Here is a 56,257-nt window from a genome sequence, read left to right on the forward strand (position 1 = left end):
GCGTGGTGGCGTTCAGCGTGCGGGCGAAGTCGGCTTCGCTCTCGGCCTTGTCCACAGCGGTGTGGGCCGCAGCATTGACGATGACATCGGGGCGCAGGGCGCGCACCGTCTCGGCCACACCCGTCGGGTTCGCAAAGTCGCCGCAGTGATCCGCGCTGTCGTGGTCCAGCGCCGTGACCGTGCCCAACATGGACAAGCTACGCTGCAACTCCCAGCCAACCTGGCCGCCTTTGCCAAAGAGCAGGATGTTCATGCGCGGGCGTCTGCTGCGTGGGTTGGCTGCTGCTCGTACTGGGTCTCCACCCAATCGCGGTACGCACCAGTCTGCACACTGGCCACCCAGTCGCCATTCTCCAGGTACCACTGCACGGTCTTGCGGATGCCGGTGTCGAAGGTCTCCGCAGGCTTCCAGCCCAGCTCACGCTCGATCTTGCGCGCATCGATCGCGTAGCGGCGGTCATGACCAGGACGGTCCTTCACGTAGGTGATCTGGGTGCGGTAGCTCTGGCCGTCAGCGCGGGGGCGCAGCTCGTCGAGCAGCGCACACACCATGTTCACGATCTCGATGTTGGGCTTCTCGTTCCAGCCACCCACGTTATAGGTCTCGCCGGGCGTACCGGCTTCCAGCACGCGGCGGATAGCGCTGCAGTGGTCTTTCACATAGAGCCAGTCGCGCACCTGCATGCCGTCGCCATACACCGGCAGGTTCTTGCCGGCCAGCGCGTTGACGATCATTAGCGGGATCAGCTTCTCAGGGAAGTGGTACGGCCCGTAGTTGTTGCTGCAGTTGGTGGTGAGGACCGGCAGTCCGTAGGTGTGGTGCCATGCGCGCACCAGATGGTCGCTTGCGGCTTTGCTGGCGCTGTAGGGACTGTTGGGCTCAAAGCCATGCGTCTCGGTGAAGGCCGGGTCGGTGGGCGCGAGCGAGCCGTACACCTCGTCGGTGGATACGTGCAGTAACCTGAAGGCGGCACGTTCGCCCTCGGGCAGCACAGTCCAGTAAGCRCGCACGGCTTCGAGCAGGCGGAATGAGCCGACGATGTTGGTCTGGATGAAATCCTCGGGGCCGTGGATAGAACGGTCCACATGCGACTCGGCTGCGAAATTCACCACCGCGCGGGGCTTGTGCTCGGTCAGCAGCTGGGCTACCAACGCAGAGTCGCAAATATCCCCTTGCACAAAGATGTGCCGCGCATTTCCTTGCACACCGTCCAAGTTGTGCAGATTGCCCGCATAAGTGAGCTTGTCGAGGTTGACGACGGGCTCGCTCGACGCAGCAAGCCAGTCAAGGACAAAGTTAGCGCCAATAAAACCCGCGCCGCCAGTTACCAAAATCATAGGGAGGCTGTATGTAATGCCGACTTGGCAAAGCCCGTGATTATCCCTGTCCGCCTAGCTTCTGGGTAACAGAGTTCAACACGGGCCCATTCGAGCGAGGCGTAGCAGCTTCAGAAATGGATGCCACGCATCATTTGCTGCAGCGCTACCGCCTCGGCGGACAACTGCGGCTTGGCATCCTTGGCGCCCTTGGCGGCGGTGGAATCCGGGAACATACGGAAGCTCGTGTTCATGGTGATCTGCGCCACGCGCGGCACCAGCGCGTGCAGCAGTTGGCCGGTGATGCCCAGGCGCGTGGCGATACGCACCGGCTTGAAGATGCAGGCCTGGGCGATCATGTCCGCTGCCTCTTCAGGACTCAGCGTGGGTACGTTGTTGTAGATCTTGGTGGGCGCGATCATCGGCGTGCGCACCAGGGGCATGTTGATGGTTGTGAAGGTGATGCCCTGGTCCGCGAACTCGCTGGAGGCACAACGCGTCCAGGCATCCAATGCTGCCTTGCTGGCCACATAGGCCGAAAAGCGGGGTGCGTTGGTGAGCACGCCAATGGAGCTGATGTTGACCACATGGCCCTTGCGCTTTTCGACCATGCCAGGCAAGAAGCCCATGGTCACGCGCAGGCAGCCGAAGTAGTTCAGCTGCATGGTGCGTTCGTAATCGTGGAAGCGGTCGTAGCTCGACTCGATGGCGCGGCGGATGGAGCGGCCCGCGTTATTGATCAGGAAATCCACACCGCCATGCTTGTCGGTGAGCAGCTGCACAAAGCGATCGCAGTCGGTCATGTCGGCGATGTCGGCCGAGTACGCGATGAAGCTGTAGCCTTTCGCCTTTGCCTCGGCACAGGCCTCGTCGAGCTTGTCCTGGTCACGCCCGCAGATGATGGTGGTGGCGCCTGCCTCGGCAAACTTGTGCGCTGCCGCCAGCCCAATGCCAGAAGATCCACCGGTGATCAGCACCACCTTGCCCGCCACCGTGCCCTTGAGCGTGCGGTCGATGAACAGCTCGGGGTCCAGATTGCGCTCCCAGTAGTCCCACAGCCGCCAGGCGTAGTCCTTGAGATTGGGGCAGGTGACGCCGGAGCCCTTGAGCGCGGCCAACGTTTCGCGGCAATCAAAGCGCGTGGGGTAATTCACGAAGGTGAGCATGTCCTCGGGCAGGCCCAGGTCCTTCATCACCGCGTTACGCACGCGGCGCACGGGCGCCAGCGCCATCAGGCTCTTCTTCACGCTCTTGGGGATGAAGCCCAACAACGCGGCGTTGACGAACAGGTTCATGCGCGGCGCATGGGCTGCGCGGCTGAAGATATCGAGCACATCGCCCACGCGGTAGCCCACTGGGTCCACCAGGTGGTAACACTTCTTGGTGATGTCTTTTTGGTGGCTGATGACGTTCAGTGCGTTCACCACAAAGTCCACAGGTACGATGTTGACCCGCCCTCCTTCCAGACCCACGGTGGGCATCCAGGGCGGCAGCAGCTGGCGCAGGCGCTGGATGAGCTTGAAGAAGTAGTAGGGCCCGTCGATCTTGTCCATCTCGCCGGTCTGGCTGTCGCCCACCACCATGGCAGGGCGGTACACCGTCCAGGGCACCTTGCAGTCCTGGCGCACGATCTTTTCGCTCTCGTGTTTGGTCTGGAAGTACGGGTGGTCCAGGCCCTCGGCTTCCTCGAACATGTCTTCGCGGAACACGCCTTCATACAGACCTGCGGCAGCGATGGACGAGACATGGTGGAAGTGCCCGGCATCAATCGCCTTGGCCAGGTCCACCGTATTGCGCGTGCCCTCGATGTTCACGGCCACCTGGGTTTCTTCGTCAGCAGAGAGGTCATACACCGCGGCCAGGTGGTAGAAGTGGTCGATCTGGCCCTTGAGCTTCTTCACGTCTTCTGCCGAGACGCCCAGCTTCTTGGCGGTGAGGTCGCCAAACACGGGGACGGCGCGTGCAGGGCCTACGCCCCAGAAGCTGCGCAGGTCGGCCACCTTGTCCGCACTTTCCTTGCGGATCAGGAAATGCACCACCGCCCCCTTGCGCTCCAGCAGCTTCTTGACCAGCCGCTTGCCAATGAACCCTGTTGCCCCCGTCACAAAATACTGCATGGATAACTCCTCTGAGATAGCTTCATTCTTGCCCAAGGCCTGCACACCCCGATTCAGCAGAAACCCGCGCCGATGCTAGGTGCCCAGCGGGCAGGCGGGCTAGATGGCACGCTCTACATTTTTAGGAGCGCGCGCCTACACCTTGCGCACCGTGCGGCGTACAGTGCGGCCATGCGTCGAAGGCAAAATCGCCCCGGCAACCCCAACCAACCGCACCATGGAGGCCTTATGGTCAAGAAACTGCAGAAACTCAGCGCTGACAAGAAGAAGAGCAACGCCCAACTGTCCAGCACCGTCAAGGACTCSGCCCAGCAGATCTGGCTGGCCGGTCTGGGTGCCTTCTCCAAGGCGCAGGAAGAAGGTGGCAAGGTGTTTGAAGCCCTGGTCAAGGAAGGCCTGACCATCCAGCGCAAGACCCAGGCCGTGGCCGAGGAAAAGATCACCGAAGCCACCAGCCGCGTGACCACCATGGCCAGCGACATCGGCTCCAAGGCCCAGGGCCAGTGGGACAAGCTCGAAAACATCTTTGAAGACCGCGTGGCCAAGGCACTGGCCAAGCTGGGCGTGCCCTCGGCCCGCGACCTGGAAGCCCTGAGCGCCCGTGTGGACGCCCTGGCCAAGGGCAGCAAGGCGGCCCCCGCCAAAGCTGCAGCCAAGGCAGCCGCCAAGCCTGTTGCCAAGGCCCCTGCCAAGAAGGCGGCTGCAAAGAAGGCCGCGCCCGCCAAGGCAGCCGCAAAGCCTGCAGCCAAGGCCCCCGCCAAGAAGGCTGCGGCCAAGAAGACCGCAACACGTGCCGCTGCCGACGCAGTCCCCAGCACGCCGTCGGCCAGCTGATCACAGCTTGCCTGCGGCAAGCACCCAGCCCGCACCAAGCGGTCCGCGCGCCACGGCGCCTGGACCGCTTTTCTTTTTTTGGTGAAACCCGTGAAGTGCGCTAAAAGCGATCCGGGAGCGACACGCGCGTCCTCTTCTCATGTCGCACTGCAGCATGACTGCGTGGGTTAGAGTAGCCATCAGAGACAACGCAACAACGACACACAACGACGCGAAGGGGCCCACACACATGGTGAAGAAAGCGCCACGCCGCACCGCAGAACGCATTCTGGAAGTGACGCTGGACCTGTTCAACCGGTTCGGTGAACCCAACGTCTCCACCACCCTGATCTCGGCCGAGTTGCGCATCAGCCCTGGCAATCTCTACTACCACTACCCCGCCAAGGAMGAGCTGATCAACGCGCTGTTTGATCGCTACGAAGGCTCGCTCACCGAGCTGCTGGCCGCAGCAGATGGCGTGCGCAATGTGGAGGACGCCTGGTTCTTCATGCACTCGCTGTTCGAGCTGATCTGGCRGTACCGCTTTCTSTACCGCGAYCTSAACGACCTGCTGWSCAAGAACCGGCRCCTGGAGACGCACTTCCAGGCCATCCTCAAGAACAAGACCCGCGCCGTGCGCGCGATGCTCGATGGCATGGGACGCGCAGACGCGCTGCACATCGACTCGCGCGAGCTGGAGGCCACCGCCACCAGCATGGTCGTTGTGCTCACCTACTGGCTCAGTTTTGAATACGTGCGCGACCCGCGCCGCGCGCTGGAGCCTGAAAGCGCCCAGGCCGCGCTGCTGCGCGGAGCCCACCATGTGCTGAACCTGCTCATGCCCTACCTCGAAAGCGGCCAGCGGGCCCACCTGCTGGAGCTGGTCGGCGCCTACGCCGCAGTGCCTGGCTGATACAGAGACGGCCCACCACAGACACCCAACCACAAGAACTTCCGGAGACACACACCATGGCCAAATGGACCCCCTTCCCCCACGCCGGCGACTACCAGTTCGACGCTGCGAGCGTCAAGAAGCAATGGGCACGACTGCATGGCGGTGATGCCGAACCCTGCCCCAAGGACGCAGCCGTGCTGGAAGCGTGGGCGCTGTTCCACAACGGCGACTTTGAGAAAGCGGCGGCTGCAGGCCTGGCGACCGGTGGCGCGGGCATTACTGCGGCCAACAAGGCCACCTCCATCTACGCCAACTACCTGGAGCCCAAGGAAAAGACGCGGCTGGACCTGTTCATGCAGGTGGCCGAAAGGGCCGAGGCCCAGGCAGCCGCAGAACCGAACAACGCCAACGCCTGGTACTGGCAKGCSTATGCGCTSGGSCGCTACAGCCAGGGCATCAGCGTGGCCAAGGCGCTGGCGCAGGGCCTGGGCGGCAAGGTGAAGGAGTCGCTGGAAAAGGCCATCGCCCTGTCGCCCAAACACGCCGATGCGCGCATTGCGCTGGGTGCCTTCCATGCGGAGGTGATCGACAAGGTGGGTTCGCTGATTGGCGGCATGACCTATGGCGCCAAGAAGGACACGGGCCTCAAGCTGTTTCAGGAAGCCCTCAAGCTCAACCCGGGATCGGCCATCGCCATGATTGAGTACGCCAATGCCCTCGTCATGCTGGAGGGCGACAAGAAGATGAAGGAAGCCACTGCGCTCTACGAAAAGGCCGCCACCGCGGAACCCATGGATGCCATGGAGCGGCTGGATGTGGAGATGGCACGGGCGGAACTGGAAGAAGAGTAAGAGGCAGCCCCCTGAGCGGCTTTGCCGCTTCCCCCTTCTCTCGACTGGCTACGCCATTCGGGAAGGGGGACGACACCCTCGCTGCGGGGCGGCCCTTGCTCGGTGTCTCTGGCTTGCGCAGCGCCAGTTTTGCACAGAGGTTTGCAGTAGATTGCCGTGTCGCGCTGCTATGGATGCGGAGCTCAAAAGCCCTCAGCCCCCAAACCGCTGCGCGGCAATCTCCAGCAGACCGTCAAAAATCAGGTTGTCCACCAGCTCAAACGGCCGTGTCATGCTGGGCGCCATCTTCCAGCCGGCGCCGCCGGTCATGATGCAGGCAGGCTCCTGGCCGCAGTGCTGCAACAGGTGCTGGTACATGCGCTCCACGGCCCCCGCGATGGCGTAGGTGCCTCCACTGGTCAGCGCATCGCTGGTGTTGGTAGGGAACGGGCGCACTTCACCCGTAGGCACGTGCAGGCCGGCGGTGCCGGATTCAAGCGCACGCAGCATGATGCCGTGGCCGGGCAGGATCAGGCCGCCCATGAAACGACCCTCGGTGTCGATGCACTCCACCGTCACGGCCGTGCCCACCATCACCACCACCAGCGGCCGTGCAGGGCCGCTTGCCAGCACATGGTGGCGTGCGCCGATCATGGCCACCCACCGGTCCGAGCCCAGGCGCGAAGGGTGGTCGTAGCCGTTGGTCAACCCCGCCTCTTGCGCCGATGACACCACCCACGAGGGGGCGACGTCCCAGATTTCCATCTGCTCCTGTACGCGGCGTTTGACGGCATCTCCCGCCACCACACAGCCCAGCATGCGTGTCGGATGGGGCAGCGAGGCCCAGCCGCCTTCGGCCAGGCGGTCGATGTGGTCGAGAAACTCGGCGCCATGCGCAATGAGCGCAGCCCCGGGGCGGGGAGCGTCGTACAACGCCCATTTGAGACGGGTGTTACCGACGTCGATGGCCAGAAAAGTMATGCGGCGGATTATCCCGAGTTTTGCGATGCGCCCCTGCCCGAGCGCGACAGCCACTGCAGCACCAACCCTCCCCGGCCCCCAAATTGTGAAAAATCGTGTCGCGCCCCTGTCCGACACGACGCAGCCGCCCGTACCCGCTACAGTGGTCCTTCCTGTTTCTGCAACATTAGGAGGTACGACATGGGTCTTTTCAGTTTCATCAAGGAAGCCGGCGAAAAGCTGTTCGGCGGTAAAGAAGCGCAGGCCGCCACGGCCGCCGCCCCCACGCAGGATGAACTCAACGCCAAGGCATCCAAGGCCATCGAGACCTACATCGCGTCCCAAAACCTGGGAGCCAGCAACGTACAGGTGGCATTCGACGGCACGCAAGGCAAGGTCACCGTCAAGGGCACCGCGCCCACCCAGGCCGCCAAGGAAAAAGTCACCCTGTGCTGCGGCAACGTGGCCAGCGTGACCAGCGTCGAGAACCTGATGGAGGTGACCAACCCCGAGCCCGAGGCCCAATACCACGACGTGGTGCGCGGCGACACGCTGAGCGCCATTGCCAAGAAGTTCTATGGCGACGCCAACAAGTACCCCGTGATCTTCGAGGCCAACAAGCCCATGCTGAGCCACCCCGACAAGATCTATCCCGGCCAGAAGCTGCGGATTCCGCCACTGACCAAGTAATCTCTCGCAGATTCAAGCCCTCTGAGCTGCCAGCGCTAGTAGAAAAAGCGCTGGCAGCTCTTTTTTTGATAGCGAATCAGCTCTGCTTCCACGGCAGGCCATGAAAGCGCCAGCCACCACGTTTGCCGCGTTGGCCTTGCGCATCCGCATCGCCCTCAAACCCTTCGAGGATGTTGTACGCGGTGATACCCAACTCGGTGGCGCGGCGCGCGGCGGCAATGGAGCGCACACCGCTGCGGCACAGCAGCACGGCCCGTCCACCCTCGGGCACCGCAGCGCGCATCTGGGCATCGAAGTCGGCATTCATCGCCATGCCCGGCCATTGCTTCCAGGCCACCGCAGCGGCGCCGGGCACGTGGCCCACCCACTCGCGTTCGGCGTCGCTGCGCACGTCCACCAGCACGGCCTGCCCCGCCTGCACCCATTGCCAGGCCTGTTGGGGCGTCACGTCACCGGCGTAGCCTTCGGCGGGGGAAATCTTGGCTTCGGTCATCGTCAGGGTCCTTCTTCAATCCCACAAGGGGGCGGGTTCGTCACGGAGATGGCTGCGCAGTTGCGCGTAGTCCGGCACCACGGTGGCCACGGTGTCCCAGAAGCGGGGGCTGTGGTCCATCACGCGCAGGTGGGCCAGTTCGTGCGCCACCACGTAGTCGATGATGGCCGGGCGGTAGTGCAGCAGGCGCCAGTTCAGGCGGATGGAGCCGTCGGCCTTGGCGCTGCCCCAGCGAGTGTTGGCGCTTGACAGGCGCAGGCTGGCCCAGCGCACGCCCAGCAGCGGGGCAAAATGGTCCAGCCGCTCGGTGAAGTGGCGGCGCGCGTCGCGCATCAACCAGGCCTGGACGGCATCGCGGACCTGTGCGGGGCTGGCGCTGTGCGGCAGGCCAATGTGCAGGCTGGGCGTCGTGGCTGTGCCGCCCGGCTCCACCGCCGCCACCAGCGCTCCACCTTTGCCCGCAAAGCCGTGGCTCGGGTCCAGCACCAGCCTCAGCGGCTCACCCAGATAGGGCAGCTCTGCGCCATGGGCCCAGACGATACGACCGCCTTCCATGCGTTGCTGGCGCTCGCGCGCCTCCGACAGCTTGCGCAGAATCCAGTCGGACTTCTCGCGCAGCGCGGCATCCACTGCGCCCAGCGTCACCCAGCTGGGGGCCCGCACCGACAGGCCATCGGCCCCCACGGTAAAGCCGATGCTGCGGCGGCGCGCGCGCTGCAGCGCATAGGCCACGACGGCATCTCCCAGCAACACCTCGCGGCTGGCCTGGGGGTGGCGGAATTCGGCGGGCGACAACAGCGAGGGCAGCGGCACCGCTGGCGCCGCAGGCCGGCTCACTATAGTTTTAGGAGCTACCGGCGCTTGATCGACTGGCGCTTGTGGCTGATTGGGCTTGAAACCTGCAGCCACAGGACTGGGGCCTGCTGCAGGGGCCCCGGGCGGGTCGAACAGGTCCAGCGCCAGTTGCACAAGCCGCTGCATCACGGTCGGTTTACTTCCCGCTGGAGGCCGCGATGTTGKCCGCAGGGGCTGGGTAAGCCTCTGGGTCCAGGCGACGCATCTCGGCCTCGATCCAGGCCTCCACCTCGCGCATCAGTTCGTCGGGCTGGCGCCCCACGCTGGAGATGGGCTTGCCAATCGACACATCCACCACGCCGGGGCGCTTGACGAACGCCTTGCGCGGCCACACTTTGGCCGAGGTCACGGCGATTGGAATCACTGGCGCACCGGTGTCAATCGCCAGGCGCGTACCGCCGGTCTTGTAGKTGCCCTTCTGSCCSCGCKSAATGCGSGTGCCCTCGGGRAACATGATGATCCAGATGCCCTKSGCCAGCAGGTCCTTGCCCTGCTGCACSACCTTGTTGAAGGCCTGCGYGCGCTGGYTGCGGTCGATGTGGATCATGTCSAGCCGCCCGATGGCCCAGCCGAAGAAGGGCACATGCAGCAGTTCCTTCTTGAACACGTAGGCCAGAGGGTGCGGCATGATCACCGGCATCAGGAAAGTCTCGTACGTGGACTGGTGCTTGACCAGCAGGATGGCGCCTTCGTTGGCGCCCTGCGGCAGGTTCTCCATGCCGGTCACCTCGGCGCGGATGCCCAGAACCACCCGGGCGCCGCTGATGCACAGCGACAGCCAGGCCCGGGCGATGCGGTACAGGGGCACACCCCGCACGCCCAGCAGCGTGCCCAGCATGATGGCCAGCGCGTAAGGCACCACGGTGATGCCCATCCAGAGAAGGTGAATGACAGAACGGATAAGAGCCATTGGGATGTCTTTTTGGCCGCAAGCGCTAGTGAAATATGCGCCAACAGCTATTAATTAAATAGCATCAAGATGCTGCTGCGCCCTGTCACGACAGCGGCAAGGGCGCTGCGGCCACGGCGGCTGCGGCGCTTGGCACCACCGGCAGCAACTGGTCCACAAAATCTCCGAGGCTGGCGTGCAACTGCGTACCCGCCGGCAACCCCGCAGGCAACGCCCCGCCCGGCCGCAACGCGGCAGACCGGCCGGTGCACACCAGGTGCAACTGGGCCCCCAGGGCGGCACCCGCCTGCAGGTGGGCCTCGCAGCTGCCGACCACGCGGACCTCGTTACGCTCCATGCCGTAGCGGTCGCAAATCTGCTCCAGCAGGCCCGGGGCGGGCTTGCGGCAGCTGCAGTCCTCGTCGGCCGCATGGGGGCAATAGAACACCGCGTCGATGCGCCCGCCCACCGCCGCCACCTGCCGGTGCATCTTGGCGTGGATGGCGTTGAGCGCCACCACGTCAAACAGGCCCCGGCCCAATCCCGGCTGGTTGGTGGCGACCACCACATGCCAGCCGGCATGGTTGAGGCGGGCAATGGCTTCGAGCGCGCCCGGCACCGCCGCCCACTCGTCGGCCGAAGTGATGTATTCATCCCCCATCGGGTTGAGGGTGCCGTCGCGGTCGAGGATGGCGAGTTTCATAGGAGGGGTTTGCCTTGTGAGAACCACCAGCCTACCAGCACCAGGGGTCAGGCCGCCAGACGGGACAAATCGGCCACGCGGTTCATGGCTTCGTGCAACGTCTTGAGCAGGCCCTGGCGGTTCAGGCGCAGGTCCAGCTGCTCGGCGTTCACCATCACGTCGTCAAAGAACGCATCCACGGGCGCACGCAGCACGGCCAGGGTCTGCAGGCTGGCGGTGTAGTCGCCCGCGTCGAACTGGGCATTGGCCTCGGGCACAAAGCGCTGCAGCGCGGCGTACAGGTCCTGCTCGGCCTTTTCCTGCAGCAGGTTGGGGTTGACGTGGGCATCCACCGGGCCTTCGACCTCGGCCTTCTTGAGGATGTTGCCAACGCGCTTGTTGGCGGCTGCCAGGGCGGAGCTTTCGGGCAAGGCGGCAAAGGCACGCACTGCGGCCAGCTGCTTCTCGACCAGGGCCAGGCGCTGCGGGCGCAGGGCCAGCACGGCGTCCACTTCTTGCGCGCTGTAGCCTTGCTCACGCAGGCTGCCGGCAAGGCGGTCGTAGATGAAATCGGCCAGAGCGGGCGTGGCGTCGGTGATCTTGTCGCCAAAGGCAGGCACGGCACCGGCCAGCAGCGCGCTCAAGTCCAGCGGCAGGTCTTTTTCGACCAGCATGCGGATCACGCCSARYGCATGGCGGCGCAGCGCGAASGGATCGCGGTCGCCSGTGGGYAGGTTKCCGATGCCGAACATGCCGACCAGSGTYTCGAGYTTGTCGGCCAGCGCSACCACMASGCCSRCGSTGTTGCGCGGCAGYKCRTCGCCSGCAAAGCGSGGCTTGTAGTGGTCTTCGATCGCGTTCGCCACGGTCTCGCCCAGGCCGTCGTTCAGGGCGTAGTAGCCGCCCATGATGCCCTGCAGCTCGGGGAACTCGCCCACCATATCGGTCACGAGGTCGGTCTTGGCCAGTTGCGCGGCCAGGTCGGCGTCCTGCACCAGTTGCGCGTCGCCCAGCTGGGATGCAATCGCCTTGGCGATGGCGCGCACGCGCTCCACGCGCTCACCCTGCGTGCCCAACTTGTTGTGATAAACCACCTTGCCCAGGSCCTCGACACGCGAGGCCAGSGWYTTCTTGCGGTCCTGGTCRAAGAAGAACTTGGCRTCGGCCAGGCGGGGGCGCACCACGCGCTCGTTGCCGCCGRYCACMRMGCTCGYGTCTTCSGGGCTGATGTTGCTGACCACCAGGAACTTGTTGGTGAGCTTGCCCGCGGCGTCCAGCAGCGGGAAGTACTTCTGGTTGGCCTTCATCGTGAGGATGAGGCACTCTTGTGGCACACCCAGGAACTGCTCTTCAAACTGGCAGATGACCACGTTGGGGCGCTCCACCAGCGCGGTCACCTCGTCCAGCAGGGCTTCGTCTTCGATGGGGCGGGCGCCGTTGCCCACCTTCGCAGCAGCCGCAGCCAGCTGGCGCGCGATCTCGGCCTTGCGCTCGGCAAAGCTGGCGATCACGGCGCCGTCCTTCTTCAGCGTGGCGGAGTAGCTGTCGGCGTCGGCCAGCACCACGGGCGAAACGGCGGCTTCAAAACGGTGGCCGGTGGTGCTGTTGCCAGCGGTCAGGCCCAGCGCCTTCACGGGCACCACGGTGCTGCCATGCAGCGCCACCAGGCCGTGTGCGGGGCGCACAAAGTTCACGCTGGTCCAGCCGGGCAGCTCGCAGTCGGTTTCGAGCTGGTAGCTCATCACCTTGGGGATAGGGAGCTTGGCAATGGCTTCGTCCAGCGCCTTTTGCAGGCCCGCCGCCAACGTGGCACCGGGCACCACGCTGTCGTAGAACAGGGCTTCGGCCTTGCCGTCCTGCGCGCGCTTCAAGGCAGCCACAGCGGCTGCGGGGTTGGACACATCGGCGCCCAGCGCCTGCAGCTTTTTCAGCAGCGCAGGCGTGGCGTTGCCGTCCGCTTGAAGGCCCACGGTCACGGGCATCAGCTTTTGCTGCACGGCCTTGTCGGCGGCCTTGTCGGCCACGGCGGTCACATGCGCGGCCAGGCGGCGGGGCGAGGCAAAGGGCGTGACCACCGAGGAGGCAGACGCCAGTCCCAGGGCCTTGAGCTGGTCGCCCAGCACGGTGGCGAAAGCATCGCCCAGCTTCTGCAGCGCCTTGGGCGGCAGCTCTTCGACAAACAGTTCAACGAGGAGGTTTGGGGTTGTCATCGTCATTTCTCTCACGCAGCCTTCTTCGTCATCTGTTCCACCCACTCGCGCGGCGCCATGGGGAAGCCCAGGCGCTCGCGGCTCTCGTAGTAGCTCTGCGCCACGGCTCGGGCCAGGTTGCGGATGCGGCCGATGTACGCGGCACGCTCGGTCACGCTGATCGCACCGCGCGCATCCAGCAGGTTGAAGCTGTGTGCGGCCTTGAGCACCTGCTCGTAGGCGGGCAGCGCCAGCTGCTGCTCCATCAGGTACTTGGCCTGCTTTTCGTGCGCGTTGAAGGCGGTGAACAAGAAGTCCGCGTCGCTGTGCTCGAAGTTGTAGGTGGACTGCTCCACCTCGTTTTGCTTGTACACGTCACCGTAGCTCAGTGTGTCGGTCCACKTGAGGTTGTAGACGTTGTCCACGCCCTGCAGGTACATGGCCAGGCGCTCCAGGCCGTAGGTGATCTCGCCGGTGGCGGGCTTGCAGTCAATGCCGCCGACCTGCTGGAAGTAGGTGAACTGCGTGACTTCCATGCCGTTGAGCCACACCTCCCAGCCCAGGCCCCAGGCGCCGAGCGTGGGGTTCTCCCAGTCGTCTTCGACAAAGCGGATGTCGTTCTTTTTCAGGTCGAAGCCCAGGGCTTCGAGCGAGCCCAGGTACAGCTCCAGGATGTTGGCCGGTGCGGGCTTGAGCACCACCTGGTACTGGTAGTAGTGCTGCAGGCGGTTGGGGTTCTCGCCGTAGCGGCCGTCCTTGGGGCGGCGGCTGGGCTGCACGTAGGCGGCCTTCCAGGGCTCGGGGCCGAKSGCGCGCAGGAAGGTGGCAGTGTGCGAGGTGCCGGCGCCCACTTCCATGTCATAGGGTTGCAGAAGGGCGCAACCCTGCGCGTCCCAGTAGGACTGCAGCTTCAAAATGATTTGCTGGAATGTCAACATGGCGTCTGTGGCTGAGGCACTGGCAAGCCAGGGCCTGGCAAGTAAGGGGAAAAAGAAGAAAACGCGGTGCGCGAGCCAAACCCAGCGCCCGCCGCCCCATGGGCAGCAAGGACGGGCATCGCGCGCGCAAACCGGTGATTTTACGGCGCGCAGCCGCGCGTGCTGCGGCAGCGCCAGCAACACCGGCCCGCGCCCATGAAAAAAGGCCGGAGCCCTTTTGGAGCCCCAGCCTTCCCAACCAGTCACGCGAGCTATAAGCCGGTGCGTACCGGTGGCCACACGGGTGTGGCCGTCAACGCATGCATCGCGTCAAAGCATGGCGTTCTAACCTCGGAAACAGGGATCAATACTCCCAGAAAATGCGCTGCAGTTCCTTGCTGTCGTTGGTCTTGGTCAAAGCGACCATGGCCAGGATGCGGGCCTTTTGGGGGCGCAGGTCATGGGCCACCACCCAGTCGTACTTGTCGTCGGGCTGCTCGGCATTGCGCAGCACAAAACCATCGGGCACGCGGGCCGAACGGATGATCTGCACGCCCTGGCCACGCAAGGCCTTGAGCGAATCGACCGCCTGTGCGGCCACCGAGCCGTTGCCCGTGCCGGCATGGATCAGCGCCTTGACGCCGGCCTTGCCGTAGGCCTCGATGCCCGTGGTGTTCATGTTGCCGTAGCCGTACACGATGTCCACGGCGGGCAGCGCCTTGATATCGTCGATGTTGAACTCGGAGTTGGTCGTGTGGCGCTTGACCGGGGCGCGGAACCAGTAGTTCTTGCCTTCCACCACCATGCCCAGCGGGCCCCACTGGCTCTTGAAGGCCTCGGTCTTGATGTTGATGGTCTTGCTCACGTCGCGACCGCTCTGGATCTCGTCGTTCATCGTGACCAGCACGCCCTTGCCGGCGGCGTCCTTGCTGGCAGCCACAGTCACGGCGTCGTACAGGTTCAGCGCGCCGTCAGCCGACAGGGCCGTGCCGGGACGCATGGAGCCGACCACCACGATGGGCTTGTTGGTGCGCACGGTGAGGTTCAGGAAGTACGCGGTTTCTTCCAGGGTGTCCGTGCCGTGGGTGATCACGATGCCGTCCACGTCTGCCTGCTTGGCCAGGGCCGACACGCGCTGCCCGAGGCGCAGCAGGTGCTCGTTGGTGAAGCTCTCGGAGGCGATCTGGAACACCTGCTCACCCGACACCTTGGCCACATTGGCCAGCTCAGGTAGGCCTGCCAGGAGCTTGTCCACCGGCACCTTGGCGGCGGCATAGGTTGCGCTGTTGGCGGCCGAGGCGCCCGCACCGGCAATGGTGCCGCCCGTGGCCAGCACCACCACGTTGGGCTTGGCAGCCTGGGCCATGGCAACGGCGGAGGCAGCAGACAACAGCAAACCCGCGAGCCAGCGGCTGGCGGTGGGGGAGGAAGAAATGTGCATGAAGAAGTCTCCTGATTTTTTTTGGGTGGCAGCGCGCGTTGCGCCGCTTTATTCAAAACCGCCGGTGAAGCGGTGCCGCATCCTATGAGAAACCAGAACACAGTCATGCGGAATAATTGACCCACCCTTATGAATTCAGTTCACACCCCAGAACTGCCGTTCGAAGGCCGTGAAGTGCCCCTCGGCCACCGCCACAAGACAACTCCGCCATGAACTTGAGACAACTGGAAGTTTTTCAGGCCGTGCTGCAAACCGGCAACATGAGCGCAGCGGCGCGGTTGCTGTGCATCACCCCCTCAGCAATCAGCAAGGCCGTGGCGCACACCGAGCTGCAGCTGGGCTACCGGCTGTTCAACCGCTCGCCGGCAGGCCTGTCCCCGACGCCCGAGGCCCAGGTGCTGGCCACCGAATCCACCGGTATCTACCGGCAGCTGGATGCGCTAAAGCGCACCGCGCGCAACCTGGCCACCAGTGATTCGGGCGATGTGCGGCTGGGCGCCATACCGTCCATCACGCACGAATTTCTGCCGCGCCTGCTGCAGCACCATGCCGAGCAGCATCCGCAGGTGGGTGTGGAGGTGCGCACCATCCACCAGGACCAGATGACCCAGGCCCTGCTCACGCGCAGCGTGGACTTTTGCCTGGGTTTCTACAAGCACCCCCACCCACAAATCGCGAGCGATCTGCTGGTCAGTGGTCGCTTGTACCTGGCGGTCGCGACCAGCGTGTGGGCGCGTGCTCCCCGTGCCGCCAGCCCCGGTGCGCGGCTGGCGCAGGTGCCCGTGATCCGCCTGGTGGGCGAGGACCCCATGCGCCAGGCGATTGACGAAATCGCACACCGCCTCGGCTCGCCTGCCGGGCCCGGCATCCAGGTGCAGACATCGCGCCTGGCGCTGGAGCTGGTGCGCCGGGGCATGGGCTGGACGGTGGTGGACTTTCTCACCGCCAAGGGGCTGGACCCTGCACAGATGGTGGCACAGGAGCTGCACGAGCTGGCCCCCATGTCGCTGTACAGCTACCACGCGCGCGCCTTTCCGCCCGGCCTGCAGGCCACCCGCATGCTGGGCATGCTGCCCGCCTTGCTGCACGAGGCCCTGCAGCCCAACCCCAAGGCCCGTCAGGCGCTGACGGCCCGATAGAGCCCATGAAAAACGGCCTGCATGTCCAGAGACAGGCAGGCCGTTGCGGTGGGGAGTCCGCGGTCAGTGGTTCCAGCGGCGCAGCACCAGACTGGCGTTGGTGCCACCAAAGCCGAAGCTGTTGGACAACACCGTGTTCAGCTGCGCATCGCGCGTTTGCGTGACCAGAGGCATGCCGCCCAGGGCCGAGTCAGGTGTCTCGACATTGGCCGAGCCAGCGATGAAGCCCTTGTTCAGCATGATCATGCAGTAGATGGCCTCCTGCACGCCCGTGGCGCCCAGCGAGTGGCCGGTGAGCGACTTGGTGGACGAGAACGGTGGCACCTTGTCGCCAAACAGGGCACGCATGGCGCGCACTTCCTGCATGTCGCCCACGGGCGTGGATGTGCCGTGGGTGTTGATGTAGTCGATGGGGGCGTCCAGACCTTCCATGGCTTGCTGCATGCAGGCAATGGCACCGTCGCCCGACGGGGCCACCATGTCTTCACCGTCGCTGGTGGCGCCAAAGCCCACCACTTCGGCCAGGATGGTCGCGCCACGGGCCTGGGCGTGCTCCAGGCTCTCCAGCACCACGGCACCGCCGCCGCCGGCGATCACGAAGCCGTCGCGGTTCGCGTCGTAGGCGCGTGAGGCCTTCTCGGGCGTTTCGTTGTACTTGCTGGACATGGCGCCCATGCCGTCAAACAGCAGCGACATGCCCCAGCTCAGCTCTTCGCCACCGCCCGCAAACATCACGTCCTGCACGCCCCAGGCGATCTGCTGCGCGGCCGCGCCGATGCAGTGGGCGGACGTGGAGCAGGCCGATGTGATGGAGTAGTTGATGCCCTTGACCTTGAAGTTGGTGGCCAGGCACGYAGAAACCGTGGAGCTCATGCAGCGCGTGACCTGATAGGGTCCCACGCGGCGGATGCCTTTTTCGCGCAGCGTGTCGGCCGCTTCGATCTGGTTGGCAGGCGAGCCACCGCCCGAACCCATGATGAGGCCGGTGCGCGGGTGGCTGACTTGGCTTGGCGTGAGGCCTGCTTGCTGGATAGCGTCTTCCAGTGCGATCTGCGCATAGGCCGCCGCATCGCCCATGAAGCGCAGCTGCTTGCGGTCAATGCGCGCTTCGATATCGATCTCCGGTGCGCCGCCCACCTGGCTGCGCAGGCCCAGTTCCTTGAACTTCTCCACGGCCTTGATGCCGCTGGTGCCCGCACGCAGCGAAGCTTCCACGGAGGCCAGGTCGTTGCCAATGCACGAGACGATGCCCGCGCCGGTGATGACTACGCGCTTCTTGGTGGTCATGCTGCGTCCTTACCGTCTTCCTCGCGCTTGAACAGACCCACGCGAAGGTCGTTGGCCACATAGATTTCCTTGCCATCGGCCAGCAGGCGGGCATCGCCGATGGCCATGACCAGCTTGCGCTTGATGACGCGCTTGATATCGATTTCGTAGGTGACCAGCTTCACGTCAGGGCCGACCTCGCCGGTGAACTTGACCTCGCCCGCACCCAGCGCGCGGCCCCGGCCCGGCAGTTGCAGCCAGGTCAGGTAAAAACCGATGAGCTGCCACATGGCGTCGAGCCCCAGGCAGCCAGGCATGACCGGGTCGCCCTGGAAGTGGCAGGCAAAGAACCAGAGGTCGGGTTTGACATCGAGCTCGGCGCGGATCTTTCCCAGCCCGTGCGCGCCACCATCGCTGTCGATGTGCGTGATGCGGTCAAACATCAGCATGGGTGGCAGCGGCAGACGCCCGCTGTCAGCGCCGAACAGCCGGCCCTCGCCGGAGGCAATCAGTTGTTCGTAGGAAAAGGAATCTGCCATTTTCAGTCGTGCTCCAGAACGGCGGATGGCCCGCCTCAAATCATCGTTTTACGCAACACCAGCCCCCGGTTGCGGGCCTCTATTATCAAGGCATAGGGAGCCGCCTCTAAACACGGGGGTGCGCAGGCCCCTGCGCCGCCGGGCGCAACGCCTGACCTGGATCAATTGCCACGCGGCCTGCGGCCCCTGCTGGCGACCATGGCCCCCACCAGCACCAGAGCCCCCAGCGCCCACAGCGGCCACAGCCCCCAGCGGGACACCCACCACGCGTAAGGCGTGATGGCCCAGCCACTTTGTGCGTCCAGCCCCCGGCCCTGCACCTCGCCTTTGAGCACGCCGCGCGTGTAGCGGGCCAGCTGGTGCGTGACCACGCCCCGGTGGTCGATGATGACGGTGGCGCCCGTGTTGGTGGCGCGCACCATCGGSCGCKCGAATTCGAGCGCACGCATGCGGCTGATGTGCAGATGCTGGTCGATGGCCAGGGTGTCGCCAAACCAGCCGATGTTGCTGAAGTTGACAAACACCGTGGGGGCCTGGGCGGGGTCGATGAATCGAGCCCCCAACTCCTCGCCGAACARGTCTTCGTAGCAGATGTTCGGCGCRATGCGCTGCCCCGCCACGGCAAACGACGCCTGGCCCACGGTCCCCCGGTTGAAATCGCCCAGAGGGATGTTCATCATGGCCGTGAACCACTTGAAAAACGGCGGAATGAACTCTCCAAATGGCACGAGGTGGTGCTTGTCGTAGCGATAGGGCTCTGCCTGGGTCGTGGCGCTCATGCCCAGCACGGAGTTGGTGTAGCCCTGCGCTTCATCCCCCAGCGGAATGCCCACCATGGCGGCCTGAGCCCCTTGCGCATAGCGTTGCTGCATGCCCTCCAGATACCCCGGAATGAGCTGCTGCGGCAGCAGCGGTATGGCGGTCTCGGGCGCCACCACCAGGTCAGCCTGGGCGTTGCGCAGGGCCTCGGCATACCACTGCAGGGCCACGGGCACGCCGCTGCCGGATTGAAACTTTTCGTCCTGGGGGATATTGCCCTGCAGCAGCTCCAGGCTCAGGGCGGGCGCTGCGCGCCGTGCCGGGGTGTGGCACAGATTGACCGCGCACAGCCGGTCCACCGTGGCCCAGGCCAGCAGGCCGCCCGCCGCCAGCACCAGCGCCCACCAGCGCACGTTGCGCAGGTCGGTGGCACGCACCTGCACCACGCCCATCGCCAACGCCGCAGCCACCGCGCTGATGCCATACACCCCCATGTGGCGGGCCAGCACGGCGAGCGGCCCATCCACATGTGCGTAGCCGCCTGCACCCCACGGGAACCCCGTCCACCAGACGCCCCGTGCCAGTTCGGCCAGCAGCCACAGCGCTCCGAAAAGAAGAGCACTCCCGGCACGATTCATCGGCGCATACCGGCAAAACAAGGCCAAAGCCGCCGAATAGTAGCTGGCAAGAAAGGCAGCGAGCCCCAGCACCGCTGCCACGGCCAAAGGCGCGGGCAGGCCACCATAAGAATGCATGGAAATGAACAGCCACCAGAAAGTGCCTGCCAGCCAGGCGGTGGCAAACAACCCGCCCACGAGCGCACCGCGCCGCCAGGGCGCAGCAACGCGCGGGTGCTCCACAGCGAAAGGCCGCACCATCCAGGCGAGCGCAGCCATCGAAGCCAGCTGCATCCACCACAAGGGTTGGCCGCTGCCCGGCCAGGCCAGCGAGGCCGCCTGGGCCAGGCCCGCCGCCAGTGCCAGCAGCAGTTGCGGCAGCAGCGGCCCGCCCGCCATCCGAGAGCGCCGCGACATCAGCCGTCGGAGGGAGTGTCTTCGACCCTGGACACCTTGAACCAGCGCACCGCCCCGCCCTTGGTGTGTAGCACCACAAAATGCAGGCCGCTGAGCTGCAGATGCTCACCGCGCTTGGGCACATGGCCCATTTCGTGGGCAATCAGGCCGCCGATGGTGTCGAAATGCTCGTTGGGGTCGCTACCCACGATGGTCACCTCAAAGGCCTCGGCCACACGCTCGATGGGGGTGTCACCACTCACACGGTAGGTCCGGTCGGCCAGGCCGAAGATGTCGCCATCGTCTTCGGGGATGTCGAACTCGTCCTCGATCTCGCCGACGATCTGCTCYAGCACGTCTTCGATGGTGATGAGCCCGGCCACGCGGCCAAACTCGTCGATCACGATGGCCAGGTGGTTGCGGTTGCCACGGAACTCGCGCAGCAGGTCGTTCAGGCCTTTGCTTTCGGGCACAAACGCGGCCGGGCGCAGCAACGCACGGATGTTCAGCTCGGGCGCCCGCTGCAGCTTGAGCAGGTCCTTGGCCATCAGGATGCCGATGATGTTCTCGCGCTCGCCCTGGTAGACCGGAAACCGTGAATGCGCGGTGCTGATCACCAGGTGCAGCAGCTCATCGAAAGGCGCGTCAATGTTGACGAGGTCCATGCGCGGTGCTGCCACCATCACATCGCCCGCCGTCATGTCGGCCATGCGGATCACACGCTCCAGCATCACGCGCGATTCGGCGCCGATSACCTCGTTGTCCTCGGCCTCGGCCAGGGTTTCGATGAGTTCTTCCGTGGAGTCCGGCCCAGGATGGATGAACTCGGCCACTTTCTGCAGGAAGGTGCGCTTGTCTTCCCTCTCGGGCGGTCGCCCGGGGTGCGCGGGGTGCGGGTCAGACACTGTCTGGAGTGCAGGACGTGCGGTAGTGAATCAGACCCCTAGGATAGCGGATTGCCGTGACAGCCGGCCACCACCGGCGTCACGGCCGGGGGCGTGACCGCCATGCATCACTCGGCCGACTGGTGGCGCGCGTGTTGCACGCCGCTGCGCACTTCCTGCACATTGGCCAGAAAGTCCCAGAACTGCTTGGCCTGCTTTTTGAGCTGGTAGTCCACCTCGGCGAACTGCTGCTCGACCATCTCGGTCATGCGCGTGTCGAGGCTGGCGGGTGGTATCTGCAGATAAGCCTCGGACTCGGACCCGTCGCGGCGCACGGTGGCACCGGCGTTGCGCGCGATCTTGAGCATGGCAGTGTTTTCAGACAACGCATGGATGAACACCATGTTCACGCCCTCATTGCGCGCATGCATCACGGCACGCTCGAACAGGCGCGCGCCAAAGCCGCGCCCCCGTGCCTGCTTGAGCACGGACACACCGAATTCAGCACACGGCTTGTGTTCGGGGTTTTCCGAAAACGCCAGGTGGGCCATGGCGATGAGCTCAAGGCGGCGGTTGTAGATGCCAAAGATTTCATCGCGCTCGAAGTTGAGCTGCTCGGCGTAGCGGCGGATCTGTTCGTCGTTGGCGGCATAGCCAAAGCGCAGGTAGCGGTCTGCAGGCTCCAGCTGCAGCAGGTGCTGGGTGATCCGCTCCCGGTAGGAGGGGCCCAGGGAGCGGATAGGAACCATCACGGGCGTCTCCTGCTGGTGGATGTGAATGTCAGAGGCAGAAGAGCCGCTGGTTACCGGGCGCAGCAGGTCCCGGCCTGCGTACCAGGATGCCTTGAGCCAGTCTTTGGTTGCGAACATGTCGCCAAATATAAGGGTTTTCCCTCATTTTTTCCAGTCCAAATTGCTGCGCCGCAACAAAATAGTGATCCTACTCAAAATGCGGAAAAATCGGCTTCAAGCGCTGGAAGATCATGCCTCAATAGCTATCAATTTGAGAGTATTCATGCCCCGGATCTCCTCAGTACGGGTCGCAGACGCGACGGCTGAGGTGGCTGCACCCCGTCTGCGCCAAGCCTTCTCCGCACGGGCCAGAGCGTAAAGCGCGGACCGCCTTACAGCAACCTCCGCCGCACCGCCAGACGCCACAGGGAGTCACGCCCGTGACGTGCCCCATCCCAGCCAAGGGCGAAGGCCCGCGCTGGACTACACCGGCACAGCCGTCGTCGCCTTCACGCGGTCGAGCACAAAGCTGGTCTTGCAGTCCTGCACGCTGGGGTGCTTGAGCAGCGTGTCCATGATGAAGCGGCTGTAGTGCGCCATGTCGGCCACCACCACGCGCAGCAGGTAGTCCATTTCGCCGGTGAGCGATGCGCACTCCACCACCTCGGGCCAGGTCTGCACGCTGGCGCGGAACAGGTCCATGGGGTTGCGCTTGTGGCTCTCCGTGTGTTTTTCCAGCCGCACGTTCAGGTACGCCGTGAGCCCCAGCCCCACCGCCTCGGGCTGCACCAGGGCCACGTAGCGGTGGATCACGCCGCTGTCTTCCAGCCGCTTGACGCGGCGCAGCACGGCGCTGGGCGACAGGCCCACCTGCTCTCCGATGACGTCGTACGTCTCGCGGCCGTTGTCCTGCAGGCGGCGCAGGATGGCGCGGTCCAGCTTGTCGAGTGCGTCAAAGGCTTTCATGGCGCAGGATTTTACGAACAACTGCGTGATTTCTGCATGGTGCGGCGCACACACGGGTATGTCCCGATAGTGACTCCACGGGCCGAATACAAAAATTGATCTCGCAAAAAAGAACGATCGTTCGTTTTTGCGAGCATAAGAAACCATACCAACGGAGACAAACACATGACCGGATTTTTCAGCCGCTTTTTGCGGCGACTGGTGCTGGCAGCAACGGCGGGGTTGCTGCTGCTGGGCGTGGGCGCGCAGGCGCAGACGGGCTACACCCAGACGCGCTACCCGATCGTGCTGGTGCATGGCCTGTTCGGCTTTGACTCGGCCCTTGGGATCGACTACTTCTACGGCATCCCCGACGCACTGCGCCAGGGCGGCGCCAAGGTCTACGTCGCCCAGGTCTCCGCCGCCAACAGCACCGAGGTGCGCGGCGAGCAATTGCTGGCGCAGGTCAAGACCATCCTGGCGCTGACCGGGGCCCCCAAGGTGAATCTGGTAGGCCATTCGCACGGAGGCCCCACCACCCGCTATGTGGCGGGCGTTGCGCCGCAGCTGGTGGCATCGGTCACCTCGATTGGCGGCGTGAACCGGGGTTCGCGCGTGGCCGACATCCTGCGTGGCGTAGCGCCCGCGGGCTCGGTGTCCGAAGCCGTGGCCAGCGCCGCCGCCAAGGCGCTGGTGGGCCTGATCAACCTGACCTCCGGCGGCACCGGCCTGCCCCAGATGCCCACGGCGGCGCTGGACTCGCTGACCACGGCCGGCTCGGCCAAGTTCAACAGCCGCTTTCCGCAAGGCGTGCCCACCTCCGGCTGCGGCAGCGGCGCCGAGCTGGTGAACGGTGTGCGCTACTACTCCTGGACCGGCACCCTGCCCCTGACCAACGTGCTCGATGCCAGCGACGCCCTGCTGGCCACGCTGAGCCTGACCTTTGGCGAAGCCAACGATGGCCTGGTGTCGGCCTGCTCGTCGCGCTTGGGCAAACACCTGGGCGACTACCGCCAGAACCACCTCGACGAAGTCAACCAACTGCTGGGCCTGCGCGACTGGTTCTCCACCGACCCGGTGACGCTGTACCGCCAGCACGCCAACCGCCTCAAGCAACAAGGCCTGTAAGCCATGGCCCAGCCCTCGCGCACCTGGGCGGTTGCCGCCGCAGTCCTGGCCCTCACCACGGTCGCCGTGGTGTGGTGGCTGGGGGGCCCTGCCGGGTTCGGCGCGGGGGATACACACCCATCACCGGCAGGGGCGGCCGCCGCCTCCGCCGGTGCCCAGGTACAACCCTCGCCAGCACAGGGCGCGGACCACAGCTTTTTTGCACGCCGCCGCGCCATCACCACCGACGGCCCGGCCGACCCCCTGCTGGTGCACGGCCTGCGCGACACGCTGGAAGCCCTGCTGATGGAAGCGGGCGACGCCAGCGACCCAGCCACGCTCAAACAGCGCCTGGCCGCACTGGTCAACCAGCATTTCCCCGCCGCCCTGGCCACGCGAGCCCTGGCACTGGCCGAGCGCTACGTGGACTACCGTGTGGCCCTGGGCAGCCTGCGTGCGCCGCAGGACCTGACCGACCCACGCGCACTGCGCGACGCGCTGGAGGCGCGCCACAAGGTGCGCCTGCAGTTTTTTGACGACGCCGAATACGACGCCCTGTTTGCCCGCGAGGCCGACCTGGACCGCTACACCCTGGCGCGCCTGGAGATTGAGCGCAACACCCAGCTCAGCCCCGAGCAGCGCGCCCAGGCGCTGCAGGCGGCCGACAACGAACTCTCCACCGAGCGCCGCGCCGAACGCAGTGCCGCCACCGCCCACATGGCGGCCGCCGCGCAGACGGCCGCCTTCAACGCCAGCAACGCCGACGAGCGCAGCCGCTACGCCACCCGCAGCGCGCAGTACGGCCCGGCAGCCGCCCAGGCCATGGCGCAGCTGGACCGGGAGGAACAGCACTGGAACCAGCGCCTCGACCAATACAGCCAAGCGCGCACCCAGCAGGGCGAGGGCCCCGGCCTGCAGCAATTGCGCCAGCAGCTCTTCTCGCCCGAAGAGCAACAACGCATTGACGCCGCCCTGGCGCTGCGCCAGCTCAACGCGGGCACCTCGGGCTCATAGGGACCTTCTGCCGACCGCGCAGCGCTGCGGCGGCAAGCCCCGCCCAGCGCGCCGCCAGACTGCGCGAAATTTTGATCATTCACAAGATTCCTGCAAATCAAAGGCCAAAGCCTCTTGATTTCGCCAGAAACATGAGGCAGGCCGCGCCTACAGTCCATGACATTCATCAACGAATGCCGGAGACACCCCATGAACGCCGCCTTGCCGCAAGAAACCACCGCCCAGCTCGCTGCCTGGGACAACCCCATGGGCCTGATGGGCTTCGAGTTCGTCGAATTCACCTCGCCCCAGCCCGGCGTGCTGGAGGCCGTGTTCGAAAAGCTGGGGTTCACCCTGGTCGCCAAGCACCGGTCCAAGGATGTGGTGCTGTACCGCCAGAACGGCATCAACTTCATCCTGAACCGCGAGCCCCACAGCCAGGCCGCCTACTTTGGTGCCGAGCATGGCCCCTCCGCCTGTGGCCTGGCCTTCCGTGTGAAGGATGCGCACAAGGCTTACAACCGCGCGCTGGAGTTGGGCGCCCAGCCCATCGAGATCCCCACCGGCCCCATGGAACTGCGCCTGCCCGCCATCAAGGGCATTGGCGGTGCGCCGCTGTATTTGATCGACCGGTTTGAAGACGGCAAGTCCATCTACGACATCGACTTTGAATTCATCGAAGGCGTGGACCGCCGCCCCGTGGGCCACGGCCTGAACCTCATCGACCACCTCACGCACAATGTGTACCGGGGCCGCATGGGTTTCTGGGCCAACTTCTACGAGAAGCTGTTCAACTTCCGCGAAATCCGCTACTTCGACATTCAGGGCGAATACACGGGCCTCACGTCCAAGGCCATGACCGCGCCTGACGGCAAGATCCGCATCCCGCTGAACGAAGAGTCCAAGCAGGGTGGCGGCCAGATCGAAGAATTTTTGATGCAGTTCAACGGCGAGGGCATTCAGCACATCGCGCTGATCTGCGACAACCTGCTGGACGTGGTGGACAAGCTGGGCATGGCCGGCGTGCAGCTGGCCACCGCGCCCAACGAGGTCTATTACGAAATGCTGGACACCCGCCTGCCCGGCCACGGCCAGCCGGTGCCCGAGCTGCAGTCGCGCGGCATCTTGCTGGACGGCACCACGGCCGACGGCACGCCCCGCCTGCTACTCCAGATCTTCTCCACGCCCATGCTGGGCCCGGTGTTCTTCGAATTCATCCAGCGCGAGGGCGACTACCGCGACGGTTTTGGCGAAGGCAACTTCAAGGCGCTGTTCGAGTCGCTGGAACGCGACCAGATCCGCCGTGGTGTGCTGAACACGTAAGACATCGGACATCCAGGGTTAACCCTGCACAGGTGCCTATACTGCGCGCTCCCCGGAACTCAAAAGGATCCCGATGTCGCTCCGTAGCACCCTGTTCAGCACCCTTCTGGCCGGCGCGGCCACTGCCGCGCTGGCGCAGAACCCGTCTGCCCCGCTCACCATCGTGGTGCCCTACCCCGCTGGTGGTCCGCTGGACACCTCGGCCCGCATCGTGGCCGACGGTGCCGCAGCCCAGTTGGGCTCCATCACCGTGGAGAACAAACCGGGGGCAGGTGGCAATACCGGCGCCGACCAGGTCGCCAAGGCCGGGAAGACCAGCAACCAGGTGTTGATGGGCGCCGTGGCCACGCACGCGGTGAACCCCTGGCTGTACAAGAACTTCCCCTACAACGCACTCAAGGACTTCAAACCCCTCGTCCTCGTGGCGCGCACGCCCAATGTGCTGGTGGTGAACGCGGAGCAGGCGGCCAAGCTGGGCATCAAGACCACGCCCGACCTGGTGCAGTACCTCAAGAAGAACCCGGACCAGGCCAAGTACGGCTCGGGCGGCAACGGCAGCATCGGCCACATCTCGGCCGAGATGTTCAAGTCGCTCACCAACACCCGGATGGGCCACACGCCGTTCCAGGGCTCGAAGCCCGCGCTCGCCGCACTGGAATCCGGCCAGGTGCTGATGGTGTTTGACAACCTGGCCTCGGCGCTGCCGCAGATCCAGTCGGGCAAGCTGCTGGCGCTGGGTGTGACCACCCTCAGCCGCAACGAGGCGCTACCGAAAGTGCCCAGCATCAACGACAGCGTGCAGGGCTTCAACGTGTCCACCTGGTTCGGCCTGTTCGCGCCGGCCTCGCTGCCCGATGCGGACGCACGCCGCTATGCCAACGCGTTCAGCGCCGCGATGCATTCGCCTGCGGGCAAGGAGAAGTTCAAGAAGATGGGGATCACGCCCGAAGAGCTGACGCTCGACGGATTTGCGCAGTTTGTGCGCTCGGAAAACAGCAAGTACGAGTTCCTGATCCGGGCCGCAAAGATCAAGATCGATTAGCAGCCGCGTGGGCTGGTGCGCACCCCGTCGCGGTGCGCCGACCATGGCGGCAAAGGAGAAAAAAATGGGACAAGCCCCTGTCGTCTATGGCCAATCCACCCGCCCACCGCGTGGCGACTACTCGCGCGCCAACGCGGACTACACCTGCCCGCAGGACTATGCGGCCTACACCGCCGCCGACCACGACACCTACCGCCGTCTGTACGAGCGCCAGCGCGCCCTGCTGCCGGGCCTGGCGAGCCAAGCGTTCATCGACGCCCTGCCCTCACTGGGCGCGAGCGACCGCATCCCGCGTTTTGAAGAGGTGAACGAGCGCCTCTACAAAGCCACCGGCTGGGAGCTGGTGGGCGTGCCGGGGCTGATYCCCGAGSTGCCSTTCTTCACCCTGCTSGCCAACCGCAAGTTCCCGGTGACGGACTGGATCCGCAAGCCCGAGGAGTTCRASTACATCGTCGAGCCCGACRTSTTYCACGACCTGTTCGGCCATGTGCCGMTGCTGTTCRACCCGGTSTTTGCCGACTAYGTGCAGCGCTAYGGCCAGGGCGGGCTGAAGGCGCAGGGGCTGGGGTCGTGCGAGATGCTGAGCCGCTTGTACTGGTACACGATCGAGTTCGGGTTGATCCGCGAAGCGGGGCAGTTGCGGGCCTATGGCGCGGGCATCCTGAGTTCGTCGGGCGAACTGGCGTATTCGGTGCAGAGCCCGGAGCCACAGCGCATTCCGCTGCAACTGGAGCGCACCATGCGCACACGCTACAAGATTGATACGTACCAGCAGACGTATTTTGTGATCGACAGTTTTGAGCAGCTGTTCGAGATGACGGCGGCGGACTTTGCGCCGATCTATGAGCGGCTGCGTGGGTTGCCGGAGTTTGCCGCGGATGAGCGGGAGGCTGTGGCGGCTTGATGTTTTGAAGAAACTGGCTGCCAGCGCTAGTGAATCATGCGCTGAAAGCTACGCTTTTAATAGCAACTTGCATCCAGGAATGCGGGGCTGGGCTGGGGTTGTTGGGCCTTTTGGATGAATCGGTCTCTGTGCCTGGGTTGAGGGCGGGGGCCGGGATTCGCCCGGCAGGCGAGGCACTTTTCTTTGCTTCGCCAAAGAAAAGTACCCAAAAGAAAGGCGACCCCACTGTCTGCGTCCCCTGCGCTGACGCTACGGGGCAACCTGCGGTGCTCGGGTTTGGCGGGGTCTCGCTCAACTCGCGCCGCTGCGCGTCGCTCAGACACACGCGAGCCCTGATCCGCCAAACCCTGCGCTCCTCGGCGCATCCACAGGGGCACAGGGAGCAGAACATCTACACGGGCCATCGCTGCGCTCGGCCCCACATCGCGGGCGCAAGCGCTTTGCGCTGCGCAGGCGCGGCCGAGCGCAGCAATGGCCCGAATGGATGTCCGGCTGTTCGGTTGTTCGGTTGTTTGGATGTTCGGCTGTCCCACCCCTGCTGGCTGCGCCTGCGGCGGGGCGGTTGTGGGGTGAGCATGGGCGTCGAAGCGCACATGCCTCGTGCTCTGACTCGCCGTGGATGTCTGAACGAAGCTGCACCGCAGCGCAGTGAGTTCCACGGCGCACCCCACAACCGCCCCGCCGCAGGTTTGCCCCTTCGCACAGCGAAGGGGTCGCAGACTGGGGGTCGCCTTTTCTTTGGTGACTTTCTTTTGGCGAAGCAAAAGAAAGTTACTCGCACGCCGGGCGACTCCCGGCTCCCGCCCTCAACAAAGGCACGCCACCCAATCAGCGCACAAGAACCAACACTGCAAAATCAATAGCTACCCACCCATATCCCACTAGCGCATCCAGCCCAAAAACCAAAACATTACCCCCGCCCAACCTCCTCCAGACAAGCCTTCATCACCCCGGGGTCAAACGCCATCTGCACATGCGCAACCCCTTCCACCAACCTGTGTTCTGCCCCCGCCAACGCCGCTGTGGTCGCCGGAAACACGATGTTGTCGCAGTTCGAATACCAGCAGGTAAACAACGCAGCCCGCCCCGCAGGCTCCGCCCGCTGCAAGGCCACCACCCAATCCCCCGCCAAGCTCATCTGCCGCCCATTCACCGCCCGGCTGAAACGCCCCAGCCACGTTCCCCCATGCGGCGTGCCCAGCGTCAACACTCGGTGCACCCGCCCATCCGCCTGGTGCGCTCGCAGCCACGCCCGCACCGCCAAGCCGCCCATGCTGTGGCACAACAACACCGGCGCCTGCCCCGTGGCCGCCGTCACTTGGCGCACAGCGTCTTCAATGATGTCCGCGTACTCGTCAATCGAGCCCATCACCGGCTCCAGATTCACCGCCAAATAGGCATGCCCCCGCGCCTGCAGAGGCGCAAACCACGGCAGCCAGAGCCCCCGGTTGCACATGAAGCCATGCACCAGCACCACGCCGCGCTTTCCGGTGGGCTGCGCAGGCAACCAGTCGGGCAATGACTGGTGGCGAAACGGCTGGCGCCAGCAAAACACCATCAACGCCACCCACACCTCGGCCCACCAGGCACCCACGACCTGTGACAGGCGGGCGCGGGGTGCGGCGTCGGTACGGTTGGTGATGTGCATCAGCACAAACTCCACCGCCATCACCACCAGGTACACACACAGCGGCACCAGTGCCCCCAGTACGGCACGCAACGGTGAATGGGGCCACTGCCACAGCAGCCAGGCGGCCATGGTCAGCAGGATGAACAGGAGCAGGATTCGTTGCCAGCGCGCGATCATGGTGGTGATGGGCAGATGTTGTAATTGACCAGCCGCATTGTGCGGCCTCACCACAGCCCGACACCGCACCCCGCAGAACGCCGAAAGGACCCCGCCCCATGGATGCCGCCCAGACCATCCGCGACTGCATCGCCGACGTGACCGCCCTGCGCCTGCACCGCACGGGTGACCCGGCGCTGGGGGCGGCGGTGGGCAGCATCAAAAGCCTGCAGGCGCGGCGCTTTCGGGGCACCTATGCGGACCTGATGGGCTCGCCCTCGTTCGGACCCGCAGCGCGGTTCTTTCTGGAAGAGCTGTACAGCGACACCGACTACACCGACCGCGATCTGCAGTTTGGCCGCATCGCCGGCACGCTGCAGACCATGTTCCCCCAGCCGGCGGTGACCACCGCCGTGGCCCTGGCCGTGCTGCACGCACAGACCGAGGGACTGGACCAGGACATGGGCCGCGCGTGGTTGCTGCACGAAGCCGATGCGGCCAACGTTGCCGCCCGCTACACCGCCGCCTGGCGCACTGTGGGCCAGCGCCATGCGCGCCAGCAGCAGCTGCAGCGCGTGCTGGCCATGGGGAATGACCTGGCGCGCCTCACGCGCACCCCCGGCCTGCGGATGATGCTGCGCATGATGCGCGGCCCGGCCAACGCCGCGGGCATGGGCGCGTTGCAGAAGTTTCTGGAGGCGGGGTTTGACACCTTCGGCCATCTTGCGCGCCAGCGCGGCGGGGTGGAGCAGTTTCTGGCCACCATCGAGCAACGGGAGCGGGCGCTGATGGAGCAACTGTTCGATGCCGATCCTGTCACCTGCGGGACCCAGCTCGCCAGCACACTAGGACAAGCCCGATAGCCCGCAACGCGCCCGCCTTCCACAATCTGTGCCCACCTATCAATGGCATTTGGCGAGCACAAGGAAACAAGCGCATGGAAAAGATCTGGCTCAAGAGCTACCCCCCGGGCGTCCCACACGACGTGAAGCCCGAGCAATACCGCTCTGTGGCCCACCTGCTGGAAGAGTCGTTCCGCAAACACGCATCGAGCCCGTTTTCGGTCTGCATGGACCAGTGGATGACCTACGGCGAGCTGGATCGCCGCTCGGCCGCTTTGGGTGCCTATCTGCAAAGCCTGGGCCTGGAGCCCGGTGCGCGCGTGGCCATCATGCTGCCCAACATCCCCCAGTTTGGCGTGACCATGGCCGCCGTGCTGCGCGCAGGCTACACCTGCGTGAACGTGAACCCGCTGTACACCGCGCGCGAGCTGGAGCACCAGCTCAAGGACTCGGGCGCCACCGCCATCGTGATCCTGGAGAACTTTGCCCACACGCTGGCCGAGGTCATTGACCACACGGCCGTCAAGCATGTGGTGATGGCGTCCATGGGCGACCTGCTGGGCTTCTGGTTCGGTAAATGGATCACCTTTGCCGTGCGCCACCTGGCCAAGATGGTACCTGCCTACGACCTACCCCTGTCGAACGGCCGCAAGGTCGTCACCTTCAAGAAGGCACTGTCGCTGGGCGAGCACAAGTCGCTCGCGCCCAGCCAGGCCACGCTGGATTCGATTGCCTTTCTGCAGTACACCGGCGGCACCACGGGYYTGTCSAAGGGCGCGGTGCTSACCCACCGCAACATCGTSGCSGCCACGCTGCAGGCSGAGGCSTGGTTCACGCCCGCGCTGTCCAAGGTGGGCGACCTGAGCAAAGCCAACAGCATTGCCGCACTGCCGCTGTACCACATCTTCGCGCTCACGCTGTGCCTGCTGGCCATCCGCCAGGGCTCCAGCCTCACGCTGATCCCGAACCCGCGCGACATTCCGAAGTTCGTGGCAGAACTCAAGAAGCGCCCCTTCCACATGCTGCCTGCGGTGAACACGCTGTTCAACGCGCTGCTGCAAAACCCGCAGTTCAAGACCCTGGACTTCTCCCACCTGTGCGTGTCGCAAGCCGGGGGCATGGCGGCCAGCGAGGGCACGGCCAAGCATTGGCAAAAGGTGACCGGCAGCACCATGATCGAAGGCTGGGGCATGAGCGAGACCTGCGCCATCGGCACCAACAACCCGGTGATCAGCACCACGTTCAGCGGCAACATCGGCCTGCCCTTGCCAAGCATCGACATCGCCATCAAGGACGACGAGGGCAACAGCCTGCCCCAGGGCGAGTCGGGCGAGATCTGCATCCGCGGCCCCAACGTGATGGTGGGCTACTACAACCAGCCCGAAGAGAACGCCAAGGCCTTCACGGCCGATGGTTTCATGCGCACTGGCGATATCGGCATCATGGACCCGCAGGGCTACASCCGCATCRTCGACCGCAAGAAGGACATGATCCTGGTGAGCGGCTTCAAYGTGTTCCCCAACGAGCTGGAGCAGGTCATCAGCCTGTGCCCCGGCGTKGTCGARTGCGCGGCYRTYGGTGTKCCCGAYGAGAAGCAGGGCGAGGCSATCAAGGTGTTCATCATCAAGAACGACCCGGCCCTGACCGAGGACGAAGTGGCCAACTACTGCCACCAGAACCTCACCGGCTACAAGCGCCCCAAGTACATCGAGTTCCGCGACGAGCTGCCCAAGAGCAATGTGGGCAAGATCCTGCGCCGAGAGCTGCGCAAGGCCTGAGGCCGTTGTTCCTGAGGGCAGAGCGACAAACGCTGTCCTCCATCACCTCCCCCAGGGCGCTTCGGCGCCCTTTTTCTTGGGCGTAAACCCTGCAGATCGCCCCACTGCGCCGGTAATCGAATGTCTGCATCTTCGGGTTTTTACTGATTAGCAAACGTTTGCGCAAACGTTTGCTTTCGTTATCATCCCGATCGCGACAAGGCACCGGGCATCCGTAGCCGCTCCTTTTTGGGGGCGGTGCCGGGGATTTCCCTCCACGCTGTCGGTCGCCTTAGGGCGATGCTGGATAAGTCTCCGCGATGCGGCGGGCCCTGGATCGGGATGGACTGCAAGGCGCAAACCAGAGTGATAGCCGTAGCTATCGCGAGGATTTGCAACGCTGCAGACCGTCCTGAGCCAGGGATGCGCCTGGCGCGAGAGGCTTGTTCAGCGTTGCCTCAGTCCACATTCCAACCTGGAGACAACACCCATGCAGTTCACCCGCCGTTCCGTTCAGACCGCCGCCGCCCTCGCCGTTGTGGGCAGCCTGCTGGCCAGCCCTGCCTTTGCGCAGGACAAGCCGAAGATCGCGCTCATCATGAAGTCGCTGGCCAACGAGTTCTTCCGCACCATGGAAGACGGYGCCAAGGCGCACCAGAAGGCCCATGCCAAGGAATACACGCTGGTGGCCAATGGCATCAAGAACGAGACCGACACGGCAGCCCAGATCAAGATGATCGAGCAGGCCGTGGCCCAAAAGGTCAGTGCCATCGTGCTGGCCCCTGCCGACTCCAAGGCGCTGGTGCCCGTGGTCAAGACGGCCATCGACAAGGGCATCCTCGTGGTCAACATCGACAACCAACTCGATGCCGACGCGCTGAAGGAAAAGAACATCACCGTACCCTTCGTSGGCCCYGACAACCGYGCMGGCGCCAAGCTGGTGGGCGACCACCTGGCCAAGACGCTGAAGGCTGGTGACAAGGTCGGCATCATCGAAGGCGTGTCCACCACCTTCAATGCGCAGCAGCGCACCCTGGGCTACCAGGACGCCATGAAAGCCGCCAACATCACCGTGGTGGGCGTGCAGTCCGGCAACTGGGAGATCGAAAAGGGCAACACCGTGGCCGCCGGCATGATGCGCGAGCACCCTGACCTCGTGGCCCTGCTGGCTGGCAACGACAGCATGGCCCTGGGCGCCGTGGCTGCCGTGAAGGCCGCCGGCAAGACCGGCAAGGTGCWGGTGGTGGGCTACGACAACATCGGCGCCATCAAGCCSATGCTGRMSGACGGCCGCGTGCTKGCCACCGCCGACCAGTWCGCSGCCAAGCAGGCCGTGTTCGGCATCGAGCTGGCCCAGAAGGCCCTGGCCGCCAAGACGCCGCAGAACCAGCTGCCCGCCACGGTGAAGACGGAGGTGGTGCTGGTGACGAAAGACAGCAAGTAAGCCTCGGAGCGGAGAACAAAGCTCTTCTGGCGTTGTTGCCGTGTCTTGTCGTACTTCCAGTACTGCCTGCGACACGGCGCCTAGCCAGAACCGCTTCGCTGAGCTTTGTTCACCGCTCAAAACATAAAGCCCGCTCTGCAGTCGCCCCCATCACACCACCATGCTCAGCCCCTCCGCCGCCCGACAAGCCACGCCCCTGCTCGCCATCCAGGCCGTGGGCAAGGACTACACCGCCACCGTGCTCGATGGCGTGAACGTGGAGCTGTTTGCGGGCGAGGTGCTGGCGCTGACCGGGGAAAACGGCGCGGGCAAGAGCACGCTGTCCAAGATCCTCTGCGGGCTGGAACAGCCCACGCGCGGCGGCATGCAGCTGGCGGGGCAGGCCTACGCCCCCACGTCGCGCCGCGATGCCGAGCGCCACGGCGTGCGCATGGTGATGCAGGAGCTGGGCCTGGTGCCCACGCTCACCGTGGCCGAGAATTTGTTGATGGGCCGCCTGCCGCACCGGCTGGGCTGGCTGCAGCGCGATGCGCTGCACGCCGCCGCCCGTGCACAGCTGGCCAAGATCGGGCTCGACAACATCGACCCCGCCACCCCGGTCTCGCAACTGGGGATTGGCCAGCAGCAGATGGTGGAGATCGCGCGCAACCTGCAGGACGACACGCGCATCCTGGTGCTCGATGAGCCCACGGCCATGCTCACGCCGCGCGAGACCAATTACCTGTTTGAGCAGATCGCGCACCTCACCGCGCGCGGCGTGGCCATCATCTACGTGTCGCACCGGCTCGAAGAACTGCGCCGCATTGCCGACCGCGTGGCCGTGCTGCGCGATGGCCGCCTGGTGGACGTGCGCCCCATGGCCGGCATGAGCGAAGACGACCTGGTGCAGCGCATGGTGGGCCGCGTGGTGAGCGACCTGGACCACCGCCCGCGCCGCCCCATCGGCCCCGTGGTGATGAGCGCTGAAAACCTGGGACGGGGCACCGCCGTGCAGGACGTGAGCCTGGAGCTGCGCGCTGGCGAGATCTTTGGCATTGCCGGGCTGGTTGGATCGGGCCGCACTGAGCTGGTCCGCCTGCTGTTTGGCGCGGACCGGGCAGACCGTGGCAGCGTGACGCTGCACCAATCTTTTGAGCAAAAACAACCGCAAGCGCCAGTGAATCATGCGCCAGCAGCTACACAAAACATAGCAAAATCACCCACACTAGCACCCACCGCCCCCCGCACCTGGCAGCGGGGTTTCGCATCGCCGCTGCAGGCCATCGCCGCCGGTGTGGGCCTGGTCACCGAAGACCGCAAATCGCAGGGTCTGCTGCTCTCGCAGCCCATCCGCATCAACGCCACGCTGTCCGACCTATCGGCCGTGTCGCGCGGCGGCTGGCTGCAGCGCGGGCTCGAAAGCCGCCTGGTGCAGGGCTTTGTGCGCACGCTGGGCATCCGCTGCCGCAGCCCCGAGCAGCCGGTGGGGCAGCTGTCGGGCGGCAACCAGCAAAAGGTGGTGTTTGCCCGCTGGCTGCACCGCGAAGGCCGCGTGCTGCTGCTGGATGAACCCACGCGCGGCGTKGACGTGGGCGCGCGCGCCGAGCTGTATGGCGAGCTGGATCGCATGGCCCTGGAAGGCCGCGCGCTGCTCATGGTGTCGTCTGACCTGCGCGAACTCATGGCCATGKSCGACCGCATCGGCGTGATGAGCGCSGGCCGSCTGGTSGCSGTGTTCGAGCGCGGCSAGTGGWSCGAGCAATCGCTGCTGGCSGCCGCGTTCTCCGAGCCCGGCGGGCGCACCAGCACCACCCCTTCAACTTCTTCTCCTGTGACCGCATGAACGCCCCCACCACATCTGCCGCGCCCGCTGCGGCGCCTTCCTCCGCTTCGGTCTGGCGCAGCCAGCTGGGCACCTACCTGGGCCTGCTGGCCGTGCTGGCGGGCATGGTGGCGCTGTTCTCGTCGCTGTCCGAATACTTCTGGAGCGCCGAGACCTTCATCACCATCGCCAACGAGATCCCGGCCCTGGCCGTGATGGCCGTGGGCATGACCTTTGTGCTCATCATTGCGGGCATCGACCTGTCGGTAGGCTCGGTGATGGCGCTGGCCGCTGCGACCTCGGCCGCCGCCATCCTGCAATGGGGCTGGACGGTGCCCGCCGCCGCAGTGCTGGCACTGGCCACGGGCCTGGTGTGCGGCACCATCACCGGCATGATTTCCGTCGCATGGCGACTGCCCTCGTTCATCGTGTCGCTGGGCATGCTTGAAGCCGTGCGTGGCAGCGCGTATGTGGTGACCGACTCGCGCACGCAGTACGTGGGCGATGCGATCTCGTGGCTGTCGGCACCCTTCTTTGGCGGCATCTCGTTCGCCTTCTTGCTGGCCGTGGTGCTGGTGGTGGTGGCACAGCTGGTGCTGTCGCGCACCGTGTTTGGCCGCTGCGTGGTGGGCATTGGCACCAATGAAGAAGCCATGCGCCTGGCCGGTGTGGACCCGCGCCCTATCCGCGTCATCGTGTTTGCGATGACCGGCCTGCTCGCGGGCCTGGCGGGCCTCATGCAGTCGGCCCGGCTCGAAGCCGCCGACCCCAACGCCGGAACCGGCATGGAACTGCAGGTGATTGCGGCCGTGGTGATTGGCGGCACCAGCCTCATGGGCGGGCGCGGCTCGGTGGTCAACACCKYSTTYGGCGTGCTSATCATCGCGGTGCTSGAGGCMGGSCTSGCSCAGGTGGGCGCCAGCGAGCCSAGCAARCGCATCATCACGGGTTTTGTGATCGTGGCGGCCGTCATTGTGGACACGCTGCGCCAGCGCCGCGCCGCCCGCTGAACCTGTTTCAACACACCGATTTTTCTTTTTCCTGCATGGCTACTATCAAGGACGTTGCGCGCCACGCCGAGGTGTCCGTCACCACGGTGTCGCACGTGGTCAACGGCACACGCCGCGTGAGCCCCGAGGGGCGCGAGCGGGTCGAGGCCGCCATCCGCGCACTGGGCTATGTGCCTAGCGCCATTGCGCGCAGCCTCAAAAGCAACAACACGCGCACGCTGGGCATGCTGATCCCCAACAGCTCCAACCCCTACTTTGCCGAGATCGTGCACAGCGTGGAAGACCGCTGCTTTGGCGCGGGCTACAACGTCATCCTGTGCAACACCAACGACGAGGCGCACCGCCAGGGCACCTACCTGCAGGTGCTGGCCGAGCGGCGCATCGACGGGCTCATCGTGGTCTCCACCGGGCACGACGCCACGCTGGCCACGCAGCTGGCGGGCCTGTCCATCCCCACCGTGCTGGTGGACCGCGAAATCGACATCGCCGAGCAACAGCCCTGCGACCTGGTGGAAACCGCCCACATGCAGGGTGGCCTGCTGGCCACGCGCCACCTGCTGTCGCTGGGCCACCGCCGCATTGCCTGCATTGGCGGCCCCGACGGCATTGCCCCCAGCGAGCAGCGCATTGCCGGCTGGCGCACCGCGCTGGCCGATGCGGGCTGCGGCACCGGCGAGGGCCTGCTATGGCATGGCAACTTCACGAGCCAGGGTGGCTACGAAGCCATGCACGCCGTGCTGCGCGCGCCTGAGCCGCCCACTGCCGTCTTCGTGTGTAACGACCTCATGGCCATGGGCGCGCTGTGCGCCGCGCACGAACGCGACCTGCGTGTGCCCGAGGCACTGTCCATCGTCGGCTTTGACGACATCGAACTCACTGCCTTCACCAGCCCGCCGCTGACCACCGTGGCCCAGCCCAAGCAGCGCATCGGCGCCCTGGCCGTGGACATGCTGCTGGAGCGCATCGACGGCAAGCGCCAGGACGCACGCAAGGTGATGCTGCAGCCTGAGCTGCGCGTGCGCGCCTCCACGGCCCATGCGCCCGGAGGTGCGGCATGAGCCCGACCCACACGCCCCGCATCGCCGTCGTCGGCAGCCTGAACATGGACCTGGTGCTCCAGGTGCAACACGCACCGGGCCCTGGCGAGACCGTGCTGGCCGACGCCCTGCACCTGGTGCCCGGCGGCAAGGGCGGCAACCAGGCCGTGGCCTGCGCGCGCCAGGGCGCGGAGGTGGCCTTGTTTGGCCGCGTGGGCGACGACGGCTACGGCCACACGCTGCGTGCCGGGCTCGACGCCGACGCCATCGACCACAGCGGCGTACAGACCGACACCGAAGCCACCACCGGCGTCGCCGCCATCACCGTGGAGGCCAGCGGGCAAAACCGCATCGTGGTCGTGCCCGGCGCCAATGGCCGCTTTGTGCTGGATGCCGCCGCGCTGGGCGCTGCGCTGCAAGGCGCAGGCAGCCTGGTGCTGCAGTTCGAAACCCCCCTGCCCCAGGTACTGGCCGCCGCCGAGATGGCCCATGCGGCGGGCTGTCCGGTGGTGCTCAACCCCTCTCCCATCCAGCCCCTGCCCGATGCGATGTGGCCGCTGGTGCACACGCTGGTCGTGAACGAGGTGGAAGCCGCCGCGCTGGCAGGCCAGAGCGTGGCCACGCCCGCCGATGCCGCGCAGGCTGCACAGGCCCTGTGCGCCAAGGGTCCCACCCAGGTGGTGGTGACCCTGGGCGCCGCAGGAGCCGTGGCCGCCGATGCTGCAGGCAACCGCTACCACCCTGGCCTGGTCGTGCAGGCGGTGGATACCACCGCAGCCGGCGACACCTTCCTGGGTGCGCTGGCCGTAGCGCTGGCACGCGGCGAGCCACTGGACGCCGCCGTGCGCGAAGGCATCCGCGCATCGGCGCTGTGCGTCACCCAGCCCGGCGCCCAGCCCTCCATCCCCACCCGCGCCGCCGTGGCGCACAGCCCCCAACCGCCCGCCTGGAGCCCCCTGTGAAACGCACCGCCCTGCTGCACGCCGAACTCTCCCACGCCATCGCCACCCTGGGCCATGGCGACATGCTGGTGATCGGCGACGTGGGCCTGCCTATCCCGCCCGGCCCGCGCCGCATCGACCTGGCCCTCACGCCCGGCATCCCGGCCGTGGCCGATGTGCTGCGGGTGGTGCTGGAAGAAATGCAGGTCGAGAAAGCGGTGATCGCCACCGAAGCCATGGAGCGCAACAGTGGCCAGTTGCCCACGTGGTGCCAGCTTCCGGTGGTCCCTAGCACCGTATCGCACGATGAGTTCAAGCGCCTGACCCAGCAGGCCCGCGTGATGGTGCGCACCGGCGAATGCACGCCGTATGCCAATGTGATCCTGGTGGCGGGCGTCACGTTCTGACACAGCCTGGGCGGCCAGGCTGCGGGTTTTGGAGGACTTCGGGCAGGTGCGACCTGCGGTACGCTGGGCAGCAGCCCACGGCGCGGCGTTGAAGCCCGCCACCGAAGCCCCGAATTCCTGCACCCATGCCCACCACAGCGCCCCACGATCTCCTGCCCCCTGAAATCACCGTTCTCGAACGCGGCTGGCTGTCGGCCAACAACATCCTCTTCATCGGCCAGCACGACACAGCCATCGTGGACACCGGCTATTGCAGCCATGCCGAGCAAACCGTGGAGCTGGTGCGCGATGCTCTCGCGGGCCGCAGGCTGGATCGCCTGCTCAACACCCACCTGCACAGCGACCACTGCGGTGGCAATGCCGCGCTGCAAAAAGCCTGGCCCGGCGTGCTCACGGCCATACCGCCCGGCCAGGCCGACCATGTGCGCCAGTGGGATGCCTATGCGCTGAGCTACACCCCCACAGGGCAGGAGTGCCCACCCTTTCGGGCCGACACGCTGCTGGTGCCGGGCTCGTGCGTGCTGCTGGGCGACAAGCCCTGGCAGGTGCATGCCGCGCCGGGGCACGACCCGCACTCGGTGGTGCTGTTCGAACCCCAGGGCCGCGTGCTGATCTCGGCCGATGCGCTGTGGGAAAACGGCTTTGGCGTGGTGTTCCCGGAGCTGGAGGGCGACGATGCCTTCGCCCAGGTGGGCGCCACGCTGGACCTGATTGAAACGCTGTCGCCCCAGGTCGTGATCCCGGGCCACGGGCCGGTGTTTGCCGATGCGCCCCGCGCCATCGACGGCGCCCGTCGCCGCCTGGACGGTTTTGTGCGCAACCCGGGCAAGCACGCGCTTTATGCGGCCAAGGTGCTGCTCAAGTACAAGCTGCTCGAATGGCAGCAGATCGGGATTGCCGACCTCACGGCCTGGGCGCAGACCACGCCGTATTTCGGCATGCTGCGTGCACGGCACTTTGCCACGCAGACCGAGGCCGAATGGCTGCAGAGCCTGGCAGATGAACTGGTGCGGTCAGGCGCCGCTGCGCGCCAGGGCGAGGTGCTGCACAACGTGTGAGGCCTGACGCCTCGGCATGGCTGGGTGCCAGTGCGTGCCCTGACCGAGGGACCCCGCCGCTGGCGCAAAGCGCCTGGGCGGATCAGCACAACGCCGTCAGTGTTTGTATTGCTTGTCGCAGCCCGTCACGTGGTTCTTGCTGCTGGACATGCACTGGTAAAACGACTTCTTGTTGCCCGATGCGCCCTGGCAGTCGGACACGCTGTACTTGCCCTTGGCTTCGCGGATCTTGGGTGCGGCGGAATCAAACGCTGCCTGCGTCATGTAGCCATCGCGCACGTTCTTCTGGCCCACCTCCAGCATCAGGTCGGCCTGGTAGTGAATGTTGTCAACGGCCACGGCGCAGTTCAGGGGCACCTGCTGGCTGTCCACCGTGCCCAGCGATTTCTTGAGCCCTTCGCCAAACTCCTCAACGTCCTTGGAGACCTTCTTGGTGCCATCGGGGTTGTACTGCTGGCCCGCCTTGGCGCTGGTGCCCTTGCTGCCAGAGGAAGATCCGCTGCCCCCGCTGGTGCCGTTGTTGCTTTGCAGCTTCAGCGGCTCGGCGTCCTGTTTGGCGGGCGGGGGCTGCGAGCCATAGTGGGTCTTGCCATCGGCATCCACCCATTTGTACACGGGTTGCGCCTGCGCGCCCACGCTCCACGCCGCTGCCGCGACCATTGTGGCCACACAGGCCATCCATGCCAGTTTGCCCATCACACCCTCTCTTTTTTTAATAAAACCCGGCTGAGGCGCTAGTGGAATATGCGCCTTCAGCTCCTCTATTGATAGCAATCCAGGTACCTCTCGCCCCCGCATGGCGAGCAACAGGGCCTCAGGGCAAGTCCTTGTTCACCTCGGGCAAGTTCGCGTCGCGGGGGCCAATGGTGCCCAGGCGGCTTTTGAGCGACTGGGGCAGGCCGGTGAGGATGGCTGCGTAGTTGGTGGTGTTGGAGAGCACCTTCTTCACGTAGTCGCGCGTYTCGSCRAAGGGCACGTTCTCGGCCCAGATSGCGGCGTCCAGCACCGGGCCGTTGCGCCARCTGCGTGGACGKCCAGGGCCCGCGTTGTAGGCGGCCGCGGCCATGGGCATGGAGCCCGCGAAGTCGTCCAGCGCCAGCTTGAGGTAGGCCGTGCCGATGGTGATGTTGGTGTCGCGGTCGGTGATCTGGTCGGGCGTGAAGTTGGTGAGGCCAATCTTCTTGGCCGTCCAGCGSGCKGTGGCGGGCATCACCTGCATGAGGCCCGAGGCACCGACATGCGAGCGGGCATCCATCACAAAACGGCTTTCCTGGCGGATCAGGCCGTASACRTAGGCCGGGTCGATGCCGATGCCTTGGGCACGCTCCACCACGGTGCTGCGAAACGGCATGGGAAAGCGCTGCGTGACGTCCACCACGCCCTTGGTGCGTTCGCTGGTGTTGATGCAGCGGTCCCASACCTCGCGCTGGCAGGCGAAGTCGGCSGCGGCCAGCAGYKCGCGGTCGKSCATGCCGCCSYTSTSGTGCAGGTTGGTGGTGTAGTTCCACTCGCGCACGCCTTCGCTGCGCAGACCAAGCAGGATGGCGTACAGGGCGCGGTTGAGCCCCGGGTTGGCGCGGGCGGCAGCCTTTTCTTCGGCGGTGAGGGGCGCGGGAGCGGGGGGCGTGGTGATGCGTTGGCCCAGCTCTTCGAGCGCCAGCTGCTCATAGAAGCCGCGCGTTCCGGCAATGCCTTCGAGCAGTTGCCGGGCTTCGGCGCGTTCGGCATCGCTCACGCGGCCCGCCAGCAGCGAGCGCGCCTTCCAGTACACCCAGGTGCTGTCCTGGCGGCCTTCAGGGCCCATGGCATCCACCGCCTTGCCCACGGCCTTCCACTGGCCGGCGCGCAAGGCGGCACGCACCTTCCAGCCCAGCAGGTCGTCGCTGAGGTCGCTGTCCTTGGTCACGTTGGCGAAGTAGCCGTGGGCGTTGCTGGCCAGTTTCTGCGCAGCGGTCTTGCCGATCACGCCCCAGGCCCAGTTGCGCTCTTCGGCCGAGAGGTGCACGCCCCATTTGTTCTCCAGCTGGTAGGCCGCGCCGTCCGGGTCGCTGGTGGCCAGCTTCAACAGGGCGAGCAGCACCAACTCTTGCCGGGCCTTGCCGGCCGCCGTGGCGCGCGAGAGCAGGTATTTGCTGGGCGCATCGAGCACATCCTTGAGCTGCGGCAGCGATTCGGGCGAAACGATCTCGACCGCCGAGCGCACCACGCGGGGGCGGTTGGCCTCCACGCCCAGGCGGGCCTTGCGCCACACGTCCAGGGCCGAGAGCTTCTTGTAGCCATACAGCTCGCGCGCGGCGTGGGTGCAGCCATCGTCGGCGTCGCGGATCGCATACCAGTTGCTGCGCACGTCCTCGGCCACGGTGGCCGGTGCCGTGCCCTTGATCTGGTCGATCAGCAGCGCGTAGCAGCGCACTTCGCGGTCGTCCGACATGCGGTAGCTGGGGTGTTGGTCGGCAAACTGGCCCCAGTCGCGSCGCTGGCCCAGCAGCAGCAGCCAGTCGTTGCGCAGSCGGTCTTCYTGGTAGGTGCCGGSGTAGCGCTGCATGAAGGCCTGAATCTCCTGTGACGAGGCCTCGCCCAGACGCACGCGCAGCTCCCAGTAGGCGGCCCAGGGCTCGAGCGCATGGCCGCGTGCCGCAGGCAGCAGCTGCGCGAGCTTGTTGCGGTCGCCCTTGCGGAACGCCTGCTGCATCTCCAGCAGGGTATCGTCACCACGGTTTTGCGCCATGACAAGGGGCGCGGTGGCGGCCAGCAGGGTGGCGGCCACAAGGGGTGTCAGAATCGCTCTGAGAAATTGCATGGGGGAATTATCTGATGGACAAAGCAGCCCTTCGGCGCACATTGATAGAAGAACGCCTCAACCTGCCCGACCGCCTACAGCGGGCCGACCTGTTACAGCAGGTGATGCGCATCTGGCTGGTGAACCGGCCGGATACGGTGATCGGCGCCTACTGGCCCATCAAGGGCGAGTTCGACCCCCTGCCCGCCCTGCACCGCTGGAAGGAAGACGGCGAGCTGCTGGACGAACCCCTGCGCCGCCGCATCGGCYTGCCGGTGRTSAACAAGSWSCACAAGACSCTSACCTTCCAYGCCTGGTACCCSGGCTGCCMSATGGAAGARGACGCCTAYGGCATYCCCAAGCCCAAGGACACCGAGSTSATCGTGCCCACGCTGCTGTTYGTGCCCTGCGTGGGCTACGCRCCGGGTGGCTACCGGCTGGGCTAYGGCGGCGGCTTYTACGACCGCACGCTGGCGRCGCTGCAGCCCAAGCCGTTCACAGTGGGCCTGGGCTTCACCCATGGCTACCTGGACGACTTTGAGCCCGAGGAGTTCGACCTGCCACTCGACGCCATCCTGAACGACAACGGCGTGGTCTGGCCCATCTGATCCCCGGCCAGGCAGACCTGCACGATGGCCTGTGATGCCGGCAGCGCATCATTCAGGCCAGTTTTTGGCATCGCTGACGCGCCCGGCAGCCGCTAGCATGGCGGGCTGACCTCTTCATCTCAGGTGCCCAACATGCTCAAGCTCTACATCGGCAACAAGAACTACTCGTCCTGGTCCATGCGCCCCTGGGTGCTGCTCAAGCAGGCGGGCATCGTCTTTGAAGAAGTGCGCGTGCGCTTTGACAGCTTTGACGCGCAGTCGGAATTCAAGCGCACCATCGGGGCCGTGAGTCCCACGGCCAAAGTGCCCGTGCTGGTGGACGGCGACCTGGTGGTGTGGGACACCCTGGCGATTGCGGAGTACGTGGCTGAAACCCACTCCGACAAAAAGCTCTGGCCCACCGACGCCAAGGCCCGCGCACGCGCCCGCAGCGTCTGCGCCGAGATGCACAGCGGTTTCACCGCCCTGCGCAGCCACTGCCCCATGAACATCGAAGCAAACCTTGCCGACACCGGCGCCCTGATCTGGCGCGACCAGGCCGGCGTGCGCGCCGACGTGCAGCGCCTGGTGGAGATGTGGAGTGCGCTGCTGCAAGAGCACGGCGGTCCGCTGCTGTTTGGTGAATTCACCGTGGCCGACGCCTACTTTGCCCCCGTCTGCATGCGCCTGCATACCTACGCCCTGCCCGTGCCTGCGACCATCCGGGCCTATGTGGATCGCGTGCGCGCCCTGCCCGGCGTGCAGGCCTGGATCGACGAGGCACGGGCCGAAAAGGACTTTCTGGACTTCGAAGAGCCCTACCGCCTGCGCCATACCGAAGGCTGAGCACCACCATGGCCGTCACCATCTACCTGCGCTATGTGCTCAACACCAGCAAGCTGAAAGAGTTTGAGCACTACGGAAAACTGTGGATTCCGCTGGTCGAGAAATTCGGCGGCCAGCACCACGGCTACTTTATGCCCAGCGAGGGCGCCAACAACATTGCGCTGGCGCTGTTCACGTTCGAGAGCCTCGCCGCCTACGAGGTGTACCGCCAGCAGTCGATGCAAGACGCGGAGTGCCAGGCGGCTTTCCGCTATGCCGAAGAGACGGGGTGCATCGTGAGCTACGAGCGGAGTTTTTTCCGCCCCGTGTTCCACTGACCCGGCGGGGCCGTGCAGCCCCGTTACCGGAACTGCTTGCGCAAAAACGCCTTGTGCCGCGCGATGTGCGCCAGCTGGGCTGGGGCGATGGTGCCGCCCAGATCTTCGTCCTCGGTGTTGAGCACCTGGTTCGCGTAGGCCATGGCGCGGACCACCACCTCTTCCTCGCTCACGCCCTGGGTGGCTGCAAGGTCCATCGCCACGCGGCGCATGGCGCGTTGCGACAGCATCCACATCGCGCCGAAGGAATCCCATGCGGCCGCCACCTCCTTGAACTTGTCGTGTTCAGCCAGGATGTCGTTGAGCGGCTTGGCCAGGATCTCCTGCAGCGCCTCCACCTGGGCCTTCAGGGCCTCGAACTGCGCCTCGCGCTGCAGTGCCTCGGCGGCCGCATTGGCGGCGGYGTCAGGCGCCTGGGGCACGGGCACGCTGCCGTCGGGGTTGAGCTGGGCAATGGTGAGGTCGGACGATAGGGACATGGTGGCGGGACTATACGACCCTCGTCCTAAACTACGCCGATGCAAATCTACATGGTGGGCGGCGCCGTCCGCGACAAGCTGCTGGGCCGACCGGTGAATGACCACGACTGGGTGGTGGTGGGCGCSACGCCYGAGSARATGSYGGCGCRMGGCTACCTGCCCGTGGGGCGCGACTTYCCSGTSTTYYTGCAYCCSSARACMCGCGAGGAATACGCGCTGGCCCGCACCGAGCGCAAGAGCGGGCGCGGCTACCGGGGCTTTGTGGTGCAAAGCTCGCCCGATGTGACGCTGGAGGAAGACCTCTCGCGCCGCGACCTCACTATCAACTCAATAGCATCCAGCACAGATGAATCCGGCGCCACCCGCCTTTTTGACCCCTACCACGGCGAAAAAGACCTCCGTGCGCRCGTGCTGCGCCATGTGACCGATGCCTTCCGCGAAGACCCGGTACGCATCCTTCGCGTGGCGCGGTTTGCTGCGCGCTTCACCGACTTCACGGTGGCGCCCGAGACGATGCAGCTGATGCGCGAGATGGTCGCGCATGGCGAGGTGGACCACCTGGTGGCAGAGCGCGTGTGGCAAGAGCTGGCGCGCGGGCTGATGGAAGCACAACCCTCGCGCATGTTCGAGGTGCTGCGCGGGTGTGGCGCACTGGCCGTGCTGCTGCCCGAGGTGGCGTGCCTGTGGGGCGTGCCCCAGCGGGCCGAGTACCACCCCGAGGTGGACACCGGCGTGCACCTGATGATGGTGCTGGACATGGCTGCGCGGCTGCAGGCGCCACTCACCGTGCGTTTTGCCTGCCTGGCGCACGACCTGGGCAAGGGCACCACGGCCGCCGATGTACTGCCGCGCCACATCGGGCACGAGGAACGCAGTGCCGAGCTGCTGAAAGACGTGGCCGAGCGCCTGCGCGTGCCCGTGGACTGCCGCGAGACCGCCGAGGTGGTGGCGCGCGAACACGGGCACATCCACCGCAGCGTCGACCTGTCTGCCGCTGCCCTGGTGCGCCTGCTGGAGCGCTGCGACGCCATCCGCAAGCCCGAGCGGTTTGCCGAGGTGCTGTTGGCCTGCGAGTGCGATGCGCGCGGGCGGCTGGGGTTTGAAGAGGCCGCGTATCCGCAGCGCCCCCGCCTGCTGGCCGTGCTGGCCGCCGTCCAATCGGTCGTCACGCGCGAGATTGCGGCCCAGGCCGCCGCCAGGGGCCAAAGCGGCCCGCAGGTGGGTGCGCTGATCCACCAGGCACGGGTCGAAGCCGTGGCGCAGTGGCTGCACACCTAGGCGCACGGCGCTACCACCTGACCGCGTGCGCTGCGTCGCCAAGATCGGTCCAACCCTCCCTACAATCCGCGTCCGCTCGCACTCTGGAAAGGGTGCGTCTTTTGGCTTTTTTGCGATCACGACGCCTCCATGACCTCTGTGCACATCCGCCCCGCCACTCCGGCAGACGCCGACACCATCGCGCCGCTGTTTGACGCCTACCGGCAGTTCTACGAGCAGGCACCAGACCTGGCCGGAGCGCGGGCCTTCATTGCAGAGCGGTTGGAGCGCGAGGAGTCCGTGATCTTGCTTGCGATGGATGGGGCACAGGCAGCGGTGGGCTTTTGCCAGCTCTACCCCACGTTCTGCTCGGTGGAGGCAGCGCCCATCTACACGCTCTACGACCTGTTCGTGGCGCCCGCAGCGCGCAAGACAGGGGCCGGGCGCAGCTTGCTGCTGGCGGCAGAAGCGACGGCCCGCGCCCATGGCAAGGTGCGCATGGACCTGACCACGGCCCACACCAACACCAGGGCGCAAAAGCTCTACGAATCGCTGGGCTGGACGCTGGACACAGTGTTCCGCGCGTACAACAAGCGTGTCAGCGCCTGAAGCTCCATTCCCCCACCAGCGCTACCAGCGCAGCAGACGCGGCCCCAGCACAGCCCCCAAAGCAGTCGGTATGGCCATGCCCGCCAGATACCACACCGCCAAAAACGGGGTGGCCATCTCGGGGCAATGCAGGGCATACACCAGCGCCCCCAGCGCGCCTGCCAGCAAGCCAGCGCCCGCTCCTGCCCACGCCAGCCGCGTGGGCGCAGCGCCCTTGAGCGCCCAGAAGCCTCCAACGAACGCCGGGACCGACAGCAAGGCGATATTGAAGGGACAAGTCCGCCAGGTGCTGCCCAGAATCAGCGGCACACGCTCCGTCGCCGGCACCTGCCACAGAGCCCCCAGGGCCATGGCCCACAGCACCAGCGGCGGCACCGCCAGCCACAGGGCTGCGAGGCCCAGCGGCATGCCCGGGCGGGCCATGCGGCGCAGCAGCGCCAGGCCAGCGGCTGCCAGGGCGGCCGCAAACACCAGCTTGCCCCAGAACATGGGCAACGCCATGGTCGCCAGCAGGTCAGGGCGCAGACCGAACAGGGCCAGCATCAGCACCCCGGCACCGGCAATGCCCACAGCGCTGGCGACAGCAAACCGTCGCTCAATAGCGGCGGGCTGCACCGGCCGGTCATCGGTGGCCAGCAGGTGGATCAATTCATCGGTTTTCATGCCATTCCCCTGATCTTGGCGGCCAGGGCCTTGAGCCCCCGGTGCACGCCGACTTTGACGGCCGACTCCGACAACCCCGTGAGGCGCGCCGTCTCGACCACCGACAACCCTTCCAGCTTCACATACTCAATGGGCAGCCGCTGCTTGTCTGGCAACGTGYGCAACAGTTGCCCCAGGTCCCGCCGGGCTTCCGCGGCCTCGCTGTCGCTGGTGGCAAACAACTCGTCGGCATCGTCCAGCGGGTCGTTGCGACCCTCCTTCACGGCATGCGAGCGCAGCCAGTCGATGAGCTTGTAGCGCGCAATCGCGTGCGCCCAGGCCGTCACCGGCATCTCGGGCCGGTAGGTGTGGCGCTGGTTGTGCACGGCCAGCAGCGTCTCCTGCACCAGGTCTTCCACCTCATCGGGCCGCTGCGCCAGGCGGTGGCGCAGGAAGGCGCGCAGGTGGGCGCTCAGCTCCTTCAAAAAACGCTGGTAAGCGGCTGCATCGGCATCCAGCCCCTGCATCAGCAAGCCGCGCAGGCGCTCTTCCACTATCTCCATGGTGTCTCCCTGCAAGGAATTCGTATGCCGGGGCCAATGGGTTACACGCAACACAAAAAATATTTGCGCAACGCCGCCACGATTTTTTGAGCAGTGCTGTAACCCGCCTGCTGCACAGCCCGAATTACAACGCAGATCGGGCCACTCAATGCGACCTCAGTGCCGCCACCCGGTCGGATTCAACCTTTATCCAACCCTCGGAGAACCGTACCATGACCACTCGCACCCTCAGCCTCGGCGCCCTCGCACTTGTTGCCCTGACCTCTGGCGCCGCCATGGCCCAAACCAACGCCGCCCCCATGGACGGCGCCAAGCCTGCCATGGAGAAGTGCTACGGCGTCTCGATGGCTGGCAAGAACGACTGCGCCGCAGGTCCCGGCACCACCTGCGCGGGCACGTCCAAGATGGACTACCAGGGCAACGCCTGGAAGTTTGTGCCCGCAGGCACCTGCACCACCATCAAGACGCCCAAGGGCATGGGCATGCTGACGCCCATGAAGAGCTGACCATGGCATCCCCTCTCACCGCCGGCCTGGGTCTCAAGCCCCAGCACTACGACGAGGCGCTGCGATGCACTGCCCCCGGCCTGTGGTGGGAGGTGCACCCCGAGAACTACCTGGCCGACGGCGGCCCGCGCCTGGCCTGGCTCGAAGCCATCCGCTCGCGCCACCCAGTGGCACTGCATGGCGTGTCACTGTCGCTCGCGGCCGATGCGCCGCCCGATGAGGCCTACCTGGCGCGCCTGGCCGCCCTCGCAAGGCGCGTGGAGCCCGCCATCATTTCAGAGCACCTGGCCTGGTCCACCTGGCGCGGGCAGTACTTGCCCGACCTGCTGCCGTTTCCACGCACGCACGCGGCACTGCACCGCATCGCCGGCAACATCGCCCGCACGCAGGACGTGCTGCAACGCCCCATTGCCATCGAGAACCCCACGCATTACCTGCACATCGACGGCCACGACTGGGCGGAAACCGATTTTCTGGCCGAGCTGGTGCTGCGCACTGGTTGCACCCTGCTGCTGGACGTGAACAACGTGTACATCAGCGCCAACAACCTGGGATTTAGCGCGCAGGCTTACCTCGACGCCTTCCCTCTGCACGCCGTGGCAGAGATCCACCTGGCAGGCCACCATGCCGACCCGGTGCATGGCAATGCTCTGCTGATCGATAGCCACGATGCGCCCATCGCGCCAGCGGTATGGGCGCTGTACGAGCAGGTGATGGCGCGCACCGGCCCCGTGCCCACCCTGATCGAACGCGACGACCAGTTGCCTACCTTCAATGAACTGCTGGCCGAGCGGGAGCAGGCCCACCGCGCGCTCGCCCATGCACAGCCCCGGGAGGTTGCATGCCGCTGAGCACCTTTCAGGATGGCTTCTCTGCCGCGCTGCTCGGCCATGCTGCAGATGCACCATGGCTGTCCGCATTGGAAGCTCAGCCCGGTTTTGCCGTGTACCGCAACACCGTGCTCAAGGGCTGCATCGATGCGCTGCAGGCCAATTACCCCACGGTGTGCCAGCTGGTGGGCGAAGACTGGTTCCGCGCCGCTGCGGCGGTGTTTGCCCGCGCGCAGCCGCCGCGTGATGGCCTGCTGGTGGACTATGGCGCCGGGTTTGACAACTTTCTGGCCGGTTTTGCACCGGCCACCGAGCTGCCCTACCTGAGCGCCGTGGCGCACCTGGACCGCTGCTGGACGGCATGCCATCTGGCGGCAGACGCCACCGCCGTGGACCGCCGCTGGCTGGCACAGCAGGCCCCTGACACCGTGCCCCACGCATCACTGCAGCCGCACCCCGCCGCGCGCTGGGCCTGGTGCGAAGACTTTCCCGCCTATGCGCTGTGGCACAGCCACCGTGACGGCCGGGCCCCCACGGAGCCGCTGGATTGGACGGGCGACGGCGCCTTGCTGACCCGGCCCCATGCCGAAGTGGTGTGGCACCCCTTGTCGCGGGCAGGCATGGCTTTTTTGGACGCCTGCGCCGAGGGCCACACGCTGGAAGCCGCCGCCACTTCGGCCCTGAATGCCGAACCCGCCGCCGACTTCGCCGCCCTGATCAGCACCTTGCTGGACGCAGGCGCTTTGATACCTACCGATTCACGCACAGGCTGAGGAGCCATTCATGACCACCAGCACACACTTCCCCACGGCACCTGCCAAAGGCCCACGCTTGCTCTTGGCGCGCCTGGCCGATACCGCCACTTGGCTCACTCCGCACAGTCTGCTGGCGCTGGTCAACCGGGTGTCCATTGCTGGCATCTTCTGGATGTCGGCACGCACCAAGGTCGAGGGCTGGTTCACTATCTCCGACAGCGCCTACGCGCTGTTCCGCGACGAATACAAGCTGCCTTTGCTACCACCCGAACTGGCGGCGCAGATGGCCACGGTGGCCGAGCACCTGTTTCCGGTGCTGCTGGTGCTTGGCCTGTTCACACGCCTGTCGGCCCTGGCGCTGCTGGGCATGACGCTGACGATTCAGCTGTTTGTCTACCCGGACGCCTGGCCCACCCACCTGTCATGGGCGGGGCTGATGCTGTACCTGGTGGGGCGCGGTGCCGGCAACGTGTCGCTGGACCGGGCGCTTGGGATTCGTTGAAGAACCCGTCTGCGCGGGATCAATAGCTACTATTTCGATAGCTTTCAAGGCATATTCAACTAGCGCTTGCGGCCCAAAACGCTTCAAAACCTGCCAAGTCGTTCCCAATCACCCCACCACGGTACGCACCCAGCGCACGATGTCCGCCGCCCCCAGCGCGCCCGAAATGCGCGCCACCTCACGCCCTTGCTGGAACAGGATCATGGTCGGAATGCTGCGGATGGCATAGCGCGCCGCAATGGCCTGCTGGTCTTCGGTGTTGAGCTTGGCCAGGCGCACGCGGGGTTCCAGCTCACGGGCAGCCTGCGCAAAGGCGGGCGCCATCTGGCGGCAGGGACCGCACCACGGGGCCCAAAAATCCACCAGCACCGGGATGTGGCTGCGCGCCACATGCTTGTCAAAGCTGGTGGCATCCAGCTCCAGCGGCGCCCCAGCAAACAGGGGCTGATGGCATTGGCCACAGTCGGGCGCGCTGCCCAGGTCGGCGCTCTGCACGCGGTTGGTGGTGTGGCAATGGGGGCAGACGATGTGCAGGGCTTCGGTCATGGCGTGGCGGGGGCATTGGGATCTCTGAACACATTGCGGCACTGGCTCTCCGTTTCAAGAGGTCGCAAACCTTGCGCGCGTTTACCAGCCCAGAATCCCCCTGGTCGCCATATCTGCATTGCAGCGTCTGCTATGGTTTCGTGCATGCAGCTGCTCCCCACACTGACAACTGCCCATGCGCTTTTTCTCGACTTCGATGGCACGCTCACCGAGCTGGCACCGCGCCCCGAGGCGGTGCGCATCGCGTCGGGGCTGATTCCGACGCTGTCATCGCTGCATACCCAGCTGGGTGGCGCGCTGGCCATCGTGACTGGCAGGCCCGAGGCGGACATCGACGGATTTCTGGCACCGCTGCACCTGCCGCTGGCGAGCGAACATGGGGCCCAATACCGCCTGGGCGAGACTTCCGTTCCCGCCACCGAGCCACCCGCCCTGGAGCCCGTGTTACAGGCCGCCCAAGACCTTGCAGCACGGCACCCTGGCCTGCTGGTGGAGACCAAGCGTGTGAGCGTGGCCCTGCACTACCGCCAGGCGCCCCACCTCGAATCCCTGTGCCACGACACGCTGGTGCGGGCCATGCGCGAGGTGGAAGGTGTGGAACTGCTGCGTGGCAAATGCGTCTTTGAAGTGAAACCCCGTGGCGTTCACAAAGGCCAGGCCATCGTCGACTTCATGACACAACCACCCTTTGTGGGCCGCACGCCGGTCTTTGTGGGCGATGACGTCACCGACGAGGCCGGCTTTGCCGCTGTGCAGACGCTCGGCGGCTGGGGCATCAAGGTGGGCGAAGGGCCCACCATGGCACAACACCGCTGCATGACATCGGCCGCACTGCGGGGCTGGTTGTCGTCTGCACGCACAACGCTGGAGCGCGAACGATGAACACAGCCGCCACAGACCCCCAGACGGGCTCGCTCAACCTCGGGATGATCGGCAACTGCGCCATCAGCGCACTGATCGACGACCACGCCCGCATGGTGTGGTGCTGCCTGCCGCGCTTTGATGGCGACCCGGTGTTCAACGCCCTGCTGCAGCCCGGGGATGAGGGCAGCCACTTTGCGATCGAGCTGGAAGACCTAGCATCGGCCCACCAGTGGTACGAGCCGAACACCGCCATCCTGCGCACGCAGTTGTTCGACAAGGCGGGCCACGGCATCGAGATCACCGATTTTGCGCCGCGATTTTACAGCCGGTCACGCTACTTCCGGCCCATGACGCTGGTACGCCGGGTGCGCCCCATCCAGGGGTCGCCGCGCATCCGTTTGGCGCTCAAGGTGCGCTACGACTGGGGCCAGACCACCCCCGAGATCACGCGCGGCAGCAACCACATCCGCTACGTGGGCGAGCGCATGACGCTGCGCCTGTCCACCGATGCGCCGGTGTCGCATGTGCTGTCGGGCCAGGCGTTTGTGCTCACGCGCGAACACAACTTTCTGCTGGGCGCCGACGAGACGCTGGTGGACGGTATTGCCGACACGGCCCGCCGCTTTGAACRGGAGACCACGGCCTACTGGCGCAGCTGGAGCCGCGCCCTGGCTATTCCACTGGAATGGCAGGACGCGGTGATCCGTGCGGCCATCACGCTCAAGCTGTCGCTGTACGAAGAAACCGGTGCCATCGTGGCCGCCATGACCACCAGCATCCCTGAGTCGGCCCACAGCGGCCGCAACTGGGACTACCGCTACTGCTGGCTGCGCGATGCTTTTTTTGTGGTGCGCGCTCTCAACAGCATCTCCGAGGTGGGCACCATGGAGGACTACCTGCGCTGGCTGAGCAATGTGGTGGTCGAAGGCGGCGACGGCCACATCCAGCCGCTGTATGGCATCGGGCTGGAGAAAGACCTGCCCGAAAGCTTTGTGCCCCAGCTGGCGGGCTACCGGGGCATGGGCCCGGTGCGCGTGGGCAACCAGGCGGCCGAGCATTTTCAGCACGACGTGTACGGCAACATCGTGCTGGGCGCGGCCCAGGCCTTTCATGACCACCGCCTGCTGCACCGCGCGGGCCTGGCCGAATTCAAGCGGCTGGAACAGGTGGGCGACAACGCCGTGCGCGTGTACGGCCAGCCCGATGCSGGCATGTGGGAGCTGCGCACSCGCGCCCGSGTGCACACCWSSTCCGCRCTSATGAGCTGGGCCGCYTGCGACCGGCTSGCCAAGATCGCCGCCACGCTGCAGCTGGCCGACCGTGCCAGCCACTGGCAGCAACATGCCGACCGCATGCGCGCCGAGATCCTCGACAAGTCGTGGTGCGAAGAACGCCAGGCGTTTGCCGAGAGTTTTGGCGGGCATGAGCTGGATGCCAGCGTGCTGCTGATGGCCGAGGTGGGCCTGATCGACCCCAAGGACCTACGCTTTGTGAGCACCGTGGAGGCCATGGAAAAGAGTCTGTGCGATGGGCCCTACATGCGCCGCTACGAGGCGGCCGACGACTTYGGCAAGCCCGARACSGCCTTCAACATCTGCACCTTCTGGCGCATCGACGCGCTGGCGCGCATTGGCCGCAAGGCCGAGGCACGGGCCATCTTTGAGACCATGCTGGCCGCACGCAACCCGCTGGGCCTGCTGTCGGAGGACACCCACCCCGAAACCCGCGAGATGTGGGGCAACTTCCCGCAGACCTATTCGATGGTGGGTGTGATCAACGCCGCCGTGCGCCTGTCAGCGCCCTGGGACAGCGTGATTTGAGGCGCTGTCCGACACCGGCCGGGGGCGGTCAGCACGGATGATTGCCCCCATGAGCCGTCTTGTCGTCATCTCCAACCGTCTTGCCGATCCGCGCAAGCCCGCCGCCGGTGGCCTTGCTGTGGCCCTGGGTGAAGCCCTGAACCAGACCGGAGGACTCTGGTTTGGCTGGAGCGGCACCGTGGTCGAAGACGGCACACCCGGCGAGAGCGAACTGCACACCCGCCAGGCCGGCGCCGTCACGCTGGCCACCGTGGACCTSKGCCGCGARGACCATGACAGCTACTACCWSGGCTACAGCAACAGCGTGCTGTGGCCGGTGTTCCATTACCGGCTGGACCTGGCCGACTTCAACGCCCGCTACATCACCGGCTACCGGCGTGTGAACCAGATGTTTGCGCGCAAGCTGCTGCCCCTGCTGCGCGACGACGATGTGATTTGGGTGCACGACTACCACCTCATTCCCCTCGCCGCAGAGCTGCGTGCTATGGGCTGCAAGCAGCGCATCGGGTTCTTTCTGCACATTCCCATGCCGCCGCCGCTCATCATGGCGGCCATTCCGCAGCACGAGTGGCTGATGCGCTCTTTGTTCGCCTACGACCTGGTGGGCCTGCAGAGCGAGGCCGACGTGTCGCATTTCACGCGCTATGTTCGCAATGAGGGCAGCGCCGAAGAGGTGGACGAAAAGCGCGTGCGCGCGTTTGGGGCTACCGTAGTGGTGCAGTCGTTTCCCATCGGCATCGACGTGGACGAATTCACCCGCCTCACACACGCCCCCGACGCGATGGAGACCTACGAGAACATGCGCGACGAGTATTCGCGCAGGCGCCTGCTGCTGGGCATTGACCGGCTCGACTACTCCAAGGGCATCCCACACCGCGTGCGCGCATTCCGAGAGCTGCTGGATCGTTACCCCGAAAACCGCGACAGTGCGACGATGATCATGATCGCCTCACCCAGCCGCGACGACGTACACGCCTATGCCGACCTGCGCCAGGAACTGGAGGGCCTGTGCGGCTCGGTCAATGGCGACTACGGCGAACTGGACTGGATGCCGGTGCGCTACATCCACCGCATGGTGGCGCGCAAACGTGTGCCGGGCCTGTGCCGCGCCGCTGCCGTGGGCCTGGTCACGCCACTGCGCGATGGCATGAACCTGGTGGCCAAGGAATACGTGGTGGCGCAAGACCCGGACAACCCCGGCGTGCTGGTGCTGTCACGGTTTGCAGGTGCAGCAGAACAGTTGAAAGAAGCGCTGCTGGTGAACCCCTACGACCCCCAGGGCATGGCCGACAGCATCCAGCAGGCCCTGCAGATGCCGCTGGCCGAACGGCAGGCGCGCCACCAGAAGCTCATGGCGCGCATCAGGGAGCACGATGTGCACTGGTGGCGCAAGGCGTTTCTGGACGCGCTGCAGACGGCGGGCTAGCAGGCGCAGCGGCCGCGGGGATGGCGGCCCTACAACAGCTTGGTGATCAGGCTGACCACAAAGCTCAGCAGCAGCGTGGACGCCAGTGGCACATCCCAATCGCGCCCCAGCCAGCGAAACCGGAAGTCCCCGGGCAACCGCCCAAAACCCATGCGGCGCAGCAGCGGCGACAGCCAGCTGATGAACATTAGGGCCAGGAGAATGACGAGGAGCCAGCGGAACATGGTGCGCCCAGTGTAGGCGCCACCGCATTCGACTAGGCGATGGCGGTTTCGGCCAGTTGGGCCAGCGCCTGGGCATGCAAATGCGGCGTGGCAGCGGCTACCACCCGCCCATCTGATGCCGCCGTGAGCGCGCGGCCCTGCCAGTCGGTAATGCGCCCGCCCGCGCCCTCGACCAGGCAGACCAGCGAGAGGTAATCGTACGGCTGCAGCCCTGCCTCCACCACCAGGTCCACGTGCCCCCCCGCCAGCTGGGCATAGGCATAGCAGTCGCCGCCAAACCGGCGCAGCGCGCACTGGCGGCTCAGCGCGTCAAAACGCTGCCAGTCGGCCGCACCAAAGGCGTCCGGAGAGGTGGTGTAGATGCGGGCCTGCGCCAGTTGCTCGCACCGGCTGGCCCGCACGGGCTGGCCATTGCACTGCGTCAGCTGGCCTGCCAGCCCCGTCCAGCGCTCACCCAGCACCGGCAAATCCATGAGCCCCAGCACGGGCCGCCCCTGGTGCAGCAGTGCAACGAGCGTGCCCCACAGCGGCGATCCGGTGATGAAGCTCTTGGTGCCGTCGATGGGATCGATCACCCACACGTACTCGGCGTCCAGCCGCTCGCGGCCATGCTCCTCGCCCAGGATGCCGTGCGTGGGTGCCTGCGCCCTCAGAACCGCGCGCATCGCAGCCTCGGCCTCGCGGTCGGCAATGGTGACCGGGCTCTCGTCCGCTTTGGTCAGCACATCCAGCGGGGTGCGGAAGTACCGCAGCGAGTGGACGCGGGCCGCATCGGCCAGGGCGTGCGCCAGGTCCAGGAAGGGGGAAACGGGGGTTGGCAAAGTGTTCATGGGAATGTGCAAGGAAAGAGGTGCGGGCAGTGGTTGGGCAATGGGGAAGGGCCTACCGC

General features: G+C 65.8%; 57 protein-coding genes. 31 read left to right on the forward strand and 26 right to left on the reverse strand.

The annotated features are described in order from the left end of the window. From AC04MI_RS02675 to AC04MI_RS02685, 3 genes are all read right to left on the reverse strand, one after another. Positions 1–253, reverse strand: a 253-nt coding sequence (locus tag AC04MI_RS02675) for a sugar nucleotide-binding protein (RefSeq protein WP_476496992.1), incomplete at its 3' end; no start/stop codon positions are given. Further along, positions 250–1,338, reverse strand: coding sequence for a dTDP-glucose 4,6-dehydratase (rfbB, locus tag AC04MI_RS02680; RefSeq protein ID WP_436078365.1), 1,089 nt, complete (start codon positions 1,336–1,338; stop codon positions 250–252). The genes rfbB and AC04MI_RS02675, both read right to left, overlap by 4 nt. Positions 1,339–1,448: 110 nt before the next feature. After that, positions 1,449–3,434, reverse strand: a complete 1,986-nt coding sequence (locus AC04MI_RS02685; protein WP_436078364.1) for an SDR family oxidoreductase — start codon at positions 3,432–3,434, stop codon at positions 1,449–1,451. Positions 3,435–3,662: 228 nt separating this feature from the next. Here AC04MI_RS02685 and AC04MI_RS02690 point away from each other — a divergent pair, with 228 nt between their 5' ends. The 3 genes from AC04MI_RS02690 (at position 3,663) to AC04MI_RS02700 (ending at position 5,993) form a co-directional block, all read left to right on the forward strand. Continuing rightward, on the forward strand, positions 3,663–4,268 hold the full coding sequence (locus AC04MI_RS02690) for a phasin family protein (protein ID WP_436078363.1): 606 nt from the start codon (positions 3,663–3,665) through the stop codon (positions 4,266–4,268). A 229-nt stretch (positions 4,269–4,497) separates the two neighbouring features. Continuing rightward, positions 4,498–5,160, forward strand: a complete 663-nt coding sequence (locus tag AC04MI_RS02695; RefSeq protein ID WP_476496994.1) for a TetR/AcrR family transcriptional regulator — start codon at positions 4,498–4,500, stop codon at positions 5,158–5,160. 56 nt (positions 5,161–5,216) lie between these two features. Further along, positions 5,217–5,993 carry a hypothetical protein gene (locus tag AC04MI_RS02700; protein ID WP_476496995.1) on the forward strand — a complete coding sequence of 259 codons (777 nt, stop codon included), beginning with the start codon at positions 5,217–5,219 and terminating at the stop codon, positions 5,991–5,993. A gap of 192 nt (positions 5,994–6,185) precedes the next feature. On the opposite strand, the gene AC04MI_RS02705 is transcribed toward AC04MI_RS02700, so the two are convergent. Then, the gene (locus AC04MI_RS02705) at positions 6,186–6,953 is read right to left on the reverse strand and encodes a type III pantothenate kinase (protein ID WP_436078362.1); all 768 of its coding nucleotides are present in this window, start codon (positions 6,951–6,953) and stop codon (positions 6,186–6,188) included. Positions 6,954–7,133: 180 nt separating this feature from the next. Here AC04MI_RS02705 and lysM point away from each other — a divergent pair, with 180 nt between their 5' ends. Continuing rightward, the gene (gene lysM / locus AC04MI_RS02710; protein ID WP_056745437.1) at positions 7,134–7,622 is read left to right on the forward strand and encodes a peptidoglycan-binding protein LysM; all 489 of its coding nucleotides are present in this window, start codon (positions 7,134–7,136) and stop codon (positions 7,620–7,622) included. A 76-nt stretch (positions 7,623–7,698) separates the two neighbouring features. On the opposite strand, the gene AC04MI_RS02715 is transcribed toward lysM, so the two are convergent. The 7 genes from AC04MI_RS02715 to AC04MI_RS02745 all read right to left on the reverse strand — a co-directional run bounded on the left by AC04MI_RS02715 (position 7,699) and on the right by AC04MI_RS02745 (position 15,088). Next, positions 7,699–8,115 (reverse strand): rhodanese-like domain-containing protein, encoded by a 417-nt coding sequence (locus AC04MI_RS02715; RefSeq protein WP_436078361.1) that lies wholly within the window; start codon positions 8,113–8,115, stop codon positions 7,699–7,701. A gap of 15 nt (positions 8,116–8,130) precedes the next feature. After that, entirely contained in the window at positions 8,131–9,096 is a 966-nt protein-coding gene (locus AC04MI_RS02720; RefSeq protein WP_436078360.1) for a M48 family metallopeptidase, read from the reverse strand. A gap of 10 nt (positions 9,097–9,106) precedes the next feature. After that, positions 9,107–9,880, reverse strand: a complete 774-nt coding sequence (locus tag AC04MI_RS02725; RefSeq protein ID WP_476496996.1) for a lysophospholipid acyltransferase family protein — start codon at positions 9,878–9,880, stop codon at positions 9,107–9,109. An 85-nt stretch (positions 9,881–9,965) separates the two neighbouring features. Then, a complete protein-coding gene (gmhB, locus tag AC04MI_RS02730) occupies positions 9,966–10,562 on the reverse strand; it encodes a D-glycero-beta-D-manno-heptose 1,7-bisphosphate 7-phosphatase (RefSeq protein ID WP_056059492.1) in 597 nt (198 codons plus the stop codon). Positions 10,563–10,609: 47 nt separating this feature from the next. Further along, on the reverse strand, positions 10,610–12,751 hold the full coding sequence (gene glyS / locus AC04MI_RS02735; protein ID WP_476496998.1) for a glycine--tRNA ligase subunit beta: 2,142 nt from the start codon (positions 12,749–12,751) through the stop codon (positions 10,610–10,612). 11 nt (positions 12,752–12,762) lie between these two features. After that, positions 12,763–13,668, reverse strand: a complete 906-nt coding sequence (glyQ, locus tag AC04MI_RS02740) for a glycine--tRNA ligase subunit alpha (protein ID WP_476497000.1) — start codon at positions 13,666–13,668, stop codon at positions 12,763–12,765. Positions 13,669–14,011: 343 nt separating this feature from the next. Next, positions 14,012–15,088: a type II asparaginase gene (locus AC04MI_RS02745; RefSeq protein WP_056745447.1), complete on the reverse strand. Its 1,077-nt coding sequence runs from the start codon at positions 15,086–15,088 to the stop codon at positions 14,012–14,014. 209 nt (positions 15,089–15,297) lie between these two features. On the opposite strand from AC04MI_RS02745, the gene AC04MI_RS02750 reads away from it, so the two are divergent. Then, a complete protein-coding gene (locus tag AC04MI_RS02750; RefSeq protein ID WP_436078357.1) occupies positions 15,298–16,227 on the forward strand; it encodes a LysR family transcriptional regulator in 930 nt (309 codons plus the stop codon). A gap of 63 nt (positions 16,228–16,290) precedes the next feature. On the opposite strand, the gene fabB is transcribed toward AC04MI_RS02750, so the two are convergent. From fabB to AC04MI_RS02780, 6 genes are all read right to left on the reverse strand, one after another. After that, on the reverse strand, positions 16,291–17,514 hold the full coding sequence (gene fabB / locus AC04MI_RS02755) for a beta-ketoacyl-ACP synthase I (RefSeq protein ID WP_476497001.1): 1,224 nt from the start codon (positions 17,512–17,514) through the stop codon (positions 16,291–16,293). Then, complete coding sequence (gene fabA / locus AC04MI_RS02760) at positions 17,511–18,032, reverse strand: 3-hydroxyacyl-[acyl-carrier-protein] dehydratase FabA (protein ID WP_008907199.1); 522 nt, start codon at positions 18,030–18,032, stop codon at positions 17,511–17,513. The genes fabB and fabA overlap by 4 nt, the downstream gene beginning before the upstream one ends. 161 nt (positions 18,033–18,193) lie before the next feature. Beyond that, entirely contained in the window at positions 18,194–19,825 is a 1,632-nt protein-coding gene (lnt, locus tag AC04MI_RS02765; RefSeq protein ID WP_476497004.1) for an apolipoprotein N-acyltransferase, read from the reverse strand. Continuing rightward, positions 19,825–20,709, reverse strand: a complete 885-nt coding sequence (locus AC04MI_RS02770) for an HlyC/CorC family transporter (RefSeq protein WP_099731314.1) — start codon at positions 20,707–20,709, stop codon at positions 19,825–19,827. The genes lnt and AC04MI_RS02770 overlap by 1 nt, the downstream gene beginning before the upstream one ends. Before the next feature lie 107 nt (positions 20,710–20,816). Continuing rightward, on the reverse strand, positions 20,817–21,557 hold the full coding sequence (locus AC04MI_RS02775; protein WP_056059504.1) for a GNAT family N-acetyltransferase: 741 nt from the start codon (positions 21,555–21,557) through the stop codon (positions 20,817–20,819). A 345-nt stretch (positions 21,558–21,902) separates the two neighbouring features. Continuing rightward, the gene (locus AC04MI_RS02780; protein ID WP_015012403.1) at positions 21,903–22,385 is read right to left on the reverse strand and encodes an Lrp/AsnC family transcriptional regulator; all 483 of its coding nucleotides are present in this window, start codon (positions 22,383–22,385) and stop codon (positions 21,903–21,905) included. 165 nt (positions 22,386–22,550) lie between these two features. Here AC04MI_RS02780 and AC04MI_RS02785 point away from each other — a divergent pair, with 165 nt between their 5' ends. The 5 genes from AC04MI_RS02785 to phhA all read left to right on the forward strand — a co-directional run bounded on the left by AC04MI_RS02785 (position 22,551) and on the right by phhA (position 27,733). Beyond that, the gene (locus tag AC04MI_RS02785; protein ID WP_099731316.1) at positions 22,551–23,492 is read left to right on the forward strand and encodes an esterase/lipase family protein; all 942 of its coding nucleotides are present in this window, start codon (positions 22,551–22,553) and stop codon (positions 23,490–23,492) included. A gap of 3 nt (positions 23,493–23,495) precedes the next feature. Continuing rightward, positions 23,496–24,485: a lipase secretion chaperone gene (locus tag AC04MI_RS02790; RefSeq protein ID WP_476497008.1), complete on the forward strand. Its 990-nt coding sequence runs from the start codon at positions 23,496–23,498 to the stop codon at positions 24,483–24,485. A 189-nt stretch (positions 24,486–24,674) separates the two neighbouring features. Further along, positions 24,675–25,787, forward strand: coding sequence for a 4-hydroxyphenylpyruvate dioxygenase (hppD, locus tag AC04MI_RS02795; RefSeq protein ID WP_108499960.1), 1,113 nt, complete (start codon positions 24,675–24,677; stop codon positions 25,785–25,787). Between the two features lie 73 nt (positions 25,788–25,860). Next, positions 25,861–26,829, forward strand: a complete 969-nt coding sequence (locus AC04MI_RS02800) for a Bug family tripartite tricarboxylate transporter substrate binding protein (protein ID WP_476497009.1) — start codon at positions 25,861–25,863, stop codon at positions 26,827–26,829. Between the two features lie 64 nt (positions 26,830–26,893). After that, positions 26,894–27,733 carry a phenylalanine 4-monooxygenase gene (gene phhA, locus AC04MI_RS02805; RefSeq protein ID WP_476497011.1) on the forward strand — a complete coding sequence of 280 codons (840 nt, stop codon included), beginning with the start codon at positions 26,894–26,896 and terminating at the stop codon, positions 27,731–27,733. A 910-nt stretch (positions 27,734–28,643) separates the two neighbouring features. On the opposite strand, the gene AC04MI_RS02810 is transcribed toward phhA, so the two are convergent. After that, positions 28,644–29,540, reverse strand: coding sequence for an esterase/lipase family protein (locus tag AC04MI_RS02810; protein WP_476497013.1), 897 nt, complete (start codon positions 29,538–29,540; stop codon positions 28,644–28,646). Between the two features lie 98 nt (positions 29,541–29,638). Between AC04MI_RS02810 and AC04MI_RS02815 the strand changes: the two genes are divergently transcribed. The 9 genes from AC04MI_RS02815 (at position 29,639) to AC04MI_RS02855 (ending at position 39,816) form a co-directional block, all read left to right on the forward strand. Further along, a complete protein-coding gene (locus AC04MI_RS02815) occupies positions 29,639–30,382 on the forward strand; it encodes an FFLEELY motif protein (protein ID WP_476497015.1) in 744 nt (247 codons plus the stop codon). Positions 30,383–30,456: 74 nt separating this feature from the next. After that, positions 30,457–32,139 (forward strand): AMP-binding protein, encoded by a 1,683-nt coding sequence (locus tag AC04MI_RS02820; RefSeq protein WP_476497017.1) that lies wholly within the window; start codon positions 30,457–30,459, stop codon positions 32,137–32,139. A gap of 469 nt (positions 32,140–32,608) precedes the next feature. After that, positions 32,609–33,562 carry a substrate-binding domain-containing protein gene (locus AC04MI_RS02825; RefSeq protein ID WP_476497019.1) on the forward strand — a complete coding sequence of 318 codons (954 nt, stop codon included), beginning with the start codon at positions 32,609–32,611 and terminating at the stop codon, positions 33,560–33,562. 160 nt (positions 33,563–33,722) lie between these two features. Continuing rightward, the gene (locus tag AC04MI_RS02830) at positions 33,723–35,384 is read left to right on the forward strand and encodes a sugar ABC transporter ATP-binding protein (protein ID WP_476497020.1); all 1,662 of its coding nucleotides are present in this window, start codon (positions 33,723–33,725) and stop codon (positions 35,382–35,384) included. Then, complete coding sequence (locus tag AC04MI_RS02835) at positions 35,381–36,373, forward strand: ABC transporter permease (protein WP_476497021.1); 993 nt, start codon at positions 35,381–35,383, stop codon at positions 36,371–36,373. The genes AC04MI_RS02830 and AC04MI_RS02835 overlap by 4 nt, the downstream gene beginning before the upstream one ends. 35 nt (positions 36,374–36,408) lie before the next feature. Beyond that, positions 36,409–37,431, forward strand: coding sequence for a LacI family DNA-binding transcriptional regulator (locus tag AC04MI_RS02840; RefSeq protein ID WP_436078350.1), 1,023 nt, complete (start codon positions 36,409–36,411; stop codon positions 37,429–37,431). Further along, entirely contained in the window at positions 37,428–38,372 is a 945-nt protein-coding gene (rbsK, locus tag AC04MI_RS02845; protein ID WP_436078349.1) for a ribokinase, read from the forward strand. The genes AC04MI_RS02840 and rbsK overlap by 4 nt, the downstream gene beginning before the upstream one ends. Further along, the gene (rbsD, locus tag AC04MI_RS02850) at positions 38,369–38,758 is read left to right on the forward strand and encodes a D-ribose pyranase (RefSeq protein ID WP_056745484.1); all 390 of its coding nucleotides are present in this window, start codon (positions 38,369–38,371) and stop codon (positions 38,756–38,758) included. Before rbsK ends, rbsD begins: the two co-directional genes overlap by 4 nt. Before the next feature lie 125 nt (positions 38,759–38,883). Next, positions 38,884–39,816, forward strand: a complete 933-nt coding sequence (locus AC04MI_RS02855) for an MBL fold metallo-hydrolase (RefSeq protein WP_108499400.1) — start codon at positions 38,884–38,886, stop codon at positions 39,814–39,816. 96 nt (positions 39,817–39,912) lie between these two features. On the opposite strand, the gene AC04MI_RS02860 is transcribed toward AC04MI_RS02855, so the two are convergent. Together AC04MI_RS02860 and AC04MI_RS02865 are read right to left on the reverse strand one after the other, a co-directional pair. Then, positions 39,913–40,512, reverse strand: coding sequence for a DUF4124 domain-containing protein (locus AC04MI_RS02860; RefSeq protein ID WP_436078348.1), 600 nt, complete (start codon positions 40,510–40,512; stop codon positions 39,913–39,915). 118 nt (positions 40,513–40,630) lie between these two features. Beyond that, positions 40,631–42,616: a lytic transglycosylase domain-containing protein gene (locus tag AC04MI_RS02865; protein ID WP_476497023.1), complete on the reverse strand. Its 1,986-nt coding sequence runs from the start codon at positions 42,614–42,616 to the stop codon at positions 40,631–40,633. 14 nt (positions 42,617–42,630) lie between these two features. On the opposite strand from AC04MI_RS02865, the gene AC04MI_RS02870 reads away from it, so the two are divergent. From AC04MI_RS02870 to AC04MI_RS02880, 3 genes are all read left to right on the forward strand, one after another. Beyond that, positions 42,631–43,203 carry a 5-formyltetrahydrofolate cyclo-ligase gene (locus AC04MI_RS02870; protein ID WP_476497024.1) on the forward strand — a complete coding sequence of 191 codons (573 nt, stop codon included), beginning with the start codon at positions 42,631–42,633 and terminating at the stop codon, positions 43,201–43,203. Between the two features lie 132 nt (positions 43,204–43,335). After that, entirely contained in the window at positions 43,336–44,028 is a 693-nt protein-coding gene (locus AC04MI_RS02875) for a glutathione S-transferase family protein (RefSeq protein WP_436078347.1), read from the forward strand. An 8-nt stretch (positions 44,029–44,036) separates the two neighbouring features. Continuing rightward, positions 44,037–44,345, forward strand: a complete 309-nt coding sequence (locus AC04MI_RS02880; RefSeq protein ID WP_056059532.1) for an NIPSNAP family protein — start codon at positions 44,037–44,039, stop codon at positions 44,343–44,345. 23 nt (positions 44,346–44,368) lie between these two features. On the opposite strand, the gene AC04MI_RS02885 is transcribed toward AC04MI_RS02880, so the two are convergent. After that, on the reverse strand, positions 44,369–44,824 hold the full coding sequence (locus tag AC04MI_RS02885) for a hypothetical protein (protein WP_476497025.1): 456 nt from the start codon (positions 44,822–44,824) through the stop codon (positions 44,369–44,371). 39 nt (positions 44,825–44,863) lie between these two features. Between AC04MI_RS02885 and AC04MI_RS02890 the strand changes: the two genes are divergently transcribed. Both AC04MI_RS02890 and AC04MI_RS02895 read left to right on the forward strand, forming a co-directional pair. Further along, positions 44,864–46,102, forward strand: a complete 1,239-nt coding sequence (locus AC04MI_RS02890; RefSeq protein WP_476497027.1) for a multifunctional CCA addition/repair protein — start codon at positions 44,864–44,866, stop codon at positions 46,100–46,102. Between the two features lie 129 nt (positions 46,103–46,231). Then, positions 46,232–46,690 carry a GNAT family N-acetyltransferase gene (locus tag AC04MI_RS02895; RefSeq protein WP_436078344.1) on the forward strand — a complete coding sequence of 153 codons (459 nt, stop codon included), beginning with the start codon at positions 46,232–46,234 and terminating at the stop codon, positions 46,688–46,690. Between the two features lie 21 nt (positions 46,691–46,711). Here the strand turns inward: AC04MI_RS02895 and AC04MI_RS02900 are convergent, their stop codons facing one another. Further along, positions 46,712–47,353, reverse strand: coding sequence for a DUF1109 domain-containing protein (locus tag AC04MI_RS02900; protein ID WP_121941886.1), 642 nt, complete (start codon positions 47,351–47,353; stop codon positions 46,712–46,714). Continuing rightward, positions 47,350–47,895: a sigma-70 family RNA polymerase sigma factor gene (locus AC04MI_RS02905; protein WP_476497029.1), complete on the reverse strand. Its 546-nt coding sequence runs from the start codon at positions 47,893–47,895 to the stop codon at positions 47,350–47,352. The genes AC04MI_RS02900 and AC04MI_RS02905 overlap by 4 nt, the downstream gene beginning before the upstream one ends. Positions 47,896–48,107: 212 nt before the next feature. Between AC04MI_RS02905 and AC04MI_RS02910 the strand changes: the two genes are divergently transcribed. The 4 genes from AC04MI_RS02910 to AC04MI_RS02925 are packed head-to-tail and all read left to right on the forward strand — an operon-like array spanning position 48,108 to position 50,488. Continuing rightward, complete coding sequence (locus tag AC04MI_RS02910; protein ID WP_056059544.1) at positions 48,108–48,401, forward strand: BufA1 family periplasmic bufferin-type metallophore; 294 nt, start codon at positions 48,108–48,110, stop codon at positions 48,399–48,401. Between the two features lie 2 nt (positions 48,402–48,403). Beyond that, the gene (gene bufB, locus AC04MI_RS02915; RefSeq protein ID WP_436078342.1) at positions 48,404–49,252 is read left to right on the forward strand and encodes an MNIO family bufferin maturase; all 849 of its coding nucleotides are present in this window, start codon (positions 48,404–48,406) and stop codon (positions 49,250–49,252) included. After that, on the forward strand, positions 49,243–50,004 hold the full coding sequence (locus tag AC04MI_RS02920) for an HvfC/BufC family peptide modification chaperone (protein ID WP_436078341.1): 762 nt from the start codon (positions 49,243–49,245) through the stop codon (positions 50,002–50,004). Before bufB ends, AC04MI_RS02920 begins: the two co-directional genes overlap by 10 nt. 10 nt (positions 50,005–50,014) lie before the next feature. Continuing rightward, on the forward strand, positions 50,015–50,488 hold the full coding sequence (locus AC04MI_RS02925; RefSeq protein WP_436078340.1) for a DoxX family protein: 474 nt from the start codon (positions 50,015–50,017) through the stop codon (positions 50,486–50,488). Between the two features lie 108 nt (positions 50,489–50,596). Here AC04MI_RS02925 and trxC read toward each other — a convergent pair whose 3' ends face one another. Then, complete coding sequence (gene trxC, locus AC04MI_RS02930) at positions 50,597–51,034, reverse strand: thioredoxin TrxC (protein WP_436078339.1); 438 nt, start codon at positions 51,032–51,034, stop codon at positions 50,597–50,599. Positions 51,035–51,178: 144 nt separating this feature from the next. Between trxC and otsB the strand changes: the two genes are divergently transcribed. The 3 genes from otsB to otsA are packed head-to-tail and all read left to right on the forward strand — an operon-like array spanning position 51,179 to position 55,144. After that, positions 51,179–51,916 (forward strand): trehalose-phosphatase, encoded by a 738-nt coding sequence (otsB, locus tag AC04MI_RS02935; RefSeq protein ID WP_056059553.1) that lies wholly within the window; start codon positions 51,179–51,181, stop codon positions 51,914–51,916. Further along, positions 51,913–53,718, forward strand: a complete 1,806-nt coding sequence (locus AC04MI_RS02940) for a glycoside hydrolase family 15 protein (protein ID WP_476497032.1) — start codon at positions 51,913–51,915, stop codon at positions 53,716–53,718. Before otsB ends, AC04MI_RS02940 begins: the two co-directional genes overlap by 4 nt. Positions 53,719–53,767: 49 nt before the next feature. Then, positions 53,768–55,144, forward strand: a complete 1,377-nt coding sequence (gene otsA / locus AC04MI_RS02945; protein ID WP_476497033.1) for an alpha,alpha-trehalose-phosphate synthase (UDP-forming) — start codon at positions 53,768–53,770, stop codon at positions 55,142–55,144. Between the two features lie 29 nt (positions 55,145–55,173). On the opposite strand, the gene AC04MI_RS02950 is transcribed toward otsA, so the two are convergent. Both AC04MI_RS02950 and hisN read right to left on the reverse strand, forming a co-directional pair. After that, complete coding sequence (locus tag AC04MI_RS02950) at positions 55,174–55,368, reverse strand: DUF2905 domain-containing protein (protein WP_056745516.1); 195 nt, start codon at positions 55,366–55,368, stop codon at positions 55,174–55,176. Between the two features lie 32 nt (positions 55,369–55,400). After that, the gene (gene hisN, locus AC04MI_RS02955) at positions 55,401–56,198 is read right to left on the reverse strand and encodes a histidinol-phosphatase (RefSeq protein ID WP_146870067.1); all 798 of its coding nucleotides are present in this window, start codon (positions 56,196–56,198) and stop codon (positions 55,401–55,403) included. Between the last annotated feature and the right edge of the window lie 59 nt (positions 56,199–56,257).

It is taken from the genome of Acidovorax sp. LjRoot204, from assembly GCF_056175785.1.

What these genes read in the sequence shown, in the direction of transcription:
- AC04MI_RS02720 (WP_436078360.1), bottom strand. Translation starts at nt 9,096, where the DNA reads ATGCAGCGGCTTGTGCAACTGGCGCTGGACCTGTTCGACCCGCCCGGG.
- AC04MI_RS02875 (WP_436078347.1), top strand. Translation starts at nt 43,336, where the DNA reads ATGCTCAAGCTCTACATCGGCAACAAGAACTACTCGTCCTGGTCCATG.
- otsB (WP_056059553.1), top strand. Translation starts at nt 51,179, where the DNA reads ATGCAGCTGCTCCCCACACTGACAACTGCCCATGCGCTTTTTCTCGAC.
- AC04MI_RS02900 (WP_121941886.1), bottom strand. Translation starts at nt 47,353, where the DNA reads ATGAAAACCGATGAATTGATCCACCTGCTGGCCACCGATGACCGGCCG.
- AC04MI_RS02800 (WP_476497009.1), top strand. Translation starts at nt 25,861, where the DNA reads ATGTCGCTCCGTAGCACCCTGTTCAGCACCCTTCTGGCCGGCGCGGCC.
- gmhB (WP_056059492.1), bottom strand. Translation starts at nt 10,562, where the DNA reads ATGAAACTCGCCATCCTCGACCGCGACGGCACCCTCAACCCGATGGGG.
- AC04MI_RS02745 (WP_056745447.1), bottom strand. Translation starts at nt 15,088, where the DNA reads ATGCACATTTCTTCCTCCCCCACCGCCAGCCGCTGGCTCGCGGGTTTG.
- AC04MI_RS02855 (WP_108499400.1), top strand. Translation starts at nt 38,884, where the DNA reads ATGCCCACCACAGCGCCCCACGATCTCCTGCCCCCTGAAATCACCGTT.
- AC04MI_RS02810 (WP_476497013.1), bottom strand. Translation starts at nt 29,540, where the DNA reads ATGATCGCGCGCTGGCAACGAATCCTGCTCCTGTTCATCCTGCTGACC.
- AC04MI_RS02790 (WP_476497008.1), top strand. Translation starts at nt 23,496, where the DNA reads ATGGCCCAGCCCTCGCGCACCTGGGCGGTTGCCGCCGCAGTCCTGGCC.
- AC04MI_RS02750 (WP_436078357.1), top strand. Translation starts at nt 15,298, where the DNA reads ATGAACTTGAGACAACTGGAAGTTTTTCAGGCCGTGCTGCAAACCGGC.
- AC04MI_RS02895 (WP_436078344.1), top strand. Translation starts at nt 46,232, where the DNA reads ATGACCTCTGTGCACATCCGCCCCGCCACTCCGGCAGACGCCGACACC.
- rbsK (WP_436078349.1), top strand. Translation starts at nt 37,428, where the DNA reads ATGAGCCCGACCCACACGCCCCGCATCGCCGTCGTCGGCAGCCTGAAC.
- AC04MI_RS02715 (WP_436078361.1), bottom strand. Translation starts at nt 8,115, where the DNA reads ATGACCGAAGCCAAGATTTCCCCCGCCGAAGGCTACGCCGGTGACGTG.
- hppD (WP_108499960.1), top strand. Translation starts at nt 24,675, where the DNA reads ATGAACGCCGCCTTGCCGCAAGAAACCACCGCCCAGCTCGCTGCCTGG.
- hisN (WP_146870067.1), bottom strand. Translation starts at nt 56,198, where the DNA reads ATGAACACTTTGCCAACCCCCGTTTCCCCCTTCCTGGACCTGGCGCAC.
- AC04MI_RS02860 (WP_436078348.1), bottom strand. Translation starts at nt 40,512, where the DNA reads ATGGGCAAACTGGCATGGATGGCCTGTGTGGCCACAATGGTCGCGGCA.
- AC04MI_RS02780 (WP_015012403.1), bottom strand. Translation starts at nt 22,385, where the DNA reads ATGAAAGCCTTTGACGCACTCGACAAGCTGGACCGCGCCATCCTGCGC.
- AC04MI_RS02815 (WP_476497015.1), top strand. Translation starts at nt 29,639, where the DNA reads ATGGATGCCGCCCAGACCATCCGCGACTGCATCGCCGACGTGACCGCC.
- fabA (WP_008907199.1), bottom strand. Translation starts at nt 18,032, where the DNA reads ATGGCAGATTCCTTTTCCTACGAACAACTGATTGCCTCCGGCGAGGGC.
- AC04MI_RS02925 (WP_436078340.1), top strand. Translation starts at nt 50,015, where the DNA reads ATGACCACCAGCACACACTTCCCCACGGCACCTGCCAAAGGCCCACGC.
- AC04MI_RS02880 (WP_056059532.1), top strand. Translation starts at nt 44,037, where the DNA reads ATGGCCGTCACCATCTACCTGCGCTATGTGCTCAACACCAGCAAGCTG.
- AC04MI_RS02775 (WP_056059504.1), bottom strand. Translation starts at nt 21,557, where the DNA reads ATGTTCGCAACCAAAGACTGGCTCAAGGCATCCTGGTACGCAGGCCGG.
- bufB (WP_436078342.1), top strand. Translation starts at nt 48,404, where the DNA reads ATGGCATCCCCTCTCACCGCCGGCCTGGGTCTCAAGCCCCAGCACTAC.
- AC04MI_RS02950 (WP_056745516.1), bottom strand. Translation starts at nt 55,368, where the DNA reads ATGTTCCGCTGGCTCCTCGTCATTCTCCTGGCCCTAATGTTCATCAGC.
- trxC (WP_436078339.1), bottom strand. Translation starts at nt 51,034, where the DNA reads ATGACCGAAGCCCTGCACATCGTCTGCCCCCATTGCCACACCACCAAC.
- AC04MI_RS02785 (WP_099731316.1), top strand. Translation starts at nt 22,551, where the DNA reads ATGACCGGATTTTTCAGCCGCTTTTTGCGGCGACTGGTGCTGGCAGCA.
- lysM (WP_056745437.1), top strand. Translation starts at nt 7,134, where the DNA reads ATGGGTCTTTTCAGTTTCATCAAGGAAGCCGGCGAAAAGCTGTTCGGC.
- AC04MI_RS02920 (WP_436078341.1), top strand. Translation starts at nt 49,243, where the DNA reads ATGCCGCTGAGCACCTTTCAGGATGGCTTCTCTGCCGCGCTGCTCGGC.
- AC04MI_RS02685 (WP_436078364.1), bottom strand. Translation starts at nt 3,434, where the DNA reads ATGCAGTATTTTGTGACGGGGGCAACAGGGTTCATTGGCAAGCGGCTG.
- AC04MI_RS02910 (WP_056059544.1), top strand. Translation starts at nt 48,108, where the DNA reads ATGACCACTCGCACCCTCAGCCTCGGCGCCCTCGCACTTGTTGCCCTG.
- AC04MI_RS02840 (WP_436078350.1), top strand. Translation starts at nt 36,409, where the DNA reads ATGGCTACTATCAAGGACGTTGCGCGCCACGCCGAGGTGTCCGTCACC.